The following is a 57,433-nucleotide window of genomic DNA, read 5'->3' as shown; positions in this document are numbered from 1 at the left end:
GCGTAGGTCGAAGGACGGCCGATGCCCAATTCTTCCATGCGCTTGACCAAAGTCGCCTCTGTGTAGCGGGGCGGCGGGTTGGTGAAATGTTGCAAGCCGAGCACGGCGTCATTCGCGCCAAGGGCTGCTTCTTTATCAACGGCTGCCGCTTTCAAAGCGCCTGCAACTTTTTTGGCGGGCTCGTCTTTCATGATCTGCGGCAAACGGGCGCTGTCTTCGCCTTGTTCTTCGTCGTCTTTGCCTTCTGTGTAGGCGGCCATGAAGCCATCAAAGGCCACAACCTGACCCGTAGCACGCAACACAACTTCTTGATCTGCAGAGGCAATATCAACTGTCGTGCGCTCAAGTTTGGCGGCTTCCATTTGCGACGCGATGGTGCGTTTCCAGATCAAATCATACAGTTTGGCTTGATCGCCATCTGACAAAGCCGCCTCTTTGGGGCCTTTGGACAGTTCTGTGGGGCGAATACATTCGTGCGCCTCTTGGGCGTTTTTGGCTTTGTTTTTGTATTCACGCGGCTTTGCTGGCACGTATTTATCGCCGTAACGGTCTTTGATCGCGGCGCGCGCATCGGCGATGGCTTCAGGCGCCATATCGATACCATCGGTACGCATATAGGTGATGAGACCCGCTTCATACAGGCGCTGGGCGGCATTCATCGTTTGACGTGCGCCCATGCCGAATTTACGACTGGCCTCTTGTTGCAAGGTCGATGTCATAAAGGGCGCAGAGGGATTGCGTGTGCCTGGTTTTGCCTCAACCGATACGACTTTTAAATCGCGCGATGACACAGCTTGCACGGCCATCTCAGCCGACAGGCGGTCGGCCAAGTCGAATTTATCCAGCTTTTTGCCAGAGAGTTGCGTCAAGCGCGCTTCAAACTGTTGCCCGCGCGGCGTTTCCAGTACGGTTTTGACCGACCAGTATTCTTGCGGATTGAACGCCTCGATTTCGTCTTCGCGTTCCACGATCAAACGCAGACACACTGATTGCACGCGGCCGGCAGAGCGCGCACCGGGCAATTTTCGCCACAACACAGGCGATAGGTTAAAGCCCACCAAATAGTCCAACGCGCGGCGTGCCAAATAGGCGTCGACCAAAGGCGTATCGACTTGGCGCGGGTTTTTCATCGCCTCTGTGACAGCGGTTTTTGTAATGGCGTTAAAGACAACCCGAGAGACTGCTGTAGATTTTTTGATTGCGCGACGCTTGGTTAAAGCTTCTTGTAAGTGCCATGAAATCGCTTCCCCTTCGCGATCGGGGTCGGTCGCGAGGATCAGTTCGTCGTCGTTTTTCAAAGCATCTGCGATGGCTTTGACATGTGGGCGGCTTTGAGCGCCGATGTCCCAAATCATCTCAAAATCGTTGTCTGTATCGACCGAACCATTCTTGGCAGGAAGATCTCGGACGTGACCGTAAGAGGCCAAAACAGTGTAGTTGCTTCCAAGGTATTTATTGATGGTTTTGGCCTTGGCTGGGGATTCGACAACAACAACGGGCATAAGACATCCTTTTTACAACAGTGTTTGCCTTATGGCGTTGCAAAAAGGTTTACGCAACTGCGGATTGTCGACGATAGGCTGGGATTGAATATCAAAACCTGTATCGCTCTCAGGGAATATGTGGGGAAAAATTGCGGCTTTTTACAACTTGTAAGGGTGATTTTCTGGCGGATTTTCTTAAATACGCGCCAAAAGTCCGCCCGCTTTGCGCAATATCTGACCGTCCAGTTCAAGCGCCATAATTTCGGCACTGACGTGATCCGCGCGTGCTCCGATATCGCGAATCAATTGATCTTCTGGCACGCCAGCACCGCCCAACCGCGACAGTATTTCACCGTGTAGATCAGCGTGATCTTTTAAGCTGCGGACCTCGGGCGTGATCGGTTCTAGTGCCTCCACTGGCGTGTCCAAATCGGTCGTTGCCAAGGGCGATGCTTGCGCCAGAACATCTATAACATCGCGACTGCCGCGAATAAGGCTGGCGCCATCGCGTAGCAAATTGTTGCAGCCAGCCGAGCGCCCGTCGAAAGGATGGCCAGGCACAGCCATGACTTCACGGCCTTGGTCCATCGCATTGCCTGCCGTTAAAAGTGATCCTGATTTTGCAGCCGCTTCGATAACAAGTGTTGCCAGCGCCATGCCCGACACAATTCGGTTGCGCATTGGAAAATGGCGCGCAAAGGGTTTCATCCCCATAGGTTGTTCCGATATCAAAACGCCTGCCTCGGAAATTTGGTCATACAGGGATTTGTTTTCGCTGGGATAGATCACATCCAATCCGCCGCCCAGCACAGCAATAGTGCCTGTGTCCAGTGCCGCGTCGTGCACAGCAGCGTCGATCCCGCGCGCAAGACCTGAGACAATGGCAAAGCCTTCGGCGCCCAAGTCGCGCGACAAAGCACGTGCCATGCGCAACCCCAATGATGAGGCATTCCGCGCGCCGACCAATGCCAAAATCGGACGTTCGAAAAGGGATAAATCGCCTTTTGCCCATATTAGCGGTGGTGCATCAGGGATAAGGGCGAGTGCGCTGGGATACTCCGCCTCGCCAATTGCGATCAAGCGTGCGCCAGCCTTGTGGCCTGCGCGCAGTTCCTGATCAATTACATTTTGGGGACAGATTTGATAGTCTCGAACGCCTGCATCGGATGCGATTTTCGGCAAAGCGGCAAGGGCTGCTTGTGCTGATCCATGATCCTTCATCAGGCGATAAAACGTAGACACGCCAACACGGCGTGAACGCAAGAGGCGGAGCCAGATGGCGCGGTCTTCCGCAGCGTGGGGTGGGGTGAGGGGGTGATGGGAAGGGATGAAATCCATTTTGACCAACTCTCTCTCCGTCTCTTGCCCCATCAACATCGCGCAAAATGGTTAATGACCCGTTACCGTTAGCGAATAATCTTCAAACTTAGTGAAATATTTAGGCAATTCCTTGGTTTTATGGGTATTTTGTTAAGGGTGACGTAGGGGCGTAAGCAAAAAGGCGACCCTTAGGCCGCCCATTCCTTGAGGGGTCTCTGAATTCTATGGGGCGTGTTAACCTTTTGATGTGCGGTAAATCACGCCATAGCCCCCTATGTTGCAGAGCCGCCCACAGTCAATTCACCGATCATCACCGTAGGTTGCCCCACACCCACAGGCACCCATTGGCCCGCTTTGCCGCAATTGCCCATGCCTGGATCAAGCGCCATATCATTCCCCAAAGCGCGGATGTGTTTCAGCGATGTTGCGCCATCGCCAATCAAGGTCGCGCCTTTCACGGGCGCGCCGATCACGCCGTTTTTCACCTGATAGGCTTCGGTGCATGAAAATACGAATTTGCCATTGGTGATGTCCACCTGACCACCCCCAAAACCGACCGCATAAATGCCATCTTTAAGATTTGCCACGATGTCTTCGGGCGGTGTGTCGCCCCCAAGCATATAGGTGTTGGTCATGCGTGGCATGGGCGTGTGCGCATAGCTTTCGCGCCGCCCGTTTCCTGTAGGGTCGACCCCCATGAGGCGCGCGTTTTGGCGATCTTGCATATAGCCCACCAGAATGCCGTCTTCGATCAGAGTATTCTTGGCGCTGGGCGTGCCTTCGTCATCGACCGAAATAGACCCGCGTCGATCAGGGATGGTGCCATCATCCAAAACAGTCACGCCTTTGGCTGCGATCTGTTGGCCTAACAATCCAGAAAAGGCGGATGTTTCTTTGCGATTGAAATCGCCCTCAAGCCCATGCCCCACGGCTTCGTGCAGCAAGATGCCAGGCCAGCCATTGCCCAAAACCACATCCATAACACCCGCAGGGGCAGGGACGGATTCAAGGTTGACGCAAGCAATTCGTAGAGCTTCCGTGGCGATTGATTTCCAATGCGCGGGATCAAGCATGCCCGTCAGACCTGTACGTCCGCCGCCGCCTGCTGAACCGCTTTCGCGCCGACCGTCTTTATCGACGATCACTGAAATATTCAGCCGCGCCATGGGGCGCTGGTCGGACATAAGGCCGCCTTCGGGGCGTAAGATAAAGACCTCTTGATATGATGCGGCAATGGAGGCGGTGACCTGCACCACGCGTGGATCAAGGGTGCGCAAGAAATCATCGATCTCTTTCAATGTGTCGATTTTGACATTGAAAGCTGCGCCTTCCATCGGATTTTCATCTGTATAAAGCTTTACGTTAGTGGCGCGCGGCGCATCGGCCAAAGTGCCGCCGCCTGCTCCCACGGCCAAACGCGCCGTTTCTGCCGCACGTTTGAGTGACGATTCGGAAATTTCTGTGGAATGGGCATATCCAGCGGTTTCGCCGCGCACAGCCCGCAGGCCGAATCCCTCAGACGCGTCATAGGTCGCATTGCGGATTCGCCCGTCGTCCAACACAATCCCTTCGGAGGTGCGTCTTTCAAAGAATATTTCCCCATCATCGGCCCCCGCTGTCGCTTTTTGCAGGATGGATAGGGCCTGAGCCTGATCCAAGAGGGTCTCGAATGGGTCAAAACGTCTCGATGGCATCACTTTTTCTCCTTGGGGACTTGATCTAAATCAAAAAACACGGTCAATGGCGACGCAGAATTCTTGTTCCATCGGGCTTAATATGGTTTTTGGTGGGCAAGACTCAAACGAAATTCGCCCAAACTTCGGGCACTGCGGCGCACTTATCACTGTTGCGCTAGCAAAATGGGAAAAGAACATGCGCACAGAACGCTTTTTGTCTGGCCTTGCAGCCACAATTTTAGCCACCACCGTATCGGGTGCAGCCACAGCGCAGCAAGCGGGCGAATTGCTCGGCGCGCCAGTGGACGGAAAAATGGGCTTTCAGCCTGCTGCCACCGAGCTTGCGCGCGATTTGCAAGGTTTGGATCACTTGTTGCTTTGGATCATTGGTATCATCACATTGTTCGTTTGTGTTTTGCTGGCTTGGGTCATCATTCGCTACAACCGTCGTGCGAACCCTGAGCCCAAAACATTCACTCACAACACGCCAATTGAGATCGCTTGGACATTGATCCCTGTTTTGATCCTTGTGGGTATCGGCGCGTTTTCATTGCCCGTTTTGTTCAAACAGCAAGAAATTCGTGAAGGCGATATCTACATCAAAGTAACAGGATACCAATGGTACTGGGGTTACGAATATGTAGACGAGGGTTTCGCATTCGACAGCTACTTGTTGGATCGTGATGAATTGGCTGAGGCTGGATATGATGACAGCTTGTACTTGCTTGCAACGGATACAGCCGTGGTCGTGCCTGTTGGCAAAACTGTTGTTATGGGCGTGACAGGTGCGGATGTGATCCATTCTTGGACAATTCCAGCATTTGGCGTGAAACAAGATGCGGTTCCTGGTCGTGTTGCTGAACTTTGGTTCAATGCAGAAAAGACTGGCACATTCTTTGGTCAATGTTCCGAGCTTTGCGGTAAAGATCACGCCTACATGCCGATCACTGTGAAAGTTGTTTCACAAGAAGACTACGACGCATGGTTGGCTGGCGCGATTGACGAATACGCGTCACTTGATACGCCTGCGCAACAGGTTCAACTGGCGTCTGCTGAGTAAATGCACATGATAAAGGCGCGGGCTGCAAAAGCGCGTGCCTTTTTGATAACGCAACACAGCGGTGAGCAACCTGTACTTTTGGGACAGGGGCTTATCTGCTTGAGACAGGTCGCGGGGGTCAACGCACATGAAACCCGATATTGACCATAACGACGACAGCACAAACACAAGGCCAATGATGACTGACGCATCCATCATAGCAGACCCAGACCATGACGCTGATTTCGGTGATTTCTTTGCGCTGTTGAAGCCGCGCGTGATGTCTTTGGTTGTTTTTACTGCCCTTGTGGGGTTGATCGTGGCACCTGGCACGGTGCATCCATTTGTCGCTTTCTTTTCCATTCTTTGCATCGCAATCGGTGGCGGTGCCTCTGGCGCTTTGAATATGTGGTATGATGCTGACATCGACCGCGTGATGAAGCGCACCAAAGGCCGCCCCATTCCTGCGGGAAAAGTGACCGAAGGCGAAGCTTTGGCCATCGGCATTACCCTATCTGCATTCGCTGTGATTATGTTGGGATTGGCCAGCAATTGGGTGGCAGCGGGGCTTTTGGCCTTTACGATCTTCTTCTACGCTGTGGTTTACACCATGTGGCTCAAGCGTTCGACGCCGCAAAACATCGTGATTGGTGGTGCCGCTGGCGCTTTTCCTCCGATGATTGGCTGGGCTGTCGTGACTGGCGATATCACCATCACCAGCACCTTGATGTTTGCTTTGACATTTATGTGGACGCCCCCGCATTTCTGGGCCTTGGCGCTGTTCATGAATTCTGATTACGACAAAGCCAAAGTGCCGATGCTGCCCGTCACCCATGGCACAAGATCAACGCGCAATCACATCTTGGTCTACACCTTGTTGCTGGCGCTGACTGCTGGTGCATTATTGTTTACACCAATCGCAGGTCTGGTCTATTTGGTCGCATTTGCAGTGATGAACGCCTTGTTTATCATCGGCGCTGTAAAAATATGGCGACGTGATGATGCAGCGTCAAAGGCAGATAATTTCAAAGCAGAACGGTCTTTCTTTAAACTGTCTTTGGCTTATCTCTTTGCGCATTTCAGCGCGTTGATGATAGACGCAATGCTCAGTGGCGTTTTCGACGGCATGGGCTTTAAAGGACTGTTTTAAGATGGCAATCACTAAGCTTCATGAGATGCACAAAAGACGCAAATCGCGCAATGTCGGCCTTGGGCTGGTGCTTGTGACCTTTGTTGGTTTGATCTTGGCACTCACCGTTGTGAAAGTCACGACAACGGATTTGGCGCCCCTTGGCGGTGCCGAGGCAGCAGAATAATGGCGATGGATGGACCCCAAAAAACCGTTGTAAAACTGGTTGGCGTTGTTGTTATGATGGGCGCTTTGGCATGGGCCTCTGTGCCATTCTACAGCTGGTTTTGCGCTGTCACAGGATTCGGTGGCACCACTTTGGAAGCTGACGCAGGATCTGATGTGATCTTGGATGAGACGATTAAGATTCGTTTCGATGCCAATACAGACGCTGGCATGGCTTGGGATTTCAAACCCGCCGTACGCGAAATGGAGATTCGCATTGGTGAGACAGGTTTGGCCTTTTATGAAGCGCATAATCCCACCGACCGCGTGATTGCAGGCACTGCTGCTTACAACGTCGCCCCCTATGAGGCGGGTGGGTTTTTCACTAAAATCGATTGTTTTTGCTTCACAGAGCAGGTTCTTCAGCCCGGTGAAACCGTGCTGATGCCAGTAACCTTTTATGTGGACCCCGAAATCACCACTGACCGTGACGCGAAATATGTACATCGCATCACATTGTCGTATACATTCTACGAAACCGATCTGCCCGAAGAACTTGCCGCTTTGCAAAGCGACACGTCGAAGGCAACTGATCTTAACTGAACCCATTAGGGAAAATACCCCGAGGGAGAGGGACGCAAGACTATGGCTCATGTAAAGAACCACGATTATCACATTCTGCCACCATCCACGAAACCTATGCTGGGCGGCATCGCCGCTTTTGTCATGTTCTTTGGCGCTGTTATGTGGATGGCCAAGGGATCGCCTTGGATGTTCCTCATCGGTCTTATCGCCGTGCTTTACGTTATGTGGGCTTGGTGGGCTGAAACCATAGCTGAAAACAAAGCGGGTGATCACACCCCTGTTGTACGCATCGGCCTGCGCTATGGCTTTATCATGTTCATCATGTCCGAAGTCATGTTCTTTGCCGCATGGTTCTGGGCTTTCTTCAAAAACGCTATTTTCCCGATGTATGAATATGCAGGCACAGAATATGTGAAACCTGAAATCATAGCGGTTGATGCGTTTCACCTGCCTTTGATCAACACCTTGCTGTTGCTTTTGTCTGGTTGTGCTGTGACTTGGGCGCACCACGCACTGGTCCACGGAAATATCCGTAAAGACCTTGTTGCTGGTCTGGCGCTGAGCGTTGGTTTCGGTGCTGTTTTCACATTGTTCCAAGCCTATGAATACTACGAATTGTTGGTACATGAAGGTTGGACATTCAGCGGTGAATTCTTTTACGGCTCCTTCTTTATGGCGACAGGGTTTCACGGTTTCCACGTGATCGTCGGCACAATCTTTCTGACAATCTGTTTGATCCGCTCCATGAAAGGCGATTTCACGCCCGAGGATCACATCGGTTTCGAAGCGGCAGCTTGGTACTGGCACTTCGTTGATGTTGTTTGGCTCTTCTTGTTCGTTGCCGTCTACATCTGGGGTCAGTCAGGTTTCTAAATCGACTTGAAGTCTGAGACCGAATGGATGATTTACAGGGCGTGGCATTGCTGCGCCCTGTTGCGTTTTTACCTTCATTTGCCCAATCCAGGCTCTCTTGTGTGAAAGGCCCAAGCCTATGTTAAAACGAATGATTGTTCCGCTGCTGATCGGCTTGATCGGCATTGCGATCCTTGTGTCATTGGGGCGGTGGCAAGTGCAGCGTATGGGCTGGAAACAAGGCATCTTAGCTCAAATCGAAGCGGATATTGCCGCAGACCCAGTGCCACTGCCCGCAATGATTTCGATTGATATGAAACATTTGCCTGTACAAGCGACGGGCACCATCGGCGCAGAAGAACTGCATGTTTTGGTCTCGCGTAAATCCGACGGAGCAGGCTATCGCGTGATCGCGCCCTTTACGCTTGATGACGGTCGCCGCGTGTTGCTTGACCGCGGGTTTATTCCTTTGGATGAAAAAGACACAGCGCGCCCCGCACAGACAGGCGTCACAATCGTCGGAAATTTGCATTGGCCTGATGATATGAACAGTTCGACGCCTCAGCCTGATTTTGACCGCAATATCTGGTTTGGGCGCGATATAGGCGCTATGGCCACCACTTTGTCGACATCTGATGTCTTGATCGTCGCCCGCCAAGATACTGGCCAAGCGATTGAGGCCATGCCGCTTGGCGTGGAAGGCATCCCAAACGATCATCTTCACTACGCAATTACGTGGTTTTCGCTCGCACTTGTCTGGTTGGGGATGACACTCTTCCTTCTGTGGCGTATCAAAACCCGAACTGTTTAATGCGATCCCAACTCTGATAGGGCCCCATGCAATATATTTCTACACGCGGCACTGCGCCGGCTTTGACTTTCGAAGATGCTATGCTCACAGGTCTTGCCTCTGATGGCGGGCTTTATGTGCCTGAAACCATCCCGACGATGTCCAGCGATGACATCGCGGCTTTGGCGGGCTTGCCATATGAAGACATCGCATTTCGGGTGATGAAACCGTTTATCGGCGATACATTTACCGATGCAGAATTCAAAGGCATCATCGCAAAATCCTATGCAGGCTTCGGCCATGACGCGCGCGCGCCATTAAAACAGCTTGGGCCAAACCACTTCTTGCTTGAATTGTTCCATGGCCCAACCTTGGCGTTTAAAGATTTCGCCATGCAATTGATTGGCCAGTTGTTTCAAGCCGCCCTTGAACGGCGCGGTGACCGCGTGACCATTGTCGGCGCGACCTCTGGCGATACAGGGTCAGCGGCAATCGAAGCCTTTAAAGGTTTGGACAATGTGGACGTGTTCATCATGTATCCGCATGGCGGGGTCTCAGATGTGCAGCGCCGTCAGATGACAACGCCTAGCGAAAGCAATGTCCACGCTTTGGCCGTCGAAGGCGATTTTGATGATTGCCAAGCAGCCCTCAAAGACATGTTTGCCGATATTGAGTTTCGTGATGGCGTGAAACTTGCTGCGGTGAATTCCATCAACTGGGCGCGCGTTTTGGCGCAAGTGGTATATTACTTTTCATCCGCTGTTTCTTTGGGGTCACCTTTGCGCGAAGTGTCTTTCACTGTGCCAACAGGTAACTTTGGTGACATCTTTGCTGGCTATATCGCCAAAAAGATGGGGCTTCCGATTAAAGACTTGGTGATCGCGACCAACCAGAACGACATTCTGCACCGCACGATGCAAACAGGCGCTTACACCAAACAGGGTGTCACACCGTCCATGTCACCGTCGATGGATATCCAAGTGTCGTCCAATTTTGAACGCGCACTCTTCGATGCATATGGTCGAGATGGTGGTGCCGTTGCGCAATTGATGACGGAATTGAAGGCTGGCGAATTCAAAATTTCGCAAGGGGCAATGCAAAGCCTCAGCGAGACTTTCAAATCTGGTCGTGCTTCAGAAGATGAAACCACAGCTACGATCAAAGACATGCAGACCCGCACAAACGAAGTGCTGTGCCCACATTCTGCTGTCGGCGTGAAGGTTGGTGAAGAACACTTGTCAAATGTGCCGATGATCACCTTGGCCACAGCGCATCCTGCGAAATTCCCTGCAGCCGTGAAAGCGGCCTGTGGTGTGCACCCAGATCTGCCCCCTCATATGGCGGGACTGTTTGAGCGCGATGAGCGCTTCACGGTGGTTCCAAATGATCTTGCAGGTTTGAAAGCCTTGGTGAAGGAGCGCATTTCTTGAGCCACAAAATACATCGGCTCAGCAATGGGTTGCGCATCGTCACAGAACATATGCCCTCTATGGAAAGTGCCTCTATTGGCATTTGGGTCCAAGCGGGTGGACGTCATGAGCGTTTAGAGCAAAACGGTATCGCGCATTTTCTGGAACATATGGCATTCAAGGGCACCGCGCGGCGTTCGCCTTTAGAAATCGCCGAAGTTTTGGAAAATGTTGGCGGCTATTTAAATGCCTATACATCGCGTGAAACCACCGCCTATTACGCGCGTGTGCTGAAAGAAGATGTGCCTTTGGCCTTAGATGTCATCGCAGATATCGTGCTGAACCCGATTTTCGATGCGCGTGAACTGGAAGTCGAACGCGGCGTGATTTTGCAAGAAATTGGCCAAGCTTTGGATACGCCCGACGATATTATTTTCGATTGGTTGCAGGAAGTATCCTATCCTGATCAAGCCATCGGACGTACTATTTTGGGGCCAGAAGAGCGGGTGCGCGCCTTTTCGCGCGACGATCTTGCAGGGTTTGTGCAAGAACACTATTCGCCCGAACGCATGGTTTTGTCAGCTGCGGGCAATGTCGATCACGATAAAATCGTGGCCGAGGCTGAAAAGCTGTTTGGTCACCTGACGGCCCATGGCAGTGACCGCGCTGATCCCGCGAAATTTGTAGGTGGGGAATTTCGCAAAGACAAAGCGCTGGAACAGGTTCATGTCGCCATCGCCTTTGAGGGGCCAAGCTACCGCGATCAAGATATTTACATCGCCCAAGCTGCCAGCACTGCGCTTGGTGGCGGTATGTCTTCGCGCTTGTTCCAGTCTATTCGCGAACAAAAAGGACTGTGCTACACGATTTACGCCCAAAGCGGCGCGCATTCTGACACTGGCACCACCACGATTTACGCAGGCACTTCTGGCGATGATGTGGCCGAGTTGACCGAACTGACGATGGATGAACTCAAGCGCTCTGCCGATGATATGTCTGAGGCCGAAGTCATGCGGGCCTGTGCGCAGATCAAAGCGGGTCTTTTGATGGGATTGGAAAGTCCTGGATCGCGTGTAGAACGCAACGCGCGGATGATTGCCATATGGGACCGCATCCCTGATCTATCTGAAACCGTTGAAAAAATCGATGCGGTTACAGTTGGGCAGGTGCGTCAATTTATTGGCAATATGGGCACAGGCTCTGCGGCTATGGCTTTGTACGGGCCTGCGAAAACAGCACCAAGTCTTGATGCGTTGAAGGCGAGGTTGCAGGGGTAATGTTCACGCGGCGGTCAAAGATTCGGATCGAAACAGAGCGGATGACGCTGCGACTGCCTATGCATTCTGATTATTTGGACTGGCGCGATTTGCGCAGCCAAGGCCAAACTTTTTTGCAGCCTTGGGAACCGCAATGGGCGGCTGACCATCTGTCACGTAAGGGATTTACCAATCGCGTATATTGGGCGCAGCGCTCTGTCGTTGCGCAAACAGCTTTGCCTTTGTTTTTGGTCCGTCGCGAAGACAATGTTTTGCTGGGGGCCTTGACTCTTGACAATATTCGCCGTGGCCCCGCCCAAGCAGGCACAGTGGGCTATTGGATTGGGCATGGCTTCGCCCGCCAAGGCTATATGCGCGAAGCATTGGCCGCAGTGGTGCATTACAGTTTCACCAAGCTGGATCTTAGCCGCGTCGAGGCCGCTTGCCTGCCCGAAAACACTGCCTCGCGTGGCGTGTTGGAAAAAGCAGGCTTCAAGTACGAAGGCGTGGCGCAATCCTATCTTCAAATTAATGGGCGATGGCGCAATCATGTGCTCTATTCGTCTTTGCGCAATGATCGTCGGGGGCCGACCCAAGTCGGGCTGGCCTAAGCCGCTTGGCCCTGCGTAGATAGCAGAGCAGTGCGACCGACATGCAAAAGGAACGTTCCATGACCAATGCCGCAACAGCTGAATTTTTGGCCGACCTGCAAGATGCCTTGCCAAAGGGGCGGTTTCGCGCTGTCAAAGCAGGCGAACTGGATGACCCGCGTGGGCGTCATGTGGGGCTGGCTGCCGTGGTCGCCACACCGCATTGTGTCGATGAGGTGTCTACAATTGCCCGCCTGTGTCACGCGGCGGGGGTCGGCATTGTGCCCCTTGGCGGCGGTACAGGGTTGGTCTTGGGGCAGGTGGCACATTCAGGCCCTGCACCTGTCGTAATTTCACTAGAGCGCATGACTGCCATCCGCGAGGTCTACCCATCAGAAAACGCTATGGTTGTCGAAGCAGGTGCCATTTTGCACGATGTTCAGGCCGCAGCAGAAGCCGTTGATCGCTTGTTTCCACTGTCTTTGGCCTCAGAAGGATCCTGCCGCATTGGCGGAAACCTTGCAACGAATGCGGGCGGCTTAAATGTTTTGCGTTATGGCAATACCCGCGATTTGTGTTTGGGGCTCGAAGTGGTCATGGCCGATGGCACGATCTGGCATGGGCTAAAGCGGCTGCGCAAAGACAACACAGGCTATGATCTAAAAAACCTGATGATCGGTTCAGAAGGCACACTAGGCATCATCACCGCTGCGACACTGCGCCTGTTTGCGCGCCCTTCGAAAACTGCCGCGGCTGTTTTTGTCGTCGAAGATCCCAAAAGCGCAATTGATCTGCTTGCTATGGCGCAAGCCACTGTCGGGGAAGGTATTTCTGCCTTTGAACTTATTTCGGGCGTTGGGTTGGACTTTTTGACCGAAACCCTGCCAGATCTGCGCCAACCCTTTGAAGTCCGTCCTGACTGGTGCGTTTTAATTGACCTTGGCGTTTCCGCTGAAGCTGTCCCTGAAGAGATGCTTTTGGCTCTCTTTGAAAAGGCGCTTGCCGCAGGTTTGGTGTCAGATGGTGTGATTTCTCAAAGCGAAGCGCAGCGGCAGGAATTTTGGGCCGTGCGTGAACATATTCCCGTTGGCAATCGCAATATCGGTTCTATTTCATCGCATGATATTTCGATTCCTGTGTCGCGAATCCCTGATTTTATTCCCGAAGGAATCGCTAAATTGCAGGCTTTGGGGGATGTAAGGGTCAATTGCTTTGGGCACTTGGGGGATGGCAATCTGCATTACAATGTGTTCCCAGCCAAGGGATTGGATCGCAAGGATTTCGATGATATTCGCGCGGCGGTCAAGAAAACGGTGCATGATTTGACCCATGCCTATGAGGGGTCTGTCAGTGCAGAACATGGAGTGGGGCGACTGAAGGTGGAAGACCTTGAACGCTACCAAGATCCCGTAAAACTTGCCGCAATGCGCGCTATTAAAACGGCCTTGGACCCGAAAGGAATTTTAAACTCGGGCGCCGTTTTGCGTGCGGCGGGTGCGACCTAATTTGGCTTGATATCCATAGAGCGTGCTGAGAACGCACAATATTAGCGTTTTTTTTGACTGGTCAGTTCATCTCGTGGTTGTGGTTTTTGTGAATTCTGGCATGATTGTTGCGTGGGTGGTCGCAATTTAAATTTTTTGAGTAGCGAGTGATTTGTTTGTGTCGGCTTTGCCGAATTTATGCGGTCACCCACACCTTCCCGAAAAAAGATGTGGGGGCGCTAGAATGTCGGGGCGAATTTATGCGCCCTCGAAATCACACAGGCAATGTACGTCATAGCCAAGCCCTGCAAGCTTTTTACGCCCACCAAGCTCAGGCAGATCGACAACAAAAGAACAGCTCACAATTTCGCCGCCCAAGCGTTCAATCAAAGTGATTCCCGCTTCGGCCGTACCACCCGTTGCCAACAGATCGTCCACGACCAAAATCTTTTCACCCGCTTCAATCGCATCCGTATGCATTTCGACCGTCGCTTGACCGTACTCAAGACTGTAATCTTGACTGATCACTTTGCCGGGCAATTTGCCTTTCTTGCGCACAGGGACAAACCCCACAGACAATTGGTGCGCCACAGCGCCACCCAAAATGAATCCACGCGCTTCCAGACCGACAACTTTGTCGATCCGTGTGCCGACATAAGGCGCAAGCATTTGATCGATGGCCAAACGCATACCGCGTGGATCAGAGAACAGCGTGGTTACATCGCGGAACATGATGCCTTCATGCGGGAAATCAGGGATCGTGCGGATATAGTCTTTAACAGTTTTCATAGCGCGCCTTTGGTCATTTAGCGGTTCAGGACACGGCCAGCGACCGCATCAAGTTTCGCGACCAAAGTAGGATCGCGTTTTTCAGGCGCCGTCATAACAGCGTATTCCAAAGCGCGATCACATTCGTGGTCGCAGGCTGTATAGGCAGATGTCAAAAGCTTGGGCAAGGCCGCAACAAGAGATTTTGCATTATTGGAATTGGCACCCAAGGTCGCGATGATTGCATTGATGTCGACTGCGCCGTGATCTGGGTGCCAACTGTCAAAATCTGTGATCATAGCAACGGAGGCATAACAAATCTCTGCTTCACGGGCGAGTTTGGCTTCGGGCATGTTTGTCATGCCGATCACATCACAGCCCCAAGCGCGGTACATTTTGCTTTCTGCGATAGATGAAAACTGTGGGCCTTCCATTGCGAGATAAGTGCCGCCTTTGTGCACGGTCACACCTGTGGCGCGCGCGGCTTCATAGGCCAAGCCCGACAGGCGTTCACAAACGGGATGCGCTACCGAGACATGCGCAACACAGCCCGTTCCAAAAAATGATTTTTCGCGGGCAAAGGTTCGATCAATAAACTGGTCCACGACCACAAAGTCGCCAGGTGCCATTTCTTCACGAAACGACCCGCAGGCAGAGACCGATAAAAGATCAGTCACCCCAAGGCGTTTGAGCGCATCGATATTCGCGCGGTAGGGAACAGTGGTTGGCGTGTGCACATGGCCTCGACCATGGCGCGGCAAGAAGGCCATTTTGACGCCGTCCAAAGACCCAGTCAGAATTTCGTCAGACGGATCGCCCCAAGGTGTGTCTAACTTTTGCCACTTCGCGTTTTCCAATCCGTCGATTTCATAAACGCCAGAGCCGCCCATCACACCAATCATTCGTTCCATTTTGCCCTCATATCTCTCATTTGCCTCAAACCTAGGCTGTTCAGCGGGCTTTCAAAAGGCACAATTATAGGCTGCTGCTGCATTTGTTTGGAATCCTAGCGGATCGCTCTAGCTCATCGGCAGCATTGCCCCTAAAAGCAGCGCAAATGAGTGAAATGTGATGCAAATTCGATTTGATACAGGCCCTTTGGCGAAACAATCAGTTCATGGCACGGTTTTTAAGAAACCGCTGGCCGTCATTTCTGTGTTTGATCCAAAAGATTTGTCGCAAGCCTTTGAGGCTATTGAACAAGCACAAGCTGATGGACATTGGCTGGCTGGCTATATGACCTATGAATTGGGAATGTTGCTCGATCCCGCTTTAGCGCCTTTGGTACGTGATGGGCGCGATTTGCCCTTATTGGAATTCGGAGTGTATGAAGCCCCCGAGTTTGCACCAGCGCTTGTCGCGGCGCAATCTGTGTCTACGGATTTGACCCCGCTTTGGGATTTGGCGCGCTACACGCAGGCCTTCGATCAGGTCAAAGCCTATATCGAGGCTGGTGATTGTTATCAGGCCAATCTCACATTCCCGATTGCGATCACATGTGACGCGCCAAAAAATCAATTGTATAGCGCCTTGGTCGCACGCCAAGCTGTCCCATTTGGCGCGTTTATCGAAACCGATCATCATACTTTTTTATCGCGTTCGCCCGAGTTGTTTTTCAAAACAGATGCTGCAGGAAAAATCACAGTGCGCCCAATGAAAGGCACAGTTGCGCGCCACAAAGACGCGATCAAAGATGCAGCAGCCAAAGACTGGTTGCGTGCCTCTGAAAAAGACCAAGCCGAAAACTTGATGATCGTTGATCTGTTGCGAAATGACCTGTCGCGGGTCAGTGAAGTCGGATCGGTCAAGGTGCCGCATCTGTTTGATATTGAAAGCTACGATACTGTCTTTCAGATGACCTCGACCATCACTGCGCAAGCTTTGCCCAACATCAGTTTTTATGACAAGTGCCGCGCATTTTTCCCCTGTGGTTCAATTACGGGAGCGCCTAAAATAAGGTCTATGGAAATTATCGATGCGCTTGAACAGGCCCCAAGGGGGGCTTACTGCGGGGCAATCGGTTGGATCGCCCCCGACGGGCAGTCAGAATTTAACGTCGCCATCCGAACATTGGTGTTTAAAGCAGGGTCCAATCAGGGCCACTTAAACGTCGGTGGAGGATTGGTCTATGACAGCATAGCACAGCCTGAATACAATGAGGCTTTGCTCAAAGCGGAGTTTGCGCGGTTATGAGTGAATACGGGTCTGAGTTTCGGGTGATTGAAACCCTTGGCTGGTCAGCTTTCGGCGGGGCTGCGCGGATCAATCGTCATTTGGCACGTATGCAGGCGACCTGTGCTGAACTTGGCATCGACTTCCCCGAAGAGCAGTTGCGCCATCTTGTGAATGGCGTCACTGGCTTTGCGTCCCAGCGTTTGCGTTTGACCGTCGATCCCGATGGTCAGGGCGCGCTTGAGCAGTTCGATATGCCAGACTCGAGCGCCAAATGGACTGTCTCTATTGCGTCGCAACGCCTTGATAGCGCTGATCCTTGGTTGCGGCGTAAAACCACCAAACGGGCCTTGTACCTGCAAGCGCGGTCTGACATGCCCGCAGGCGTTGATGAGGTGCTGTTTTTAAACGAGCGTGATGAACTGTGCGAAGGTACGATCAGCAATATCTTTGTGCGCCGCAACGTCAGATTGCTCACCCCGCCTGTGTCATGTGGTTTGTTGCCAGGTATCTTGCGCCAAGAGTTGCTAGATGTGGGGCGCGCCGAGGAAGAAGTGCTTACAGTGAAAGACTTGAAAATCGCCAAAGCGATCTTTTTCGGCAATTCCCTACGCAGCTTGATCCCTGCGGAAGTTATTTTCTCTGACGATCAGCGCGTATAAACGGGTGACGCCTCTTTCTTGGTTTCGCTTTTAAAGGCTCCGTGCGCTTGTAGAGCTAGGTTGCGAACTGACTGGCGAGTATTCATGCAACAGATGTTAGCGCACACATAGCTTTGTACAGGCAGGGGTGTGACAGGCGCAAAACCCATGCTATAGGCCGAGCAATCGTAAAATCAAGAAATTGGGATAGACCCGTGACACAATCAACGCTCGCCGCTTTTGCGGAGAAATTATCGTTGCCAAATTCTGGCAACACGCGCCTGACGCCGCTGCAAGCAAAGACCGACATTTTGTCGGGTTTGACTGTCGCTTTGGCATTGGTACCCGAAGCCGTCGCCTTTGCTTTTGTGGCGGGTGTCCATCCTTTGGTCGGGCTTTACGCGGCTTTCTTGGTGGGGTTGGTGACATCTTTGATCGGCGGTCGTCCTGGCATGATTTCAGGCGCAACGGGCGCTTTGGCCGTTGTTATGGTGGCTTTGGTCGCGGAACATGGTGTTGAATATTTGTTCGCCACCGTTGTGTTGATGGGTCTTTTGCAAATCTTGGCTGCGGCTTTCAAACTAGGGAAATTCATTCGACTTGTGCCGCATCCTGTGATGCTGGGCTTTGTTAACGGTCTGGCAATCGTGATTTTCTTGGCGCAGATGACGCAGTTTAAAATGGCAGATGCCGCAGGAAACATGGCGTGGATGCCGACAGGTACGTTGGTGTTGATGTTGGGTTTGGTCGCTTTGACGATGGCTGTTGTTTGGGGATTGCCTAAATTCACCAACATCATTCCAGCGCCTTTGGCAGGTATTTTGGTCACCGCGATTGTTGTGATTGTGTTTGACATTCCAGTGCCGCGCGTTGGCGACTTGGCGTCAATCGAAGGTGGTTTGCCGTCTTTCCACGTGCCAATGGTGCCGATGTTTGACAGCTTGCCACAGTTCTTTGACGTGATGCATGTAATCCTTCCATACGCTTTGATCTTGGCAGCTATTGGTCTGATCGAAAGCCTTTTGACGCTGAATCTTGTTGGCGAAATGAAGGGCGAGCGCGGTGGCGTGACCCAAGAATGTTTTGCCCAAGGTGTGGCCAATGTCATCACCGGTTTCTTTGGCGGTATGGGTGGTTGTGCGATGATTGGTCAATCGATGATCAACGTGAAATCTGGCGGGCGTACCCGTTTGGCAGGCTTTGCCGCTGCGATGTTCTTGCTGGTCTTTATCGTGGTTGCTTCGCCTTTGATCGAAACAATCCCATTGGCGGCTCTTGTGGGCGTGATGTTCATGGTTGTGATCGGCACATTCGCTTGGAATTCGTTTAAAGTCATGCGCAAGGTGCCTCGCATCGATGCATTTGTGATCGTGTTGGTGACTGTGGTAACCGTCTTGGAAGACTTGGCGATTGCCGTCGTCGTGGGTGTTATTGTTTCTGCTTTGGCCTATGCATGGCAAAACGCATCGCGCATTCATGCTCAAAAATCCGAAACCCCAGAAGGTGCGAAAGTCTACGCGATCCAAGGGCCCTTGTTCTTTGGCTCTGCGGAAGGCTTTGGTGAGTTGTTTGATGTGGTCAATGACCCAAAAACTGTGATCATTGATTTTGCAGACAGCCGCGTTGCGGACCAATCGGCGCTGAATGCAATTGAAGGTATTGCAGCCAAATACGAAGCAGCGGGCAAAGAAATCCAGCTGCGTCATCTCAGCCATGACTGTCACAGCTTGCTGTCAAAAGCGGGGCACTTGATTGTCGATAGTGATGATGACCCTGATTACGAAGTCGCCACAGATTACGGTGTACGCACTGGGATTTTGGCAGGCGGCCATTAAGGTACGTTTCGGTTTTTGAAATAAAAAGGGCCTGCGCAATTGCAGGCCCTTTTTTATGTTCACAAGCGCGTTCCAGACTTGGTATTTCGATGGTCGCAACCACGCCTTCGCACGTTTCAATCAAGGCAGCCGTCGCAGGCTCATGTTCAGCGATTTTTAGGGCGGCTTAACTCAAAGACATCTGTCACCTGCGCATAATCGCGATAGCCCAAACGCGATACAAGCTGGGCAGCCGTCACATCGAAACGGCCGTCTTTGATGCAGTCATCTCGCATATGCACGCCGATAACTTCGCCAATCACCATGTGGTTGTCGCTGCCAGCAAGGCGCACCACTTGGCTAAGTTTGCATTCCAAGGTCGCAGGCGCGTCTAAAACGCGGGGGCAGGCGATGGTGGCGCAATCGGCTTTTCGCACGCCTGCCAAGTCGAATTCATCTATATCTGCGGCCACTGGACCAGAGGATATATTCATGACATCCACCATCGGACGCCCCACCAAATTCACTGCGAAAACCCCTGTGGTTTCGATATTGTTGAGGCTGTCTTTTCGCGAAGACGAACTGAACATAATTTGCGGCGGCTCATAAGCGATCGCGTTGAAAAATGAATAGGGCGCTAGGTTGTCTATGCCATCTTCCGAGCGTGAGGATACCCATGCAATCGGGCGCGGTGCGACGATTGCGTTAAAGGGGTTGTGGGGGAGGCCGTGGCCCTCTTTGGGATGATAAAACATATGAAGTCTCATTTTGTGCGATGTGAAACAGATGCCAGCGCACCTGATGCGTTGCCCCCTATCTAGTGTCGTGATAGCAAAAATTCGAGCAGTTATTAGACTTCGCGCGCATGGGGGACGGCGGTGTACCATTTAGGGGTCGAAACATCACAAGACATGTGGGACGTTGAAGCCCTATATGACACCTGCTTTGCGCCTGGTCGCGAGGCTTTGTCGTCGTATCGTCTGCGTGATGGTGTGCTAAAAGTCAGTGATCTTTGTCTAATCGCCCGCGATGATCTCGGGATTTTGGCTGCGGCTATTCGGTTTTGGCCTGTCCATATAGGTGAGGCGAAAACGCTGTCTTTGCTCTTGGGCCCCATCGCAGTACACCCCACGCGCCAAGGCGAAGGTTTGGGCGCGATGCTGATGCAAAACAGTTTGGAACGCGCGCGACTTTTGGGATGGGACCGTGTGATGCTGGTGGGCGATGAGCCTTATTATCGCAGGTTTGGTTTTAAACTGCTCAGCGGTATCAAAATGCCGCCACCGACCAACCCTGATCGCATCTTGGGTATGGCGCTGACTGACGGCGCGTGGGATTCTGTGCAAGGCGAAGTCTGCCGCGCTGTGTAAGCTGAGCGCCATTTTTGGGGTGCTCTGGTGAAAGATCCCCTTGGCAAACCCTGCATCGCCCCCCACATTGATTACATGAAACACAAAACGCCGCTTCTTTACGATGGCGATGCAGCCGTCTTGCAAGCCCCGACCCCCGAGGCCATTCGGGTTTTGGCCAAACGCCTGCGCCGCGCCAATAACGCAGGGATGCAAATCCTAAATATGGTCGGCGGCACCGCGGACGGTTTGTTTGGAAAACTGCCCAAACCCATAAAAACCCAACTTGAAAGCACCACCTTGTCTGCCTTGGATTTGGCTTTTAGCGGTGCCACAAGATCACGCAAAAACGGGTTCGAAGGGGGCGGCTGGCTGTCAAAAGCGATCTCATCGGGATTGGGCGCTGTCGGTGGGGCGGGTGGCTTGCCCACGGCTTTGGCAGAATTGCCAGTCACAACCACAGTCTTGCTGCATGCCATTCAAGCCGTTGCCTATGAACACGGGTTTGATCCTGAACGCGATGATATCCGCAAAGCCTGCATCAATGTCTTTGCCGCAGCTGGTCCTTTGGAAGATGATGACGGGGCAGACTTAGGGTTTCTAGCAGCGCGCACATCTTTAACGGGGGCAACCTTGAACGGCATCATTGCCCGTGTTGCACCGCGTTTGTCTGTCGTCTTAGGTCAAAAACTCGCGGCGCAAACTGTCCCTGTCTTGGGGGCTGTCGCAGGGGCTGCGACCAATTATGTCTATACTGCCTATTACCAAGATATGGCCCATGTGACCTTTGGTATGCTGCGCTTGGCCGAAGACAGTGGCGAAAGCTACGAGACGCTCAAAGAGATGCTGCGCAAAGAAATGCGTGCTTAAACGAGAAAGCTAATCACCTTGATCGGTGCTTAGGTTTTGATGCCTTGGTCAGCCAAATAGGTCGCAACATCCTTGCGCACAGATTGTTCGCCGCGCGCGGCTGCTGATGAAATTAATTCGGCGATCGCATCCAAATTGACTTGGCGCAAGATATGTTTGATCGGGCCGATTGAGGCAGGGCGCATGGACAGGGATTTCAGGCCCATAGCAGCGAAACACACGGCCTCAAGCGGGCGGCCTGCGTCTTCGCCACAAAAGGATACGGGCGTGCCATGTGCTTCGCAGCGGTCCACAATTTGGCGAATGAAACTTAGAAATGACACGTTCAACGTGTCATAGCGACGCCGCACACGTTCGTTTTCACGGTCAGCAGCAAAGAAAAACTGCTTTAAATCATTGCCACCGATTGAAATGAAATCGGTTTCCTTAAAAAACTGATCTGGCGCAAAAGCCAAAGATGGGGTTTCCAGCATCGCCCCAACTTCGATGGATGAGGGCAATACATGGCCAAGTCGTTTTTCATTGGCGAGTTCTGCGTCAACCATCATGCGCGCTGCGCGGTATTCTTCGAATTGCGCCACAAAGGGGAACATGATCGTCAAGGGACGCCCCGCACAGCCTCGGATCAAGGCCTGTAGTTGCATGCGCATAACACCGCGTTTGTCCAATCCCACACGGATCGCACGCCACCCCATAGCTGGGTTCGGTTCATCTTGCGGCTTCATATAGGGCAGCACTTTGTCTGACCCGATATCAAGGGTGCGAAACACCACGCGTTTGCCTTGAGCTGCATCCATAACGCGGCCGTAAAGCGTAGCCAGTTCACCACGTTTGGGCACTGAATTTCGGATCAGGAATTGTAGTTCCGTGCGAAAAAGCCCCACACCCTCGGCGCCAGAGGAAGACAAAGAGGGCAGGTCCGCCATCAATCCTGCGTTCATGTTCAGGGTAATCGTTTTTCCACAGGGCGTGACTGCGTCTTTGCCAACCAAATCCGTATAGGCCTTGCTCGCCTCGGTTTGCATGGCGATTTTATCGCGAAACGCGGATGCCACACTGTCTTCTGGGCGCAGGTGAACAACGCCCTGTTCGCCATCGACCAATATCGCATCGCCGTTCAACGCCTCTGTTGTGATCTTGCTCGCATGAATAACCAAAGGGATGGCCAAAGCGCGCGCAACAATGGCTGCGTGCGAACCGACAGAGCCTTGTTCCAAAACGATGCCGCGCAGGGATTTCCCATATTCCAGCAATTCACCGGGGCCGATGTTGCGGGCGACCAAAACGGGATCATCAGGCATTTCCGCACCTGTGTTCGATCCTTGCCCCGTCAGCAGGCGCAGCAACTTATTGGACAGGTCATCAAGATCATGAAGCCGTTCGCGCAGGTATGCGTCAGGCACATTGGCCATGCGTGCGCGGGCCAAAGATTGTTCTTTTTCAACAGCGGCTTCGGCCGATAGGCCGCGATCAATATCGGCCTCCATCCGCTTCATCCAGCTGCGCGAATGGGCAAACATGCGGTAGGCTTCTAGCACCTCACGTTGATCTTTTTCCTTTGTATCCACATCGGACAGCATATCATCGACAGAAATGCGTAGGGCTTTTACCGCATCACGCAGACGTTCGAGTTCCACTTCGGGATCATCTGCAACAGGGTTTGTGACCACAACACGCGGTTCGTGCAGATACACATGGCCCTCTGCCACGCCTTCTTGGCCAATCGTGCCACGGACTAAAATCGGGTTTTGGTGCAATGCGCCAAGGGCTGATTCTTCGCCGACAAAGGCCCCAAGTTCGGTCATTTCGGCCAAAACCATGGCGACCACTTCAAGGGCATAGACTTCATCACCCGAAAACAGACGGGCCTCTTTTGATTGCACAACCAAAACGCCCAAAGTGTCCCCGAGGCGTTGAATGGGCAAGCCAAGAAACGATGAATAAATTTCTTCGCCCGTTTCGGGCATATAGCGAAACCCTTTGGAAGATGGGGCATCAGCAGTGTTGATGGTTTGTTTTTTCTTGGCGACAGCGCCAACAAGACCTTCGCCAACACGCATCCTTGTTTGGTGAACCGCCTCGCGGTTCAAGCCCTCAGTGGCGCAAAGTTCCAAGGTTTCGTGATCGCGGAACAGATAGATCGAACAGACTTCAGTGCGCATGGAATCGGCGATGAGGCTGGTGATGCGATCCAATCGTTCTTGGCCTGCGCCATCCTCGGCCAAGGTGTCGCGCAAGCGGCCAAGCAGTTTGCGGCTTTCACTTTCTTTGGTTTGCGCCATTGTCTGTCCGTCCCCATTTGGCCCTTTTTGGGCGCTCATTTGTTTAAAGCATAGATGGGGGGCTGCCCATAGGGAAACAAGCAGGTGAGAGCAAGTTTTCACCCCATAACCATTTTAACGCCGATTTATCAGTTTCATGCCTATCAATCTGTCATTTGCCTCGCATAATTTTCTGTCGTTTTATGCGGTTACTGCCCTTGCATGACCATATCACGGATTTTGACGGCTTTCTCAAAATGGTCCAACTTTTGTGTCGCGATCCACCATGTCGCCGCTTCCATCAATAAGTCTGGGTCGTCATTTTTATTTTTGAAAAAGGCATAGAATGACACACCAACAGTTTCGCCTTTGCTCGCGATTTTGGCTTTACATGTTTCGATGATTGTTTGGCGTAAACTGGCGCGCAATTTGAATGGTCCTGATATAAGAAAAGCCCCCGCACAGTTTGTGGCGGGGGCTTTCCAAGTCAATGCGAAAAGGGGATCTTAGGCTTTCTCAAGCTCAAAAGCATCGTGCAGCGCTTGAACCGCCAATTCGGTGTATTTGCGATCCACAAGTACCGAGACTTTGATCTCGGATGTGGCGATCACTTTGATGTTTACGCCTTCGTCAGACAAGGTTTTAAACATCTTCGCGGCAACGCCAGATTGCGACCGCATGCCGATTCCCACGAGTGAGATTTTGGCAACTTCAGTGTCACAAACCAGTTCTTCGAAATTCACCTCACCACGCTCTTTGGCAGCAGAAACCGCATTTTGCGCACGCGATACTTGGTCGACAGGGCATGAGAATGTCATGTCTGTGCGGCCTTCTTCCGAGATGTTTTGAATGATCATATCGACATTCACGCCAGCTTCAGCCAAGGGACCAAAGATTGCAGCAGCGATGCCTGGACGATCGGCCACGGACACAAGGGTCATTTTTGCTTCATCACGACTTGCGGTCACGCCGGAGACTACATTGTTTTCCACGATATCCTCCTCGGCACAAATCAAGGTGCCAGCATTGGGGTCATATTCTTCAAAAGATGATAGCACACGCAGCTTAACTTTATAGCGCATGGCCAATTCAACAGAACGGGTTTGCAAGACTTTGGCCCCCAAGGATGCCATTTCAAGCATTTCCTCAAAGGATACCTTTTCCATCTTGCGCGCTTTTTTCGTGATGCGCGGGTCGGTGGTGTAGACACCGTCGACATCTGTGTAGATGTCGCAGCGGATCGCATCAAAAGCAGCAGCGAAAGCAACAGCCGTTGTGTCTGAGCCGCCGCGGCCTAGCGTGGTGATGCGCCCTTCGGCTGAGATTCCTTGGAACCCTGCAACCACCGCGACTTTCATACCCTCACCGAATTTTTCAGTGATATTGTCGGTCGGGATATCTTCGATCCGCGCTGCACCATGTGCAGATGTAGTTTTCAACGGCACCTGCCAGCCTTGCCAGCTGCGCGCAGGAATATCCATTTCTTGCAATGTCAAAGCCATCAAACCAGCTGTGACATTTTCACCTGAGGATACGATGGCGTCATATTCACGCGCATCGTACATCGGTGAGGTTTCATTGACGTAGCCCACCAGTTTGTTTGTCTCGCCTGACATGGCTGAGACAACAACAATTACGTCATTGCCATTGGCAACTTCGCGGCTGACACGTTTGGCCGCACGTTTGATGCGGTCGAGTGTGGCGACAGATGTGCCGCCGAATTTCATTACGAGAACTGGCATGTTTGGCCCTTCCCCCCCGTCTGGAATGATCACGGTGTCGTAGGGCTCATTTGAGAAAAGTGCAAGAGTGCCAGCGGGGATAGGGCCAAATGCAGCGTAAAAACATGCAAAGGGACTGCAATTTTCTGGATTTAGGTCAGTTTAGCTTGCGTTTTGGCAGGAACGGCAAGGGCAAAACAGGCACGCCGTCGTCGATCAGCGCTTTTGCGTCCTCCAGTTTTGCTTCGCCGTAAATCGACCGCGCTGGCGCGTCACCGTCATGCATTGCACGGGCTTGTTTTGTGAAATCCCCCCCCACATATTCCGCATTTTTCTCAACATGATCGCGAATTTTCGCAAGATCACCTTCCATGCGGTCTTTCCCAGCCTGCGCTGCGAGCCGTTGATCTGTTTGATGAGACGGGTCGGCTGAGGTGGCAGGCGAACTTTGTGGACTCGCGCTTTCAGTTGAATGGCGCTGATCGTCTGCTGCGTCTGAGGCGTGGTGATCTTGCTTGCTGTGCTTGTGCAGCCGCGGTGCCATGAGCGATTTTACAATTGCGCTATCGCCGCACTGCGGGCACGACAATTGCCCTGCCGCTTGCAGAGCTTCAAAGGCGCTTGCGGATTTAAACCAGCTTTCAAAGCTGTGACCGTCGCCGCATTGTAGCATATACCGGATCATAGGGGCCTATAGGTTTGACTTGCACAGATTTGACTGGCGGATGTGCCTTGGGGAATAAAATACCAAAAGCGTTATAAAAAGACGAATAGCTTTATCGGCGCAAAGTTGTTGGATCGAAGTGCCGCAAGATTTGGGCCAACTCGGGCACGCTTGCCATTTCGGCGGCTTTCTTGGGCGATACCCACTTGCGTTTTCGTTGCCCTTTTTCGGGGTAATCTTTTAACACTTTTTCCGTTTTGAGCGGGAAAACCGCAACAACGCAAGGCAAGGGGTCGTCGCTTTGTTTCGGATATTTTATATAACTGTACAAGCCGATGCAAACTGGACTGACCTTGCCCACGACACCTGCTTCTTCGAAGGCTTCTGTTGCCGCGGCCTTGGCGGGTGTCTGCCCCTCCATCGGCCAGCCTTTTGGTACGATCCAACGCTTGCGACGACGCGTTTGCACCATGAGGACTTGCACTTTGTTGTTGCGAATGCGCCAGCATAGCGTGCCAAACTGGGTTCTGACCCCCATTTTGGTGGCTCCCATAAGGCGCATCGGCCGCTGTTTTGTGCGCATTGCGTTCAACGCAAAAGCTCCAGTTTGTTAAAAGCTCTACAGTTACCTAGCAAAAAGAATACCCTAAGGGAATTGTTTTCGTGGCGTGAACCAATTTTGGGGGGGGCGGAAATGTGCGGGCGAGAAGACCTACACGTCGCGTTTCTGACTGATGATTTGTTCCACTTTTTCCCAAAATGCAAAAGACGTTTCTTGGCTTGTTCGAATGTCTTGCAATGCGAGCGTCCCTGCTTGTGACAGTTCTAACGCGTATTGTGGCGCAAGCAGCAGCGCATCGACAGTCGCGGTCAGCTGATCTGCATCATGCACCAAGAGAGCACCTCCTGCGGCATCCAAGGCTGCAAAGGCATCTGCATGGTTTGAGACATAGGGGCCGTGCAAAATGACCGTGCCAAATTGCGCCGGTTCAAACGGCGTATGTCCCCCGCGATCCACCAATGAACCGCCGACAAGTGTGATCCCAGCGACCGCATACCACAAAGCCATTTCGCCCAGCGTATCGGCCAAATATATGCTGTCGCTTGCGGGGGGGGTGCCAAGACTGCGGCGCGCCACGCGAAACCCTGCGGCCTCAACGGATTTTGCGATCTGATCGGCCCTCGCGGGGTGACGAGGGGCCAAGATCAAGCGCAGATCAGGGTGAAGTTTAGTAAGGGATGCGTAGGCTTCTAAAACGATGTCGTCTTCGCCCGCATGTGTCGAGGCTGCGAGCATCGTGTTTGACTTATCAAAGGCAGCGCTCAGCGCGCTGGCATCTGCAGGCATGCTTTGCGTCGCATCGACATCGCTTTTCAAATTCATCATCGGCAAGATATGTGCAGGGTCTAGCCCAAGCGCGATCAATCGATCTTGTGATGGTTTGTCCTGTGGGGCCAAAGCTGTGATCGATTGCAAGGTGGCTTGGGTGACACCGCCTAAAATACGCTGGTATTTTTGCCATGTTTCAGCAGTTTCTTCAGACATGCGCGCGCCGACGACAATCACAGGCACATTATATCGCGCGCAAAGCGTATAGCGGTTAGGCCACAGTTCGTTTTCTATCGAAATCAAAGCATCAGGTTGGGTGCAGGTCAAAAAATGGTGCACTGTGCGCTTGAAATCAAGCGGTGCCAGTCGCACGGTTACACGGTCTAAATCCCATAGGTTCACCAATGCGCGTGCCGAAATGCTGTTAACTGTCACGATGATGTTCTGGCGTTCATCGCGTGCCAAAGCCTGTTCAATCAGGGGGCGTGCGGCTGTTAACTCGCCATTGGATGCACCGTGAAACCATAGGGTACGTCCTGGATAGATTGGGGCGGCATCGAGGCCAGCGCCCAAGCGTTCTTTCACGTCGGCAAGTGTTTCCTTGCCTCGCAAAATTTGGCGCAGTGCCAGCAAAGTTGCCACTGGCGCAATCAAGACTAAAAGGAAACGATAGAAAATCACAGAGACATCCGATTGGCTGAGTATTCATGCTCTACGCGGGACAGGCACATGGTTGCAAGAGAAACCAACACAGAAGGATCAGCCGCAGCCTCATCTGCGCCGATTTTCTGTAGCGTCCATATGCGACTTGGCCCAGACTAAATCGCAGCTTTGCCTGACAACGGTGTGTTATTCTTCATAGGGTCTTGATGCATAGCCGTGGGCGGCGGGGCAGGCTGCATTTTCTCGGTCAATTGCTGATGGAATAATTGTTCATTGACATAACAGTTATATTGGATGCATTGTTTGTGAAATGGGGGGGAGATTCCATTATGATCAACGGATCAGTAGCACTTGTCACAGGGGCAGGCAGCGGATTAGGCGAGGCAACTGCGCGCCGATTGGCTGCACAGGGCGCACGCGTTGCGGTTTTGGATCTGTCGCTTGAGGCGGCAGAAAAGGTTGCGAAAGACATTGATGGTTTGGCCGTCGCGGCAGATGTGTCAAACGCAGATCAAGTCGAAGCCGCTTTTGCGAAAGTCGTTGAAACTTTTGGGTCAGCCCCCTCAATCGTAAATTCTTGCGCAGGAATCGGGACGGCAACACGGATTTTACCCCGTGACGGCGCGCTCACGATAGACGTATTTGAGCGCACGGTACGGGTCAATTTGATCGGTACTTATACCGTTTTAAATATCGCGGCCCGTGAAATGGCTAAGCTAGATCCGCAAGGTGCTGATGGCGCGCGTGGGGTGATCATCAACACCGCGTCTGTTGCTATCGAGGATGGCCAAATAGGCCAAGCGGCATATTCTGCGTCAAAAGGTGGCGTGGCTTCCTTGACCTTGCCTGCGGCGCGCGAATTGGCGCGCTTGGGCATTCGGGTGATGACCATCGCACCTGGCCTCTTTGAAACAGCGATGAGCGCAGGCCTGCCCGTGGATGTGAAAGCCGAAATCCTGACCAATGTGCCTTTTCCCAATCGTATGGGGCTGCCTGATGAATATGCCAAACTGGTGCAAAGTATTGTCGAAAATCCGATGTTGAACGGCACTGTGATTCGCATCGATGCCGCCACTCGGATGCCAATCAAGTAGCGCGTAAAGACGCTTTATTCTACGTTCCAAAGAAAGTTCCAGACCTATGTCCAATACCACTGATCTCGGCGCGAAAGCCAATATGCTGCTGATTGATGTCGATGGCCCAATTGCCACTTTGACTATGAATCGCCCAGGCAAGCGCAACGCGATGTGCGACGAGCTGTTGGACGAAATCGAAGCCTTTTTTGCCAAGCCACCAGAGGGTGTGCGCGCCGTGATTTTGACAGGCTCAGAAGGGCATTACTGTTCTGGTCTTGACCTATCTGAAGCTGTTCAGCGCAATGCAGAAGGCGTGATGCGCCATTCGCGAAATTGGCACCGCGTCATGGATATGATTCAATTTTCTGGTCTACCTGTGGTGTCTGCCATGTTTGGCGCTGTGATCGGTGGCGGACTTGAAATGGCCGCCAGCACCCATGTGCGTGTCGCGGAAGAGGGCACAATCTTTCAGCTGCCCGAAGGGATGCGCGGCATTTTCGTCGGCGGTGGCGCGACTGTGCGGATAGGTCGGATCCTAGGCGCGGATCGCATGGGAGAAATGATGCTGACGGGGCGCAAATATAATGCCGAAGAAGGGCTTGCACTTGGGCTGACACACTATAGCGTTGGCAAAGGGGAGGCGCTTGCAATGGCGCGTAAACTCGCGGGTAATATCGCGAAGAACGCAAGCCTATCCAATTACATGATGATCCAAGCGATCAGCCGGATCACGGATATGTCACGGTCAGACGGGTTATTCACCGAAAGTCTGTGTGCTGCTGTGTCTCAGACCAGCGAAGATGCCGATGAAGGCCTTAAGGCCTTTCTCGAAAAGCGTGCACCGCAGTTTCGGTAAGCGCGCATGAAGATCCGCGAAGGGCAAATGCTCAACGCGTAAGACGAGAGGTTTTGCGATTTAGATCACGCCGAGTTTCCTGTGATTTTCGCATAAACAAGTAAATATATTTTGGGAGGACTATATATGACTACTTTTACACGCCGCGCCGCATTGGCATCGATGGGGGCCGCCTTGGCGACACCTGCACTGATGAAACATGCTCACGCTGCCGAGCAAACTTTGCGCGTTCACCACTTTTTGCCACCGCAAGCCCCAATGGGTAAATTCTTTGAAACATGGGCAGCCGAGCTTGTAGAAGCATCCAACGGCGCGCTTGATGTTCAAGTTTTCCCTGCAATGCAATTGGGCGGAAAACCAGGCCAACTTGCGGATCAAGCCCGTCAGGGTGTCTGTGATATCGCTTGGACTTTGCCTGCTTATACTGCGGGTCGCTATCTTTTGGCGGAAACAATCGGCCTGCCGTTTATGGTGACAAATGCTGAAAAAACATCCGTTGCGTTCCACACAATTATGGATGAATTCGGCACTGAAGAATACAAGGGTTTGAAAACACTTGCATTCCACACACATGATGGTGGCAAGCTGCACACAACCAAAGCGCCAATTCTCTCCGCGGCTGATCTTGAGGGCACAAAAATGCGTGCGCCGAACCAAGGTACAGGCGATCTTTTGGCCGCATTGGGATCAGAGCCTGTGTTCTTCCCTGTGTCTGAAATGGTTGTTGGCCTGACCAACGGCGTGATCGACGGCTGTTGTTTGCCGTTCGAAGTTGTGCCTGCGTATAAGCTTCAAGAACTGACAAAATACTCCTCAGAAGCTGCTCCGGGCGCGCGTGGCATCTACGCCAACCCATTCGCTATCGTGATGAACGAGAAAACATACGAAGGTATGAGCGATGACCTGCGCGGTGTTATTGATGCGAATTCAGGTATCGAATTGTCACAGCGTATTGGTAAAGACTTTGACGCAGCCGAAGCCTTTGGGCGCTCTGTTGTTGAAAAGCAAGGCAACGAGATTCACCAGATCCCAGCCGAAGAAATCGCGCGCTGGGCTGAGGCTGCACAGCCGATCCATGATGAATGGGTCGTGAAACTCAATGACGCGGGTTACGATGGCCAAGCCGTTTTGAACCGTATCAACGAACTGCTTGACGCGGGCTAAACATGACAGAGCAGGCGCATAAAAACGCACAGCAGGGGGGGGCAACCCTCCTGCACCGCGGACTTCGTTCCTTGTGCTACTTTAGTGCAGGTCTTGGCGGCGTGATCATTTTCGCAGCCTCGCTTGTGGTTGCCTATTCGGTGGTTATGAGAAACCTTGGATTTGGCGGCGTACGGGGTGATTTTGAACTCGTTGAATTGGTCTGCACGACCTGCGCTTCGCTCTTTTTGCCCTTATGCCAATTGAACAAAGGCCATGTTATGGTTGACTTGTTCACGCTGCGTCTCGCGCCGCGTGAACAAACCCGCATCGATGGCATCTGGACATTGTGTTTCGCCGTCGTCTGGGGATTTTTGTGCTGGCGTCTGATCATTGGTCTTGGCCACATGTATGATTACGCGGATCAGACGATGCTTTTGAAAGCCTATGTTTGGTGGGTCTACGTGCCTGCCGTGTTCGGCACAGGGCTATCTTCACTTGTTGCTTTGATCACGGGCTTGCCCATGGCGAGTTCTGCCTTTCGCGCTTTGGAGGCGACATAATGGATGCTTTTACTATCGCCAGCATGATGGTCGTCTTGCTGCTGCTTCTTATTTTCATTCGCATGCCGATTGCATTGGCCATGGGGCTGGTGGGCGCAATTGGATATGTGCTTTTGTCCAGCTCTGCGGCTTTATTCGCCTATCTCAGCGGGGCTTGGGTTGATAAATTCCTGTCCTATGAATTTGCCATCGTGCCTTTGTTTATTCTGATGGGCCATATCGCCACGCGCTCGGGTATTTCGGCGGCTTTGTTTTCCACATCGAACGTCTGGATCGGTCACCTGCGCGGTGGATTGGCCATGGCATCTGTGGCGGGCTGTGCGATGTTTGGATCGATCTCGGGATCATCTTTGGCGACAGCTTCAACAATGGCGCGCGTGGCCTTGCCAGAAATGCGAAAGGCTGGATATTCAGGCGCCTTGTCTGCGGGATCATTGGCGGCGGGCGGCACCTTGGGCATTCTCATTCCGCCCTCGATTGTTTTGATTATCTACGCGCTTTTGACCGAACAAAATATCGTAAAGCTATTTTTGGCGGCGACAATTCCAGGCCTATTGGCTGTCGCTGGCTTCTTTATCGCGATTGCAGTCTACGTGCGGATGTTCCCCGATGAAGCGCCGACCCAAGACAAAGCACCTTTAAAAGTGCGTTTGAAATCTTTGGGCCAAATTTGGCACATCGTTTTGATCTTTGTTGTGGTTTTGGGGGGTATTTACGGGGGGCTTTTCACCCCAGCCGAGGGCGCATCTGTGGGTGTTGTGATCACTTTGCTGATCGGTTTTGGTACACGACAGTTAAACATGCGGGCTTTGCTGGAATGTTTGATCGATACCGCTGCCTCTTCGGCGATGATTTTCACCATCGTTTTTGGCGCTGACATTTTCAACGTGGCCTTAGCGCTCAGTCGTATGCCTATCGAAATTGCTGACTACTTTGGTGGCGTGGGCATCGCGCCGATATGGATCATGCTGGCGATGATTGCCTTTTACTTGGTCATGGGCTGTGTGATGGATTCACTGTCTTTGATTTTGCTAACGGTACCTGTGTTCTTCCCAACGGTGATGGCGCTTGATTTTGGCCTAATGCCCGAACAGCAAGCTATGTGGTTTGGTATCATCACCTTGGTGGTGGTGGAAATGGGGCTGATAACGCCCCCCGTCGGGATGAATTTATTCGTGATTTCATCCATGGCGAAAGACATACCCACCAGCCAGATTTTCCGTGGGGCGACTCCTTTCATCATCGCAGAATTCTTGCGTATTGCCCTTTTGGTCAGTTTCCCAGTGCTCAGCTTCTGGTTGGTCGACCTCGTTGCAGGGTAGTACAACTCATGGACACAGCAGAGCCGCATAAAACGCCGATTACCGATGAAACACTTCGTCAGTTTGGCGGCTATAACCTCAAGCGCGCCTATCTTTTGATCCGTCAAGATATGATGCGCGCGCTTGAGCCAACGGGTCTTCGGATCATGACATTCTCGTCGCTGAGTATCATTTCTGAAAACCCGAATTTGACCCAATCCCAACTTGCTAAAGCGCTCAATATCGAACGCTCAGGTGTTGTGGTCTTGGTGGATGAATTGGAAAATGCTGATCTGATTTCGCGCAATCGCGTGAAAGGAGATCGGCGATCTTACGCATTGCAATGCACCCCAAAAGGCGAAGGAAAGCTGGCCAAAGCGCAGGATCTTGTGGCTGAGCATGAAAATAAAATGTTTGCCGATCTGACCAGTCAAGAGCGCGACACTTTGCGCGATCTTTTGGCGCGGGTCGATAAGCGACAAAGCAAAACCGAGGATTAAATATGATTGACCAAACCACAGGTCTGACATTGGTGCCACATGCTGTAGAGGCCGTGAAAACCGCTGATCAAATCCTTTTGAAAAGCAAAACGCCTTTAGATCCGATCGTAGAAAAGACAGGCGTTTGGCTGCACAAATGGGCTGTTGAAACGCCCGATCAGATTTTCCTAGCTGAACGCCAAGGCGATGGCTGGCGCGAACTGAGCTATGCACAGGTTTTGCAAGCCGTGCGTGCGATTGCATCCAACTTGGTTGCGCGCGGCATGGGAAAAGATACCCCGATTGTCATCATGTCGGGCAACTCTGTTGATCACGCGCTTTTGTCGTTTGGCGCGCAATATGCTGGGGTGCCCACGTCACCTTTGGCTGAACAATATTCCCTGATCACCGAAGCCCACGGACGATTGATCTATGTGCTCGAGAAGATTAAGCCAACGATGGCCTTTGTCGATGATGCCGCGCGCTATGCAGATGCCATCAGCTTGGATAATTTGGCAAAGATGGAAGTCATCGCCAGCAAAACAGAGGGCGCGCCCCGCGATGTCACAGCTTTTGCAGATCTTTTGACGCCTAACGATAGCGTTGATATTGATGCGGTTTACGCCGAAGTCGGCGCTGACACTTTGGCCAAAATTCTGTTCACCTCGGGGTCGTCCTCAGATCCCAAAGGCGTATTGACCACGCAACGGATGATGTGTGCGAACCAATCTCAAATGGCCTCTGTCTTGCCGTTTTTGAAAGAACGCCCCCCAGTGATCAACGATTGGTTGCCATGGAACCACGTGTTTGGCGGGTCGCATAACGTCAACATGATGCTGGCCCATGGCGGCACTTTGTACATTGACGATGGCAAACCGACCAAACGCGGGTTTGCGCGTACTGTCGAAAATATCATTTCTCGTCCAGGCACATTGGCTTTTAACGTACCTGTGGGCTTCGCGATGCTGGCCTCCGAAATGAAAGACAACGCCGAGCTGCGTAAAGCCTATATGGGCAATTTGGACATGCTGTTTTACGCTGGCGCGTCCTTGCCGCAAGATGTCTGGTCGATGCTAGAAGACGTCGCCATGGCCGAGCGTGGGCGTTTGCCTTTGATGATTTCATCATGGGGCATGACCGAAACCGCGCCGTCTGCTGTGATGCTGCACGAACCTATCGGGCGCTCTGGTGTGATTGGCGTGCCCTTGCCTGGCACTGAACTTAAACTTTTGCCCGATGACGAAATGCGCTGTGAACTGCGCGTCAAAGGACATAATGTCATGACCGCCTATTACGGTGATCCAGCCAAAACCAAAGAAGCCTTTGACGAAGACGGTTTCTTGATCACAGGCGATGCAGTGAAATTTGTCGATCCCAATGATTTTGATCGTGGCCTTGTATTCGATGGGCGTGTTTCAGAAGACTTTAAACTTTTGACAGGCACTTGGGTGCAAGCGGGCAAACTGCGCCTTGATGCGCTGGATGCGTTGCAAGGCTTGGTGCAAGATGTGGTGATCTGTGGTCATGACCGTGATCAAATTGGTCTGTGCATTTTTCCGCGCCCCGATCAAATCACAGATGAAAACACCTCAAACGGTGCCGTTATTGACGCAAAGTTACAGGCCCAAATCGAAGAACGCCTGCGGGCTCTTGCCAGCACCACCTCAGGCTCTGCCAAGCGCATTTCTCGGGCTTTGATTTTGGCCGAACCTCCATCGCTAAAAGATCATGAGGTCACCGATAAAGGGTCTTTGAATGTGCGCAAGATCATCACAAGGCGCGCAGATATGATCGAGCGTTTGTTCGACAATGAAGATCCCGCACTGATCCGCGTTTAAGGAATAAAACCATGGTAGATTTTTCAAAAGTTCGCGCAATCGATTTTCATACTCATGCGGAAGAAGCCTGCGGGTGTCACGCCGACGACGGCTATGACGAATTGCAAAGCACGATGGCTAAATACTTTGGCGCGCCTTGGGCACATCCACCCACCATTGACGAAACGGCAGCACATTACCGCGAAATGAATATCGCGGCGGTGATTTTTCCCGTCGATGCAGAGCGCGAAACGGGCTACCGCCGCTACGACAATTACGAAGTTGCAGATGCTTGCGCAAAGAACGATGACATCTTGATCCCCTTCGCGTCGATTGACCCACATAAAGGTAAATTGGGCGCGCGTGAGGCGCGTGATCTGGTTGAAAACCACGGTGTGCAAGGGTTCAAATTTCACCCGACCATGCAAGGCTTTTACCCCAATGATCGCATGGCCTATGATCTTTATGAAGCGATCGCTGAAACGGGTAAACCAGCTTTGTTCCACACAGGCCAAACTGGGGTTGGTTCAGGCATGCGCGGCGGCAACGGCATGCGTTTGAAATATTCAAACCCGATGTATATCGATGATCTTTGTGTGGATTTTCCCGACATGCCGATCATCCTCGCGCACCCCAGTTTCCCGTGGCAAGAAGAAGCCCTATCTGTCGCAACGCATAAGCCGAATGTCTATATTGACCTGTCTGGTTGGTCGCCAAAATACTTTCCGCCAATCTTGGTGCGCTATGCCAATACTTTGCTGAAAAAGAAAATGTTGTTCGGCTCTGACTGGCCGATGATTGCGCCAGAAAAATGGCTGAACGCCTTCGACAAGGCCGAGTTCCGCGACGAAGTGCGCCCGCTTATCCTAAAAGAAAACGCCATGCGTTTGCTTGGCGTTTCCGACTAACGGTTTTGGGCAAACACTCAAAGTTTGCCCATTTCAACTTTTGCGCCTTGGTTGTTTCGTGCTGGGGGTGCACAGGCATTGCCCAAGCCATGCCTTGTTTCAAAAGGAAATCCTATGGCCGCATTTTCATCTCCAAGTGCCGATATTCTATGGTCTTTAACGCATGTGGCAAATGCCGCCCGCGTTGAGCATTTTGATGCAGAAATGACGGGTGAAATTTTGGAGCATTTCGCAAGCTTCGCCCAAGGTGTCTTGGCTCCGATTGACGAGCAAGGCGATGCTCAGGGCTGTCGCATGGAAGCGGGCAGGGTGCTGATGCCTGATGGGTATAAAGCCGCCTTTGACCAGCTGATTGAAGGAGGCTGGCAAGGGTTGACCGCGCCAGACAATTTTGGTGGCATGGACATGAACCACCTAACACAAGCGGCGGTCTCAGAGGTGTTTTCGGGCGCAAATCACGCATTGCAAATGATTTGCAACCTTGTGCCTGGCGCAATTTCAACGCTGCTGAAATTCGGCACCGAAGCGCAACAAACTCAGTGGATTCCGCAGCTTGCCTCAGGTGATGTCCTGTCCACGATGTGTCTCACTGAATCTGGGGCGGGGTCTGATCTGTCGAAGTTGCGCACCAAAGCTAGAAAGCATGGTGATCATTGGCGCATTGAAGGCGAAAAGATATTCATCTCTGGTGGGGATCAAAACCTATCCAACGGGATTTTGCATCTGGTCCTTGCGCGTTCGGGTGATGTCGCGGATGGTGTAAAAGGTTTGTCGCTGTTTTTGGCACCAAGTGACGTTAACGGATCGCCAAATGCCATCACAGTCACACGGATCGAAGAAAAGCTGGGCCTGCATGCCTCGCCCACCTGTCAGATGTCTTTTGATGGGGCTCAAGCCGAGTTGATTGGCGCTGAAGTTGAAGGCCTAAAAGCCATGTTTACCATGATGAACCACGCGCGTTTGGATGTGTCCTTGCAAGGGATCGCCCATGCGGCGCGTGCGCATGATATTGCTAAAACCTATGCCAATGACCGCAAACAAGGGCGCAAGGCCGATGGCAGTGATGCTGTCTTGTCAGACCACGCTGATGTCCAACGTATGCTGGAAACCCAAGACAGTTTGGCTCTTGGTGCGCGGGCTATGGCCCATATCGCGATCGTCGAAATGGAACTTGGTATGCGTCCTGAGTTGGTCGAATTTTTGACCCCCATTTGCAAAGTGTTTTGTACCGAAAGCGGTATCACTGCGGCTGATTTGGGCATTCAGGTACTGGGCGGTTATGGCTATCTGACCGAATATCGCGTGTCTCAAACATGGCGAGATGCACGTATTACATCAATCTATGAGGGGGCCAATGGCATTCATGCGGCCAGCTTGGCGGGACGTGGATTGTGCGGCAGGGGCGCGGATGACTTTGCGCAGCTGATAATCGAATTGGACCAAGAGGGCGCGCTTGCTCCGCATTTGAAAGATTGGCAAAACGCGCGGGATCATGTCGTAGGTTTGGACGATCCGTCATCCGTTGCACATGAATTTATGCAACTTTCCAGCGATCTGTTTTTCCGTGCCGTTTGGTGCAAAATCGCAAGGGTTGCATCGACGCATGACGATCCTACGCGAATTTTAACCTTGGCTGAACGGATCAAAAAACGCCCCGTGCCTGTGGCATTGCCGCTTTAAGTGGGGTCGGGTTTACTGGTGATGAATTGCGCGCGATAGGCGCTTGGCGTCATGCCGCAGATTTTGTGAAACCTGCGTGAAAAATAGGGCGGGTCGCTATACCCTAGGCGATACCCGATTTCTGACACCGACAGGCGGGTAAAGGCCAATAGCCTGCTGGCCTCGGTCATCACCGCTGTGTCAATATAGGCAGATGTGGATTTTCCTGTGGCGTCACGACAAATGCGCCCCAAATGACCGGGTGTCATGGCCAAAGCATTTGCGTAATCGCCTGGGCGCCATGCTTCGTTTAGGGTTTCCGAAATCAAGGCGTCAAAACGGTCCATCACCTGATGGCTTTGCGGTGTGTTACTTGCGTTTCTCGCGCCGCGTTCGGCAACATAAGATAAAATCACATGGCTTAACCCGATAAGTCGCTCTGTGCGATAAGTGCCATTGGACTGATAGCTTTGTGCCAATTGCTGCGTCAAAAAGCCAAAGGTATCATCAATGACGCCTTTGATGGGTTTGGTCAGGTCTTGCGGAATTTTCGTGGCAAAGCTTGTTAAAATAGGCGAGGGCAGGGAAATTACGCGCCCTTTAGTGCCCTTGTCAAACTCAAACCCGTGCACAACATTTGTTGGTATGTATAGGAATTCTTTAGGCTTAAGCAGGCCTATGGCGCTATCAATTTGCGTTTGCGCAGCGCCTGTTTCAATCTGAAAAATCTGCACCATTTGTCCATGTCTGTGCGGGGCGATGATCCAATCATGCAAATGCGCGCGGGCATGAATGTCTTCGCAATGCACGACATCAGGAAAGCCTCGGTTTTCACCAAAGAGTGTAAAGCTTGGTATTTGTGCATGAGATTTCATGCACGTTTAGTACCATTTCTTGCGCGTTGCGTCCATTCTTTATGTGCTGCGTTTTCGGTAGGGTGGTCAAAATCTATAAGGATGTTTGGCTTTATGAAAACCCAAGTAGCGATTATTGGTGGCGGCCCGTCTGGGCTTTTATTGTCCCAACTTTTGAACAAAACCGGCATCGAAACTGTTGTTCTCGAACGGTCTTCTCGTGACCATGTTTTGTCGCGTATTCGTGCTGGGATTTTGGAATGGGGCACCGTCGAATTGCTGCGCGAAGCAGGCGTTGGTGCGCGTATGGATGCAGAAGGCGATCCGCATGACGGCTGCTATTTATCTGACGATAATGACATCATACATATCGATTTTAAAGAACTGACAGGCAAACAGGTGATGGTTTACGGCCAGACTGAAGTCACCACCGATCTTTATGCTGCGCAAGACGAAATGGGCACGACCATCGTGCATAATGTCGAAGACGTCAAAATACACGATCTGCATGAAGCGGAATCTTATGTGGACTATACCGTTGACGGCGAACGCAAGCGCCTGACCTGCGCCTATGTTGCGGGCTGTGACGGCTTTCATGGCGTGTCACGCAAGACCATTCCCGAAGATGTGCGCCAAGAATTTGAACGCGTTTACCCCTTTGGCTGGCTTGGCATTTTGTCACAAACACCGCCCATTGCCGATGAATTGATTTATGCCAATTCCAAGCACGGATTTGCGCTGGCCTCTATGCGTAACGAAAATTTGGTGCGCCACTATGTGCAGGTGCCATTGACCGACAAGGTCGAAGACTGGAGCGACGAGCGCTTTTGGACCGAATTCAAAAAGCGTTTGCCAAAAGAGACTGCGGATAAGGTGATCATGGCGCCGTCGATTGAAAAATCTATCGCGCCTTTACGATCTTTCGTGTCGGAACCCCTGAAATGGGGGAACCTGTTTTTGGTTGGGGATTCCGCGCATATCGTACCGCCTACAGGTGCCAAAGGGTTGAACTTGGCCGTGTCGGATGTGTTCTATTTGAAAGAGGCATTGATCCAAGCGCTCAAGCACAATGATCTAAGCGGGATTGAAGGCTATTCAGAAAAGGCGCTGGACCGTATTTGGAAAGCCATGCGCTTTAGCTGGCAGATGACCACTATGATGCACCAGTTTGATGGCGAAGATAGCTTTGCAGCACAGATGCGCAAAGCCACATTTAGTCATTTGAAAACTTCACAAACAGCGCGCCGCGATTTGGCACAAAACTACATCGGTTTGCCGTTCTAACGTCAAACTCATTGCAATGGTCAAGGGCGCTCTTATTCCCAAGGGCGCCTTTGTTGGTTTAGCGGGGAAGTGCCTCTGCGGCCACGACCAAACATTCCAATAGGTGGCGTTGCTCAGGCGTGATCATAGCGCCGTCGCGCATAGAGACTCCGACGGGGCCACCAAGCATAACATCCTGTAAAGGCAGGTCTTTCAACGTACCTGCGGCAAGATCACTGCGCACGACTCCTTGCGAAATAAACCAAACCACATCTGAATTTTGCACGACATGGCGTCCGAAAGCCAATGACACATTTTCAAAGGCGGGTTCATGCGCGCTGATATTATTGTTAAACAAATAGGCGCGTACCATCGGGGAAATCACGGCCCCTGAAGGCGGCAACATCAGTGGGAAATCACGCAGGGCGCTTGCGGACCAATCGGCACGATCCAGCGGATGGCCAGGGCGCACCACAGGCACGACGCGTTCAGAATACAGTTGCCGAAAAGACAGACCATCCATTGTACCACTTTGGGTCATGCGCCCCACAACCATATCCAGAATGCCTTCGCGCAACTGCGATAAAAGCATCCAATTGGGGCCAGTACTGACACGGATCAAACAATTGGGGCGTGCGTGTTGAAATTGCAAGGAGGCGCGCGGCAAGAGGTCCGTCGCGGCAGTGGGCAGGGCGCCAACCACCAGTTTCGTTTTCTGGCGCGGCATCTCGCGGACCATGTCTTGTGCACGCCCCAAATCAACAAGTGCCGCCCCCGCATGCTGCTGAAACCGACGTCCAGCAGATGTCAAAACCAGCCTGCGCCCTGTCCGATCAAACAAAGCAACGCCCAAGAGAGTTTCAAGTTCCTTGATGCTTTTCGATGCGGCGGGTTGCGACACATTCAGCGCCTGTGCGGCAACCGATAAAGACCCAAGGCGCGCCGTTTCTAAAAAGCAATGCAGGTGGCGAAACCGAATACGGTGATCAATCATATATAACCTATGAGTTATGTATTTTACTGATGATTATAATTTTATTTGCATGAAAGCTATGGCAAAAGAGGGCCAATGGAGGACCCTATGCAGATGATTTTGAATGCGGGCGTGGCTTTGCATGTCTTGGACACTGGCCCAAAAGACGGTGCAGTGGTGATGTTTGCCAATTCCCTAGGCACGGACTTGCGGGTCTGGGATGCCTTGATAGCGCATTTGCCCGCAGATCTGCGCGTTGTGCGTTTTGACAAGCGTGGGCATGGCCTATCGGATTGCCCAGATGGACCCTATGCGATCGAGGATTTGGCCAATGATGCAGCAGTGATTGCCGACACATTGGGGTTGAAAGATATCACCTTTGTCGGCTTGTCTATTGGCGGGCTGATAGGGCACGGACTGATTGCAGCGCGCCCCGATTTGGTCAAGGCGCTGGTCTTGATGGATACCGCCGCCAAGATTGGTACGCCTGAATTTTGGAATGACCGCATTTCATCCATGCAGGCCACAGGCATTGCGCCATTGGCCGCGGGTGTGATGGAACGCTGGTTTGCCGAAAAGTTTCGTGCGGATGCGCTGCGGGTTGCCCCTTGGCAAAACATGCTATCGCGGACACCGCTTGAGGGCTACTTAGGATGCTGCGCTGCGATTGCGGGCGCTGACTTCACAGAAACTGCGCGCGCTATGACGATCCCTGTTTTGGCGATGGTGGGCGATGAAGATGGTGCGACGCCACCTGAGTTGGTGCAGGCGACGGCCAAGCTATGCGGCGCCGAATTCCATTTGATAAAGGATGCTGGCCATCTGCCCTGTGTGGAACATCCTGCACAAACGGCTCAACTGATTACTGATTTTTTGAAAAGGACCGCTTAGATGACATCTCGTTTTGATCAAGGCATGAAAACGCGCCGAGAAGTTCTGGGCAATGCCCATGTCGACCGCGCGGAAGCCAATAAAAGTGAATTGGATCTTGGGTTTCAAACACTGATCACCGAAAGCGCTTGGGGCACAGTGTGGTCATCTGATGCGATTTCGCGCCGCGAACGGTCTATGTTGACCTTGGCCTTGTTGGCTGCGACAGGCAATTTCGAAGAAATCCCAATGCATATTCGCGCCACTGCCAACACAGGCGCAAGCAAAAGCGATATCATGGAAGCATTCCAACACGTTGCGATTTATGCAGGTGTTCCAAAGGCCAACCATGCTATCAAATTGGCGAAAGCCACATACGCTGAAATGGAGGAGGCATCTGATGAGTGATCAAGGCGCATTGATAGCCCGCAATCGTAACATCCACCCAGTTCCATATGATCCGGGTTACAAAACATCTGTGCCACGGTCCCCAAATTGGGCGCTTGTGTCGATGGAAAGCACGGCATCCGAAGAATTTGGGCCGCGCTTTGGCCATAACAAATTGGGTCTCTATGACAATAACCTGATTTTGAATTTCACACGCGGCAAAGCCCCTGCTGTGGGCGAACGCATCTTGGTGCATGGGCGCGTGGTTGATGAAAACAACCGCCCTGTGGCAAACACATTGGTCGAAGTCTGGCAAGCCAATGCGGGTGGGCGCTACCGTCACAAAAAAGATGGCTACCTTGCGCCGCTTGATCCAAATTTTGGCGGCTGTGGTCGCACTTTGACGGATGAAAACGGGTATTATGAATTTCTGACCATTCGTCCTGGTGCCTATCCTTGGCCCAACCGTGGCAATGATTGGCGTCCGATGCACATCCACGTCTCTGTCTTTGGCTCAGGCTTTGGTCAGCGCTTGATCACCCAGATGTATTTCGAAGGCGATCCCTTAATCAACCACTGTCCTATTGTGGCAACCATCAAGGATCGCAGTCAGATTGATCGTCTTGTGGCGCCGCTAGATTTTTCAAAATCCAAGCCTTTGGATTTCTTGGCCTATAAGTTTGACATCGTCCTGCGGGGGCGTCGTCAAACGATGTTCGAAAACAAGTTGGAGGGGATGTAAACATGGTACAATCACTGGATACATTGCAAGAAACCCCATCACAAACCGCAGGGCCATATGTTCATATCGGCATGATCCAAGCCCATGCGGGGATGGAAAACTACTACGACGAAGAACTTGGCATCAGTCCCATCGAAGAGGGCGCAAAAGGCGAAGTCATTGAAATCACGGGCTCTGTCTATGATGGCACTGGCTGGGCGTTGCGCGATGCTTTGATCGAAAGCTGGCAGCCTGATGCGATGGGCAAGTTTTCTACCCAAGAGGGCGCTGATCCCAAAGTGCACGGATATTGCCGCTTTGCCGCCGATTCCGAAACAGGTGAATTTACATTGCGCACCATTAAGCCAGGTCGTGTTGGCACACGTCACGGTGTGATGCAGGCACCGCATATTTCGCTTTGGATCGTGGCGCGTGGCATCAATGTGGGCCTGCAAACGCGGATCTATTTTGAAGATGAAGACAATTCAGAGGACCTGCTGCTGTCTAAGATTGAACAAACACCGCGTGTTCAAACTTTGATCGCGAAAAAAACGGGCGAGGGCAAATATCGCTTTGATATTCGCTTACAAGGTGAAAACGAAACTGTGTTTTTAGACATCTAAAATGCCAATTATACGATCTCAAAAGGGGCGGGTCTCACTGCCCCTTTTGAGACGTGTCAGGAGACCCCCATGACTTTAAGCGCCTTTGACCACCCTTGGCTTTCTGGACTTTTCGAAGATAAGCCCATGGCCGATATTTGGTCTGCCGACAAACAAATGGCTCATATGCAAAGTTTTGAAGCGGCGTGGTCACGGGCGTTGGGCAAACATGTTGTGGGCGATGAGACCATCGGAGAAACCGCTGCGCGTGCCATTGAAAGCATGAACGTGGATTTGGGCGATATTCGCGCGGGTCTAGCTATCGACGGCGTGCCGATCCCGCGTATGGTCGGGCAAATGAAAGCAGCAGCAGGGGATGACGCGGTTTCGGCAGGTGTCGTCCATAAGGGCGCGACATCGCAAGATGTCGTCGATAGCGCTTTGGCTTTGACCCTACGCGACACATCAATGTTGATCGCAGGGCGCATGATGGAACTCGAAACAGCCTTGAAAGCGCTTGAAGCACAGTTTGGCGATCGCCCGATGATGGGGCGTACGCGCATGCAGGCCGCCACTGAAATCACCGTGGCAGATCGTGTGCAGGCTTGGCGCATCCCACTTGCGGCGCATTTGACACGCCTTGATCAACTTCGGCCCCGTGTCGAGTTGGTTCAGATCGGAGGCGCGTCTGGGGATCGCAAAGCGCTTGGGGAGGCTGCGAATGCTGTCGTCACAGATGTGGCTGCAGACTTGGGTTTGACCGCGACGCATAAAGCATGGCACGCCATGCGCGATGGCATCGCAGAATACGCATCCTTTCTTTCGCTTGTGTCAGGGACTTTGGGCAAAATCGGTCAAGATATTTGCCTGATGGCGCAGCAAGGTATCGACGAAGTGCGCATGTCGGGCGGGGGCGGATCATCTGCCATGCCGCACAAACAAAACCCTGTTTTGGCTGAGCTTTTGGTCACATTGGCGCGGTTTAATGCTGTGCAGGTCAGCGGAATGCATCACGCATTGCTTCACGAACAAGAGCGTTCAGGCGCGGCTTGGTCACTCGAATGGATGCTTTTGCCTCAAATGGCGCAAACCACGGGGCGGGGACTGTCTGCCGCAATTGATCTTTGCGCGCGCATCGAACGTTTAGGCGCTGCGGATTAAGTCTGTTTTTGTTCACGATACGCACGAAATTTGCATCATTATGAACAAAGCTCATTATGTGAACAAACTCCTGTTCCAAGCTCAACAGCGTTGATAACGTTGCGGCCAAAGGCCCAGAATCTGTCTGGGCGCTTGCTTTACAGGAGACTGGCATGGATAAATCCATTTCCACTTTGACCGAAGCTGTCGCGGACATTCACGACGGTGCGGTTTTGATGATCGGCGGCTTTGGCGGCTCAGGCAGCCCGATTGAGTTGATCCACACGTTGATCGACCGCTTTCGCGCCACAGGCAGCCCAAAAGACGTGACCGTGATCAACAACAACGCTGGCAACGGCTATGTTGGCATCGCTGCGATGATCAAAGCAGGCATGGTCAAAAAGATGATCTGTTCTTTCCCGCGCTCCTCCAATGCCGAAGCGTTCAACGAAAAATTTCTGGCAGATGAAATCGAATTGGAACTGGTTCCCCAAGGCACTTTGGCCGAACGTATTCGGGCCGCAGGCGCTGGCATCCCAGCCTTTTACACGCCCACATCCTACGGCACAGAGCTGGCGATCGGCAAACCCACCGAAGAATTTGACGGCAAACATTATGTGCAAGAGCGCTGGTTGAAAGCCGATTTCGCCATCGTCAAAGGCCAGCTGGGCGACAAGCACGGCAATCTGACCTACCGTTTGGCTGGGCGCAATTTCAATCCGCTGATGTGTATGGCCGCAGATGTCACCATCGCGCAAGTGTCTGAACTGGTTGAGGCGGGCGGCATTGATCCTGAACAGGTGATCACTCCAGGTATTTTCGTCGATCACGTGGTCGAAGTGAAAGAGCCTGCCCAAGAAGAAGTTCTCGTGCGCACCGAGGAGGTCCACTAATGTCTTACACAAAACTCTCTAACGCTCAAATCGCATGGCGTGCAGCGCAAGACATCGACGATGGTGCCTATGTAAACCTTGGCATCGGTTTCCCCGAAATGGTGGCGAAATTCCAACCAGAGGGCCGCGAAGCTGTGTTCCACACAGAAAACGGCGTGCTGGGGTTTGGCCAAGCCCCCAAAGAGGGCGAGGAAGATTGGGATCTGATCAACGCAGGTAAAAAGGCGATCACCCTTAAACCAGGTGCCAGCTTTTTTCACCACGCCGACAGTTTTTCCATGGTGCGTGGTGGCCACTTGGATGTCGCTATTTTAGGCGCCTACCAGATTGCGCAAAACGGTGATCTGGCCAATTGGCGCGTTGGATCAAAAGGTGTGCCTGCCGTTGGTGGTGCGATGGATTTGGTGCACGGCGCCAAACGCGTGGCGGTGATCACCGATCACGTCACCAAAGACGGCAAGCCAAAGCTGGTCGAGGCCTGCACATTCCCGCTGACGGGCGTGGGCTGTGTGACACGTGTTTACACATCCTTGGCGGTGGTCGATATCGAAGGCGGCAAATTCATCTTGCGCGAAAAACTCGCCGATATGACATTTGACGACTTGCAAGAGCTGACAGGCGCGACATTGCACACAGATGGCCCCGTGGGCGATCTTACAGTACCGGAGCTATAATCATGACTGATGTATATATCTGCGACTATATCCGCACACCGATTGGTCGTTTTGGTGGTGGTCTGTCCTCTGTGCGTGCGGACGATTTGGGCGCGATCCCTTTAAAAGAACTGGCCGCGCGTAATCCCAAACTTGATTTGGCTGAGATCGACGAAGTGATCTTTGGGTGTGCGAACCAAGCAGGCGAAGACAACCGCAACGTGGCGCGCATGTCTTTGCTTTTGGCGGGGTATCCCGACACAGTTCCAGGCACTACAATGAACCGCTTGTGCGGCTCTGGCATGGATGCTTTGATCACAGGTGCACGCGCGATCAAATCTGGCGAAATGAACTTGGTCGTGGTGGGCGGTGTTGAAAGCATGTCACGCGCGCCCTTTGTGATGCCCAAGGCGACGACAGCTTTTTCGCGTGCCAATGAAGTGCATGACACCACGATTGGTTGGCGCTTTGTCAACAAGCTGATGAAGGCGCAATATGGTGTGGATTCCATGCCTGAGACGGCTGAAAATGTCGCTGATGACTTTGGTATCAGCCGTGAAGATCAAGATGCGATGGCGCTTGCATCGCAGCAAAAAGCCGCCATCGCGATGGAAAATGGCCGCTTGGCGCAAGAAATCGTGCCTGTAACCATCCCGCAGCGCAAAGGCGATCCCATTGTTGTGTCTGCCGATGAGCACCCCCGTGCCTCGACAACCGCAGAGGGTCTGGCCAAATTGCGTGGTTTTGTACGCGAAGGCGGGACCATCACAGCGGGCAATGCCTCAGGCGTGAATGATGGTGCTGCGGCTTTGATTTTGGCAACGAAAGAAGCCGCGGAAAAACATGGGCTCACCCCAATCGCCAAAGTGCTTGGTGGCGCGACAGCTGGTGTTGCACCGCGTATCATGGGCTTTGGTCCTGCACCCGCCAGCAAGAAACTGATGGCGCGCTTGAACCTGACCGCGGATGATTTCGACGTGATCGAATTGAACGAAGCATTCGCCAGCCAAGGTCTGGCGACCCTGCGAGATTTGGGCATTAAAGATGACGATCCTCGCGTTAATCCGAATGGAGGCGCAATTGCTTTGGGCCATCCTTTGGGCATGTCGGGCGCGCGTATCGCGGGTACGGCGGCGCTTGAATTGAAACTCAAAGGCGGCAAACGCGCTTTGGCGACCATGTGCATCGGTGTGGGCCAAGGTATCGCCGTGGCAATCGAAGCGGTCTAAAGCCAAACGCAGTGATGTTTAGACAGCCGCGTCCCTTGGGGGCGCGGCTGTTTTTATTTTTGCGTGGTGTTGCACAAGCGCAGGAAAGGGCTTTCTAAACCATGCGCCTTTTGCCCCCTGTTTCGTGAAAGTTTCACATCCCCAGTCTATACAGGCCGCGCAAATGGGGCGGTATGCGTGGCTCACGAAATATCAAGATTTGGGATGATTGTAACTTGACCGAATCCTACTATTTTAATTATTCATGAAATATGGAAAATTTACTTACTGACCGTCTATCCACTTTAAGTCACCCACAGCGTTTGGCTGTGTTTCGTTTGCTTATGCGTCGGTGTCCCGATGCATTACCAGCTGGTGAAATCGCGCAGGTCTTAGGCCTGAAAGCCAGTACCGCATCAGTTTATCTGTCGGCTTTGACCCAGACCAATCTGATCGTACAAAAACGCGAAGGGACACGTCTGCTCTATAGTGCGAATTTAGATACGATCCGTGACGTCATCGCGGGTCTCGTTGTTGATTGTTGTCGCGGTCGGGGCGATCTGTGCCCGCCACAATTCTTTGACCTTCTTAGGAGTGTCTCTCCCATGGCGAATAAAAAATTCAATGTCTTATTCATCTGCTCGGGGAATTCCGCGCGGTCCATTTTCGGTGAAACGATTTTGCGGGATATGGCTGATGATCGCTTTAATGTCTATTCCGCAGGCACCATGCATCGGTCTGAGTTAAACCCCTTTGCGGTCGAAATGCTGCAATCCAAAGGGCATGATATTTCGCAACTTAGATCTAAAAATATATCCGAGTTTACAAACGAAGATGCACCCAAAATGGATTTCGTTTTTACAGTTTGTGATCGTGCTGCGAATGAGGAATGTCCCGCTTGGCCAGGTCAGCCTATTTCTGGTCATTGGGGTTTGCCAGACCCCGTCAAAGCAGTCGGAACAGACGCTGAAAAACGGTTGGCGTTTCAGCAAACTTATGGCGCATTGCGCAATCGTTTGACAGCTTTCACAGCGCTTTCCTTCGATAGTCTCGACCGCGGATCTTTGCAAAAGAGCATTGATGACATCGGTAAATCCAACGATCAATAGGATCTGAATATCATGACAACTTATGCACTGAATGGCCTTGGCCGTATTGGTAAACTCGCCTTGAAACCCTTGTTGGAAAAAGGTGCCAAGATTGCCTTTATAAACGATGCAGTGGGTGATCCTGCGATGCATGCGCATCTGCTAGAATTCGATTCTGTGCATGGGCGCTGGGGGGCTGATTTCGCGGCTGACGATACCTCAATCACCATAGACGGCACGCGCATTCCTGTAACCAAAACACGCAATCTGCAGGAGCTGCCTTTGGACGGCGTGGATGTGGTCATTGATTGCACGGGCGCCTTTAAAACCGAAAGCAAACTCGCCCCCTATTTTGAAGCAGGGGTACAAAAAGTGGTGGTTTCTGCCCCCGTGAAAGATGGTCCAACTGCAAATATTGTCTATGGGGTGAACGATGATGTCTATGATGCGCAGATCCATAAAATCGTCACAGCCGCGAGTTGCACCACCAATTGTCTTGCGCCGATCGTCAAGGTGTTGCTGGACGGGATAGGCATTAAGCACGGGTCGATCACCACAATCCATGATGTGACCAATACACAAACCATCGTGGATCGCCCTGCCAAAGACCTGCGCCGCGCGCGCTCTGCTTTGACCAATTTGATTCCGACAACGACGGGGTCTGCGACGGCGATCACGTTGATTTACCCCGAACTGAAAGGCAAGCTAAACGGCCATGCGGTGCGTGTGCCTTTGTTGAATGCATCCCTCACAGATTGCGTGTTTGAAATGGCACGCGAGACCTCAGCGGAGGAAGTAAACGCCCTGTTCGAAGCTGCTGCACAAGGGTCTTTGAAAGGTATCTTGGGCTATGAAACGCGCCCACTCGTGTCGTCTGATTACACCAATGACCCGCGCAGCAGCATCGTTGATGCGCCATCGACCATGGTTGTGAATGGCACGCAGGTAAAGGTCTATGCATGGTACGACAATGAATATGGCTATGCGCATCGCTTGGCCGATGTCGCTTTGATGGTGGGCGCTTCCATATGACACGTCCCGCTGGATTTTCCGCCTATATCACGGTCACAGCTGCCTATTGGGCTTTTATGCTGACCGACGGGGCCTTGCGGATGTTGGTGCTCTTGCACTTTCATACGCTGGGGTTTTCGCCCGTGCAACTTGCCTATCTCTTTGTTTTATATGAGATCGCAGGAGTGATCACAAATCTATCGGCGGGCTGGATTGCGGCGCGTTTTGGGCTGACCTCGACCTTATATGCGGGGTTGAGTTTACAGGTGGCCGCGTTGTTGGCCCTGTCGCAATTGGATCCCGCATGGGGTCTTACCGTGTCGGTAATCTTTGTGATGCTGGTGCAAGGCCTGTCTGGCGTGGCAAAAGATTTGGCGAAAATGAGTTCCAAAAGCGCTGTTAAAATTCTTGCCCCTGAAGGCGACAGCGGGCTGTTTCGTTGGGTTGCCGTTTTGACGGGGTCCAAGAATGCAGTCAAAGGCGCAGGCTTTTTACTGGGGGCGGCCGTTTTGGCGATCTTCGGTTTTGTGCCATCGGTTTTGACTATGGCTTTGATCTTATTTGTCATCTTGATTGCTGTACTGATCGGGATGCCAAAGGGGCTGCCTGTCGGGCGTAAAGATGCGAAGTTTTCCGAAGTTTTGTCAAAGAACCGCAACATCAATTGGCTGAGTGCCGCGCGCTTATTTTTGTTTGGCGCGCGCGATGTTTGGTTCGTCGTGGGGATTCCGATCTATTTCTACGCTGTGCTGTCGGATGGCAGTCACGCAGGCAATCGCACGGCCTTTTTCATGATCGGCACATTCATGGCGGTCTGGACCATACTATACGGTGTTGTCCAAGGTTCTGCCCCCCGCATTTTGCGTGCGGCCAAACGCAGCCCTGATGACATGTTGCAGCAAGCCAAGATATGGATCGCGTCCTTGGCGATTGTGCCTGCTATACTGGCAGCTCTTGTTTGGATCACGCCCGCCCCATCGCCAGCTTTGACCGCAGCACTGGTGCTGGGGTTGTTGGTATTTGGCGGTATATTCGCGGTCAATTCATCGCTGCATTCCTATTTGATTTTGAGCTTTACAGATGCAAAACGGGTCACCATGGATGTTGGATTTTATTATATGGCCAATGCAGCGGGGCGCTTGGTGGGCACTGTTTTATCAGGTGCGACATATCAATTGGGCGGTTTACCCCTATGCCTGGCCACAGCGGCGGTAATGATCGGCTTAAGCTGGATCGGGACCGCGCAATTGCAGATACAGCAGGCAGATGGGGTGCAAGCATGAGTATTTTTGAACGCTACCTCAGCCTTTGGGTGGCTTTGGCTATGATTGCGGGGATCGTGCTGGGCAACTTTGCCCCAAGCGTGATCAATGCGATCGCAGCGGCCGAAGTGGCCAGTGTGAATTTAGTTGTGGCTGTTTTGATCTGGGCCATGGTCTATCCGATGATGATCGGCGTCGATCTGGGGGCGCTGCGCGCTGTGGCCAAACAACCCAAAGGCTTGTTTGTGACTTTGGTGGTGAACTGGCTGATCAAACCCTTCACGATGGCAGCTTTGGCTGTGCTATTTTTCAAATACATCTTTGCGCCTTGGATCGCCCCCGAAGAGGCATCGCAATATATCGCAGGACTAATTTTATTGGGGGCAGCGCCGTGTACGGCGATGGTGTTTATCTGGTCACAACTGACCAAAGGCGATGCAACCTATACGCTGTTGCAGGTCTCTGTGAATGATTTGATCATGATCGTGGCCTTTGCCCCAATCGTGGCGTTTTTACTGGGGGTCACGGATATCACGGTGCCTTGGTCGACCTTGGTCTTGTCGGTGGTTTTGTTTATGGCCCTGCCTTTAATCGCAGGTTTGATCACCCGCAAAGCGCTTGGCACAAAAGACCGCATCGAAGCATTTCAAACCAGTGTAAAACCCTATTCTGTTGTTGGATTGATCGTGACAGTCATGATCCTATTCGGATTGCAGGGCCAAGTCATTGTCACCAAACCCTTGGTGATCGTTTTGATTGCAGTGCCTATTGTGGTGCAAAGCTATGGGATTTTCGCGCTGGCTTATGGCGCGGCCTTTGCTTTGAAGGTACCGCATAAAGTTGCGGCGCCTTGCGCCTTGATCGGCACATCGAATTTCTTCGAATTGGCTGTGGCCGTTGCAATCAGTCTGTTTGGATTAAATTCAGGCGCAGCTTTGGCGACTGTCGTGGGCGTCTTGGTCGAAGTGCCTGTGATGCTGACATTGGTTGCTTTCGCCAATCGCACGCGCACCCGTTTTATTGCCTGACGCATGTTGCGATCTGTCAATTTTTTTGGCCCGTGCTTTTGAGAAGAGGGCAAGCTCGTTCATGTTGCAAGCTTGCCCTAAACTGTCTGACGGCTCTATGACGTAAACGCGTCTTTATAGGTGTCGCGCAACAGGTTTTTTTGCACTTTGCCCATCGTGTTGCGTGGTAATTCATCCAAGATGACCAATTTGCGCGGATGCTTGAAACGCGCCAGAGATTTTTGAACCGCCTTCATCAGACTGTCTAAATCTGGCGATTCATCGGGCTGAGCGATAATAACGCCAAGCACAGTTTCGCCAAAGTCAGGGTGAGGTACGCCAATCACCGCACTTTCCAAAACGCCGTCTTGATCATCAAGAACCATTTCGATTTCTTTGGGGTAAATATTGTACCCCCCTGAAATAATAAGATCTTTGTTGCGGCCCACGATATGCACGTAACCATCTTCGTCGATCATGCCCAAATCGCCCGTGATGAAAAAACCATCTTCGCGCAGTTCTGCAGCGGTCTTTTCAGGCATTTGCCAATAGCCTTTGAACACATTGGCTCCGCGCACTTCGATTTGTCCGACCTCGCCATCGGGCAGGGTGGCGCCATCATCGGGATTGGTGATTTTCAACTCGGTTCCAGGCAGTGGAAATCCAACAGTGCCTGCACGCCGTTCGCCATGATAGGGGTTGGACGTATTCATATTGGTTTCTGTCATGCCGTAGCGTTCCAGAATGCGGTGGCCTGTGCGCTGTTCAAATTGAACATGGGTTTCCGCTAAAAGCGGGGCAGATCCAGACACAAACAAACGCATATGCGCGGTCAGATCCTTGGTAAACCGCTCGTCCGCCAATAGCCGCGTGTAAAAGGTAGGAACCCCCATCAGGGTCGTGGCTTTCGGCATCCATTCGATGATCTTGTCAGTGTCGAACTTGGGCATGAACACCATACTGCTGCCAGCGATCAATGTGACATTGGTGGCAACAAACAGGCCGTGTGTATGGAAAATCGGCAAAGCGTGTAGCAGCGTATCATCCGACGTAAAACGCCATTCCTTTACCAAAGCTTGCGCATTGGATAATAGGTTTTTCTGGGTCAGCATCGCGCCTTTCGAGCGCCCAGTCGTCCCTGAGGTATATAGGAAAGCCGCCAAATCATCTGGCCCGCGTGCTACTGTTTCAAACTGGGTTGGCTGGCTTTCTGCCTTTTGCATCAATGACCCAGACCCGTCTGCGTCAAGGGTTTCAACGGCAGCGGACAATGGCTTGGCCACGGCGCGAATGTCGTCTTGGCGCGAGGTATCGCAGACAATCAGTGACGCGCCGCTATTTTCGATAAAATAGGTCAACTCATCTACCGTATAGGCGGTGTTCAGCGGTAAAAATACCAATCCCGCTTGGGCGCAAGCCGCATAAACCGCCAATGCCTGTGGCGTTTTCTCGATTTGAACAGCAACACGGTCGCCTGTTTTTAATCCCTGTTCCGTCATAGCGTTGGCAATCTGCGCGGCCATTTCCAAAAAGCTTTGGTGGGTGATGACATCCCCATTGAGCAAATACAAAAACGGCGTTGTCTTGCCTGCATGTGTCCCAAATAGGTGATCGTAAAGTAGGTTTGCCATGAGAATGCCCTTCCTAGGCCTTTGAGCGTAAATCTAAATTCGATAGTTGTGTGACCTCAGGCGAGGCCGCGACTGTTTGTTCAGTCGCAAAGTTTTCTTGGTTTTTGGTAACGCTTTCCAAATCATACAGGTAATTCACCATCGTGCCGCCTGATTGTGCCATGCCCTTGTCTGATGTGTCCGCCGCCGTATGAATCGCATGCACACGCGCGCCATTTCCCAAATGAAAACGCGCCACGGGATCATATGGCATCCCTGCGCGTCCTTTGGCTTGCAATAGATATTGCGCTGCCACTGCTTTCATATCTTCAGGGTTTTCTGAGGTCCAGTCGGGCATTTCTTGCGCCATCCATGATTTAAGTTTTGGAATCGGAGACAGCGTGACAAAGGTGGTTAAGTTCGGCAATTCCGCCGCGAGATCAGCGGCCACTTGTTTAATCAAAGAATTGCCAAAGGAAATACTGGCAAGCCCTGCCTGACAATTGGAAATTGAATAAAAGACCGCAGTGTCCGCTTCATCTGCGCCCATGGCTTGGCGATCTTCTGCCAGCAACATTTGCACAGAACCAGGCGTGCCTTGGGTCAGGGCCACTTCGACGAAAATAAGCGGTTCGTCGGGCATGGCGGGGTGAAAAAATGCAAAGCATCGCCGATCCTCGGGCTGCAACCGCCTGCGCAGATCGTCCCAACTGTCGATTGCATGGACTGCTTCGTAAGCCGAAATTTTTTCCAAAATATGCGCGGGGCTTTCCCAGTTGATTGGACGCAAAACAAGAAAGCCACGGTTAAACCAAGAGACGAACAGGTGGCGAAAATCCAAATCAAGAGCCTCCAATTCAGGTTCACTTCGCCCTAAGCGCAACAGGTCCGCACGCATGGACACAAGTGCCCCTGTGGCGCCTGGTACACTGTTCAATCTGCGGATAAATTCTTGGCGCCGCGGTTCTGCGGCAGCCATATAAGCGCCATAGGTTTTCTTCGATGGCGCATTCTCATAGGCATCCAAAGTCGTACGAAGCTGCTCTGGGTCAATGTTCATCTGTGTGGCCATATGTCGGAAAAACTCGACTTTTCCATCGTCATCCAGTTGCGCATACCCAGCCAAAATGTCTGACGCTAAAGCAAGCCCAGAAATCTCCCCAGCAGATCCTATCAATTCTTGCGCCAGTTCTGCGATAGGGCGTGCGTTTGGGGTTGTTTTAGAAGGTTGGCGATAGCGCCGCTCGAATACGGTTGAAAGAAGATCGGCCAATAAAGTCATGTTCTTTGTCCATCCATAAGTCCCGTGCCGTAGGGCGGCTTTCGAACTCAGAAAGGCGCGTGGTACGGCATCCATTTGCTGCGGTGATAACAGCGCATTTATGCATTCAATGTCAATATTATTGTATACAATAATGGAACTCTTGCGCGCCATAATCACCTTTGGTACATAATTAACATGGATATAAGACGCGCAGATAAGATCGCAGATGCTTTAGAAGACGTGCTTCTGTCAGGTGAATACCAAGACGGGGATCGTCTGGATGAGGTGAAGCTTGCAGAAAAATTTGGCGTGTCTCGCACGCCAATTCGCGAAGCTTTGCAACGTCTGGTCAATGCGGGCTTGGCAGAACAATTGCCGCGCAGGGGCGTTTTTGTACGCCAACCAGGGCCCGTTGAATTGATGGAAATGTTCGAAGCCATGGCCGAGCTCGAAGCCGTCTGTGGGCGCTTGGCCGCATCGCGAATTTCAGATGCAGCTTTGGACGCTTTAGAAGACGCAAACCGTTTGTGCCAAATGGCTGTGGATAACAACGATGCAGACGCCTACTACCGAGAAAACGAACGCTTTCACCACATCATCTATTCGCAAGCGGGAAATTCATTTCTGGAAGGCGAGGTCATCAGACTTCATCGGCGTTTGCGGCCGTTTCGCAGGCTGCAATTGCGCTTACGGGGCCGTATGAGGCAATCCATGTTGGAACATATCCAAGTCGTCGAAGCGCTCAGATCAGGGGCGGCCGAAACCGCAGGGACTGTGTTGCGTGCCCATGTGGCCATTCAGGGTGAGAAATTTTACCACCTTATGTCCAACCTCAAAACGCCTGCGCAATAAACTGGTTAGCTTTGCGAAAACTGTAAGTATGACGGAAACTCCGCAGGTGGTTGGATTATTGCTGTGATTTTCAACTGTGCAATCGTTCGATCACAGGCCTTTTCCAAATGCTGTGCCAGCATGAAAGAAGCGGTTGAAGTTGACCCTGAAAGCGCGAGTTCAATCACTTGTCCAAGCTCCATGATCGATTGAGTGTCAGGGGGCAGACCAAGTGAAAACAACGCTGATTGGCAAGCTTCTAGCGCCAATTTGTTGTTGCTTGCCACAGTCGCAAGATCTTCATTCGGGGTGGACAAGATCATCATATCGAAGAACTGTTTGTCTATCGCTATCCACTTATCTGAAGTGATCTGTTCTTCGCGGGGTAACGCACCAATTTCCTGTGCGAGCTTTTTCAAGGGCTCGTATGGCAGGGTGGATGAGGCCAGTGCAGCCACTTCCAAAATCTTGCGCAATTCGTATTTGTCTTTGATCTTCTTGGACGAAAGCGGGTCGACAACCCAGCGCGAGGTGCGATTTTTTTGTACCAATCCCCGTTCTTGCAGGCGCGCCAGAACATCACGCACAATGGTGCGGGACACATGGTATTCTTCGGCGACCAAGGCTTCGACAATGCGACAGCGGCCAAAAACAGGGCTGCGGGTGACATGGAAAGCCACGTCATCATAAACCCTAAGCCAGCTTGGTTTGCCTGATTCTTCTTGCGAGTCGTCATGATCCAAAGTCAGTTCGCGCAGATTAACCCGTTTGGGTGTCAGATTTTCCCCTGAGACCAAAAAACCACGTCCAGAAAACCGTTCAATCAAAGATTCGCCTTCGATGATTTCGAGCGCCCGTTTGATGGTGGCACGCGACATATCCAAGCGGTCCGCCAAGGCGCCTTCTTGCAAAACCAAACCAGAATACAGATGGCCCAGCTTGATATTGTTGCGAATGAAATTGGCAGCGACTTCGAAAAGCGGCACGCGCTTATCAAGTGTTTCACTTTCGATTCTGTGAGTCTCTGAACTGCCCATTTTTACCTCTTCACTGCATCGTTTGAACATAAACCACGGCAAGTTTTGTGAAAAGGGGTTTGTTTTTGTATGCAAAAATCAATTCAGATCATTTTTTGTGCATCCTAAAATTTATATATATTAAACAGATACTTATAAGCGAAATGTTGATTATTCCTTATTCTCTTTGATCAGTTATTTAGCAGAAAAATCATTTTCTTCTTTACGCATGCGCACAAAATGATGTTTGCATTAGGAAAGTCATAATTATCCAACGGGGAAAAATATTGTGCTGACGCTGAGCCAAATTAGTCGCTTTTACGGCGACACTGTTGCCTTAGACGGTGTTGATTTCGTGGTTCCAGAAGATACCTATATGTCCCTGTTGGGGGCATCGGGATCGGGAAAAACGACATTGCTGCGCTTGATCGCAGGGTTCGAGGAACCGAACCATGGTGAGATTTCTATCAATTCAAAGCGCATCGACGGGCAAGCGCCGCATCTACGCGATATCGGATTTGTATTTCAGAACTTCGCGCTGTTTCCGCATTTGAGCGTGGCAGAGAATGTCGCATTCGGACTGCGCTATCGTGCAGAAAATCCGTTGAGCAACAATTCTGAAATTCTTGATCGCACCCAAGAGGCCTTGAAATTGGTCGGCTTGGACGGTTTCGGTCATCGCGGTGTCGGCGCAATTTCGGGTGGTCAACGCCAGCGTGTTGCCCTTGCGCGCACCTTGGTTTGTGAACCTCGTATCGTGCTTTTGGATGAACCGCTTGGGGCGCTTGATGCGAACCTGCGCGCACGGATGTGTGACGAATTGCGCGCCATCCGCGAACGTCTTGGCGTGAGCTTTTTACACGTGACAGGATCAGAAACAGAGGCGCTGACCATGGGCGACGAAGTTGCTGTGTTGGCGAATGGCCGGATCACGCAATCAGATGCG

56 protein-coding genes (2 of these 56 only partly in view) are annotated in these 57,433 nt (G+C 52.1%); 39 read left to right on the top strand and 17 right to left on the bottom strand.

Features of this window, described 5'->3' with window-relative positions:
- The 3 genes from topA to tldD form a co-directional block, all read right to left on the bottom strand.
- Positions 1 to 1,502, bottom strand: the 5' portion of a protein-coding gene (gene topA, locus EDD53_RS07095; protein ID WP_123792538.1) for a type I DNA topoisomerase. It extends 1,150 nt beyond the left edge of the window; the window shows 1,502 of its 2,652 coding nt (coding positions 1-1,502); the start codon lies at positions 1,500 to 1,502; its stop codon lies beyond the left edge, outside the window.
- Between the two features lie 177 nt (positions 1,503 to 1,679).
- Positions 1,680 to 2,822 carry a DNA-processing protein DprA gene (gene dprA, locus EDD53_RS07090; protein WP_170162712.1) on the bottom strand — a complete coding sequence of 381 codons (1,143 nt, stop codon included), beginning with the start codon at positions 2,820 to 2,822 and terminating at the stop codon, positions 1,680 to 1,682.
- A 254-nt stretch (positions 2,823 to 3,076) separates the two neighbouring features.
- On the bottom strand, positions 3,077 to 4,498 hold the full coding sequence (gene tldD / locus EDD53_RS07085) for a metalloprotease TldD (protein ID WP_123792535.1): 1,422 nt from the start codon (positions 4,496 to 4,498) through the stop codon (positions 3,077 to 3,079).
- A 178-nt stretch (positions 4,499 to 4,676) separates the two neighbouring features.
- On the opposite strand from tldD, the gene coxB reads away from it, so the two are divergent.
- The 10 genes from coxB to EDD53_RS07035 all read left to right on the top strand — a co-directional run bounded on the left by coxB (position 4,677) and on the right by EDD53_RS07035 (position 13,800).
- Positions 4,677 to 5,540, top strand: coding sequence for a cytochrome c oxidase subunit II (gene coxB, locus EDD53_RS07080; RefSeq protein WP_123792950.1), 864 nt, complete (start codon positions 4,677 to 4,679; stop codon positions 5,538 to 5,540).
- A gap of 178 nt (positions 5,541 to 5,718) precedes the next feature.
- Positions 5,719 to 6,669 (top strand): heme o synthase, encoded by a 951-nt coding sequence (gene cyoE / locus EDD53_RS07075; RefSeq protein WP_123792949.1) that lies wholly within the window; start codon positions 5,719 to 5,721, stop codon positions 6,667 to 6,669.
- A 1-nt stretch (position 6,670) separates the two neighbouring features.
- On the top strand, positions 6,671 to 6,835 hold the full coding sequence (locus EDD53_RS07070) for a cytochrome C oxidase assembly protein (protein ID WP_123792533.1): 165 nt from the start codon (positions 6,671 to 6,673) through the stop codon (positions 6,833 to 6,835).
- A complete protein-coding gene (locus EDD53_RS07065; RefSeq protein WP_123792532.1) occupies positions 6,835 to 7,416 on the top strand; it encodes a cytochrome c oxidase assembly protein in 582 nt (193 codons plus the stop codon). Before EDD53_RS07070 ends, EDD53_RS07065 begins: the two co-directional genes overlap by 1 nt.
- A gap of 42 nt (positions 7,417 to 7,458) precedes the next feature.
- Positions 7,459 to 8,271, top strand: a complete 813-nt coding sequence (locus EDD53_RS07060; protein WP_123792530.1) for a cytochrome c oxidase subunit 3 — start codon at positions 7,459 to 7,461, stop codon at positions 8,269 to 8,271.
- A gap of 118 nt (positions 8,272 to 8,389) precedes the next feature.
- Positions 8,390 to 9,061 (top strand): SURF1 family protein, encoded by a 672-nt coding sequence (locus EDD53_RS07055; protein WP_123792528.1) that lies wholly within the window; start codon positions 8,390 to 8,392, stop codon positions 9,059 to 9,061.
- A 26-nt stretch (positions 9,062 to 9,087) separates the two neighbouring features.
- Positions 9,088 to 10,470, top strand: coding sequence for a threonine synthase (gene thrC / locus EDD53_RS07050; RefSeq protein WP_123792526.1), 1,383 nt, complete (start codon positions 9,088 to 9,090; stop codon positions 10,468 to 10,470).
- A complete protein-coding gene (locus tag EDD53_RS07045) occupies positions 10,467 to 11,726 on the top strand; it encodes a M16 family metallopeptidase (protein WP_123792525.1) in 1,260 nt (419 codons plus the stop codon). Before thrC ends, EDD53_RS07045 begins: the two co-directional genes overlap by 4 nt.
- Positions 11,726 to 12,316 carry a GNAT family N-acetyltransferase gene (locus EDD53_RS07040; protein ID WP_123792523.1) on the top strand — a complete coding sequence of 197 codons (591 nt, stop codon included), beginning with the start codon at positions 11,726 to 11,728 and terminating at the stop codon, positions 12,314 to 12,316. The genes EDD53_RS07045 and EDD53_RS07040 overlap by 1 nt, the downstream gene beginning before the upstream one ends.
- A 59-nt stretch (positions 12,317 to 12,375) precedes the next feature.
- Complete coding sequence (locus tag EDD53_RS07035; RefSeq protein ID WP_123792522.1) at positions 12,376 to 13,800, top strand: FAD-binding oxidoreductase; 1,425 nt, start codon at positions 12,376 to 12,378, stop codon at positions 13,798 to 13,800.
- Between the two features lie 237 nt (positions 13,801 to 14,037).
- On the opposite strand, the gene EDD53_RS07030 is transcribed toward EDD53_RS07035, so the two are convergent.
- Both EDD53_RS07030 and EDD53_RS07025 read right to left on the bottom strand, forming a co-directional pair.
- On the bottom strand, positions 14,038 to 14,568 hold the full coding sequence (locus tag EDD53_RS07030) for an adenine phosphoribosyltransferase (protein ID WP_123792520.1): 531 nt from the start codon (positions 14,566 to 14,568) through the stop codon (positions 14,038 to 14,040).
- Between the two features lie 17 nt (positions 14,569 to 14,585).
- Entirely contained in the window at positions 14,586 to 15,458 is an 873-nt protein-coding gene (locus tag EDD53_RS07025; RefSeq protein ID WP_123792519.1) for an S-methyl-5'-thioadenosine phosphorylase, read from the bottom strand.
- Positions 15,459 to 15,618: 160 nt separating this feature from the next.
- On the opposite strand from EDD53_RS07025, the gene EDD53_RS07020 reads away from it, so the two are divergent.
- The 3 genes from EDD53_RS07020 (at position 15,619) to EDD53_RS07010 (ending at position 19,195) form a co-directional block, all read left to right on the top strand.
- Positions 15,619 to 16,740, top strand: a complete 1,122-nt coding sequence (locus tag EDD53_RS07020; RefSeq protein WP_123792517.1) for an aminodeoxychorismate synthase component I — start codon at positions 15,619 to 15,621, stop codon at positions 16,738 to 16,740.
- Positions 16,737 to 17,381 carry an aminotransferase class IV family protein gene (locus EDD53_RS07015; RefSeq protein WP_123792516.1) on the top strand — a complete coding sequence of 215 codons (645 nt, stop codon included), beginning with the start codon at positions 16,737 to 16,739 and terminating at the stop codon, positions 17,379 to 17,381. Before EDD53_RS07020 ends, EDD53_RS07015 begins: the two co-directional genes overlap by 4 nt.
- 194 nt (positions 17,382 to 17,575) lie before the next feature.
- Entirely contained in the window at positions 17,576 to 19,195 is a 1,620-nt protein-coding gene (locus EDD53_RS07010) for a SulP family inorganic anion transporter (RefSeq protein ID WP_123792515.1), read from the top strand.
- A gap of 146 nt (positions 19,196 to 19,341) precedes the next feature.
- Here EDD53_RS07010 and EDD53_RS07005 read toward each other — a convergent pair whose 3' ends face one another.
- Positions 19,342 to 19,929, bottom strand: coding sequence for a flavin reductase family protein (locus EDD53_RS07005; protein WP_123792513.1), 588 nt, complete (start codon positions 19,927 to 19,929; stop codon positions 19,342 to 19,344).
- Positions 19,930 to 20,052: 123 nt separating this feature from the next.
- Between EDD53_RS07005 and EDD53_RS07000 the strand changes: the two genes are divergently transcribed.
- Together EDD53_RS07000 and EDD53_RS06995 are read left to right on the top strand one after the other, a co-directional pair.
- Positions 20,053 to 20,544, top strand: a complete 492-nt coding sequence (locus tag EDD53_RS07000) for a GNAT family N-acetyltransferase (protein WP_425464048.1) — start codon at positions 20,053 to 20,055, stop codon at positions 20,542 to 20,544.
- 75 nt (positions 20,545 to 20,619) lie between these two features.
- Positions 20,620 to 21,393 (top strand): EcsC family protein, encoded by a 774-nt coding sequence (locus tag EDD53_RS06995; RefSeq protein ID WP_123792947.1) that lies wholly within the window; start codon positions 20,620 to 20,622, stop codon positions 21,391 to 21,393.
- A 29-nt stretch (positions 21,394 to 21,422) separates the two neighbouring features.
- Here EDD53_RS06995 and ptsP read toward each other — a convergent pair whose 3' ends face one another.
- The 6 genes from ptsP to EDD53_RS06965 form a co-directional block, all read right to left on the bottom strand.
- Positions 21,423 to 23,675 (bottom strand): phosphoenolpyruvate--protein phosphotransferase, encoded by a 2,253-nt coding sequence (ptsP, locus tag EDD53_RS06990; RefSeq protein WP_123792512.1) that lies wholly within the window; start codon positions 23,673 to 23,675, stop codon positions 21,423 to 21,425.
- A gap of 188 nt (positions 23,676 to 23,863) precedes the next feature.
- Complete coding sequence (locus EDD53_RS06985) at positions 23,864 to 24,145, bottom strand: DUF6500 family protein (protein WP_246002285.1); 282 nt, start codon at positions 24,143 to 24,145, stop codon at positions 23,864 to 23,866.
- A 15-nt stretch (positions 24,146 to 24,160) separates the two neighbouring features.
- Positions 24,161 to 25,396, bottom strand: a complete 1,236-nt coding sequence (locus EDD53_RS06980; protein WP_123792510.1) for an aspartate kinase — start codon at positions 25,394 to 25,396, stop codon at positions 24,161 to 24,163.
- Between the two features lie 136 nt (positions 25,397 to 25,532).
- Positions 25,533 to 26,060, bottom strand: coding sequence for a DUF1178 family protein (locus EDD53_RS06975; RefSeq protein WP_123792508.1), 528 nt, complete (start codon positions 26,058 to 26,060; stop codon positions 25,533 to 25,535).
- A 91-nt stretch (positions 26,061 to 26,151) separates the two neighbouring features.
- Positions 26,152 to 26,577 carry an NUDIX hydrolase gene (locus EDD53_RS06970; RefSeq protein ID WP_246002283.1) on the bottom strand — a complete coding sequence of 142 codons (426 nt, stop codon included), beginning with the start codon at positions 26,575 to 26,577 and terminating at the stop codon, positions 26,152 to 26,154.
- A 174-nt stretch (positions 26,578 to 26,751) separates the two neighbouring features.
- Complete coding sequence (locus EDD53_RS06965; protein WP_170162711.1) at positions 26,752 to 28,050, bottom strand: 3-deoxy-D-manno-octulosonic acid transferase; 1,299 nt, start codon at positions 28,048 to 28,050, stop codon at positions 26,752 to 26,754.
- A 308-nt stretch (positions 28,051 to 28,358) separates the two neighbouring features.
- Here EDD53_RS06965 and EDD53_RS06960 point away from each other — a divergent pair, with 308 nt between their 5' ends.
- The 9 genes from EDD53_RS06960 (at position 28,359) to EDD53_RS06920 (ending at position 37,855) form a co-directional block, all read left to right on the top strand.
- Positions 28,359 to 29,126: an SDR family NAD(P)-dependent oxidoreductase gene (locus EDD53_RS06960; protein WP_123792945.1), complete on the top strand. Its 768-nt coding sequence runs from the start codon at positions 28,359 to 28,361 to the stop codon at positions 29,124 to 29,126.
- Between the two features lie 46 nt (positions 29,127 to 29,172).
- Entirely contained in the window at positions 29,173 to 29,964 is a 792-nt protein-coding gene (locus EDD53_RS06955) for a crotonase/enoyl-CoA hydratase family protein (RefSeq protein WP_123792505.1), read from the top strand.
- Between the two features lie 126 nt (positions 29,965 to 30,090).
- Positions 30,091 to 31,128, top strand: a complete 1,038-nt coding sequence (locus EDD53_RS06950; protein ID WP_123792503.1) for a TRAP transporter substrate-binding protein — start codon at positions 30,091 to 30,093, stop codon at positions 31,126 to 31,128.
- 71 nt (positions 31,129 to 31,199) lie between these two features.
- Complete coding sequence (locus tag EDD53_RS06945) at positions 31,200 to 31,670, top strand: TRAP transporter small permease (protein WP_246002281.1); 471 nt, start codon at positions 31,200 to 31,202, stop codon at positions 31,668 to 31,670.
- On the top strand, positions 31,670 to 32,992 hold the full coding sequence (locus EDD53_RS06940) for a TRAP transporter large permease (protein WP_123792500.1): 1,323 nt from the start codon (positions 31,670 to 31,672) through the stop codon (positions 32,990 to 32,992). The genes EDD53_RS06945 and EDD53_RS06940 overlap by 1 nt, the downstream gene beginning before the upstream one ends.
- 8 nt (positions 32,993 to 33,000) lie before the next feature.
- Positions 33,001 to 33,471: a MarR family winged helix-turn-helix transcriptional regulator gene (locus tag EDD53_RS06935; protein ID WP_123792499.1), complete on the top strand. Its 471-nt coding sequence runs from the start codon at positions 33,001 to 33,003 to the stop codon at positions 33,469 to 33,471.
- A gap of 2 nt (positions 33,472 to 33,473) precedes the next feature.
- The gene (locus EDD53_RS06930; protein ID WP_123792498.1) at positions 33,474 to 35,288 is read left to right on the top strand and encodes a feruloyl-CoA synthase; all 1,815 of its coding nucleotides are present in this window, start codon (positions 33,474 to 33,476) and stop codon (positions 35,286 to 35,288) included.
- 11 nt (positions 35,289 to 35,299) lie between these two features.
- Complete coding sequence (locus tag EDD53_RS06925; protein WP_123792497.1) at positions 35,300 to 36,175, top strand: amidohydrolase family protein; 876 nt, start codon at positions 35,300 to 35,302, stop codon at positions 36,173 to 36,175.
- A 114-nt stretch (positions 36,176 to 36,289) separates the two neighbouring features.
- A complete protein-coding gene (locus EDD53_RS06920; protein WP_123792496.1) occupies positions 36,290 to 37,855 on the top strand; it encodes an acyl-CoA dehydrogenase family protein in 1,566 nt (521 codons plus the stop codon).
- On the opposite strand, the gene EDD53_RS06915 is transcribed toward EDD53_RS06920, so the two are convergent.
- Positions 37,852 to 38,709 carry a helix-turn-helix domain-containing protein gene (locus EDD53_RS06915; RefSeq protein ID WP_123792495.1) on the bottom strand — a complete coding sequence of 286 codons (858 nt, stop codon included), beginning with the start codon at positions 38,707 to 38,709 and terminating at the stop codon, positions 37,852 to 37,854. The genes EDD53_RS06920 and EDD53_RS06915 overlap by 4 nt on opposite strands.
- Positions 38,710 to 38,802: 93 nt before the next feature.
- Between EDD53_RS06915 and pobA the strand changes: the two genes are divergently transcribed.
- Entirely contained in the window at positions 38,803 to 39,972 is a 1,170-nt protein-coding gene (gene pobA / locus EDD53_RS06910; protein WP_123792494.1) for a 4-hydroxybenzoate 3-monooxygenase, read from the top strand.
- 58 nt (positions 39,973 to 40,030) lie between these two features.
- Here pobA and EDD53_RS06905 read toward each other — a convergent pair whose 3' ends face one another.
- Entirely contained in the window at positions 40,031 to 40,945 is a 915-nt protein-coding gene (locus EDD53_RS06905; protein WP_123792493.1) for a LysR substrate-binding domain-containing protein, read from the bottom strand.
- Between the two features lie 87 nt (positions 40,946 to 41,032).
- Here EDD53_RS06905 and pcaD point away from each other — a divergent pair, with 87 nt between their 5' ends.
- The 12 genes from pcaD (at position 41,033) to arsB (ending at position 51,787) form a co-directional block, all read left to right on the top strand.
- Positions 41,033 to 41,815 (top strand): 3-oxoadipate enol-lactonase, encoded by a 783-nt coding sequence (gene pcaD / locus EDD53_RS06900; RefSeq protein ID WP_123792492.1) that lies wholly within the window; start codon positions 41,033 to 41,035, stop codon positions 41,813 to 41,815.
- Entirely contained in the window at positions 41,816 to 42,202 is a 387-nt protein-coding gene (gene pcaC, locus EDD53_RS06895) for a 4-carboxymuconolactone decarboxylase (RefSeq protein ID WP_123792491.1), read from the top strand.
- Positions 42,195 to 42,923, top strand: a complete 729-nt coding sequence (gene pcaH / locus EDD53_RS06890; protein ID WP_123792490.1) for a protocatechuate 3,4-dioxygenase subunit beta — start codon at positions 42,195 to 42,197, stop codon at positions 42,921 to 42,923. Before pcaC ends, pcaH begins: the two co-directional genes overlap by 8 nt.
- Before the next feature lie 2 nt (positions 42,924 to 42,925).
- A complete protein-coding gene (pcaG, locus tag EDD53_RS06885) occupies positions 42,926 to 43,525 on the top strand; it encodes a protocatechuate 3,4-dioxygenase subunit alpha (RefSeq protein WP_123792489.1) in 600 nt (199 codons plus the stop codon).
- Between the two features lie 69 nt (positions 43,526 to 43,594).
- A complete protein-coding gene (locus EDD53_RS06880; RefSeq protein ID WP_123792488.1) occupies positions 43,595 to 44,665 on the top strand; it encodes a 3-carboxy-cis,cis-muconate cycloisomerase in 1,071 nt (356 codons plus the stop codon).
- Positions 44,666 to 44,817: 152 nt separating this feature from the next.
- Complete coding sequence (locus EDD53_RS06875; RefSeq protein WP_123792487.1) at positions 44,818 to 45,537, top strand: 3-oxoacid CoA-transferase subunit A; 720 nt, start codon at positions 44,818 to 44,820, stop codon at positions 45,535 to 45,537.
- A complete protein-coding gene (locus EDD53_RS06870; protein ID WP_123792486.1) occupies positions 45,537 to 46,211 on the top strand; it encodes a 3-oxoacid CoA-transferase subunit B in 675 nt (224 codons plus the stop codon). Before EDD53_RS06875 ends, EDD53_RS06870 begins: the two co-directional genes overlap by 1 nt.
- 2 nt (positions 46,212 to 46,213) lie before the next feature.
- A complete protein-coding gene (gene pcaF / locus EDD53_RS06865; RefSeq protein WP_123792485.1) occupies positions 46,214 to 47,419 on the top strand; it encodes a 3-oxoadipyl-CoA thiolase in 1,206 nt (401 codons plus the stop codon).
- Between the two features lie 251 nt (positions 47,420 to 47,670).
- Positions 47,671 to 48,507, top strand: coding sequence for an arsenate reductase/protein-tyrosine-phosphatase family protein (locus tag EDD53_RS06860; protein ID WP_123792484.1), 837 nt, complete (start codon positions 47,671 to 47,673; stop codon positions 48,505 to 48,507).
- Positions 48,508 to 48,519: 12 nt separating this feature from the next.
- Complete coding sequence (locus EDD53_RS06855; RefSeq protein ID WP_123792483.1) at positions 48,520 to 49,518, top strand: ArsJ-associated glyceraldehyde-3-phosphate dehydrogenase; 999 nt, start codon at positions 48,520 to 48,522, stop codon at positions 49,516 to 49,518.
- Entirely contained in the window at positions 49,515 to 50,780 is a 1,266-nt protein-coding gene (arsJ, locus tag EDD53_RS06850) for an organoarsenical effux MFS transporter ArsJ (RefSeq protein WP_123792482.1), read from the top strand. The genes EDD53_RS06855 and arsJ overlap by 4 nt, the downstream gene beginning before the upstream one ends.
- Positions 50,777 to 51,787: an ACR3 family arsenite efflux transporter gene (gene arsB, locus EDD53_RS06845; RefSeq protein WP_123792481.1), complete on the top strand. Its 1,011-nt coding sequence runs from the start codon at positions 50,777 to 50,779 to the stop codon at positions 51,785 to 51,787. The genes arsJ and arsB overlap by 4 nt, the downstream gene beginning before the upstream one ends.
- 95 nt (positions 51,788 to 51,882) lie before the next feature.
- On the opposite strand, the gene EDD53_RS06840 is transcribed toward arsB, so the two are convergent.
- Both EDD53_RS06840 and EDD53_RS06835 read right to left on the bottom strand, forming a co-directional pair.
- The gene (locus EDD53_RS06840; RefSeq protein ID WP_123792480.1) at positions 51,883 to 53,397 is read right to left on the bottom strand and encodes a malonate--CoA ligase; all 1,515 of its coding nucleotides are present in this window, start codon (positions 53,395 to 53,397) and stop codon (positions 51,883 to 51,885) included.
- Positions 53,398 to 53,410: 13 nt separating this feature from the next.
- Positions 53,411 to 54,658, bottom strand: coding sequence for a malonyl-CoA decarboxylase (locus EDD53_RS06835; RefSeq protein WP_123792479.1), 1,248 nt, complete (start codon positions 54,656 to 54,658; stop codon positions 53,411 to 53,413).
- A 177-nt stretch (positions 54,659 to 54,835) separates the two neighbouring features.
- Here EDD53_RS06835 and EDD53_RS06830 point away from each other — a divergent pair, with 177 nt between their 5' ends.
- The gene (locus EDD53_RS06830; RefSeq protein ID WP_123792478.1) at positions 54,836 to 55,492 is read left to right on the top strand and encodes a GntR family transcriptional regulator; all 657 of its coding nucleotides are present in this window, start codon (positions 54,836 to 54,838) and stop codon (positions 55,490 to 55,492) included.
- Positions 55,493 to 55,497: 5 nt separating this feature from the next.
- Here the strand turns inward: EDD53_RS06830 and EDD53_RS06825 are convergent, their stop codons facing one another.
- Positions 55,498 to 56,508: a GntR family transcriptional regulator gene (locus EDD53_RS06825; protein ID WP_170162710.1), complete on the bottom strand. Its 1,011-nt coding sequence runs from the start codon at positions 56,506 to 56,508 to the stop codon at positions 55,498 to 55,500.
- A 268-nt stretch (positions 56,509 to 56,776) separates the two neighbouring features.
- Here EDD53_RS06825 and EDD53_RS06820 point away from each other — a divergent pair, with 268 nt between their 5' ends.
- Positions 56,777 to 57,433: the 5' portion of an ABC transporter ATP-binding protein gene (locus tag EDD53_RS06820; RefSeq protein WP_246002280.1), read on the top strand. 366 nt of this gene lie beyond the right edge of the window; only the first 657 of its 1,023 coding nucleotides appear in the window; the start codon lies at positions 56,777 to 56,779; its stop codon lies beyond the right edge, outside the window.

This window comes from Pacificibacter maritimus, assembly GCF_003814915.1.
Taxonomy (GTDB): domain Bacteria; phylum Pseudomonadota; class Alphaproteobacteria; order Rhodobacterales; family Rhodobacteraceae; genus Celeribacter; species Celeribacter maritimus.
This window is presented reverse-complemented; position numbering and strand designations above follow the sequence as displayed.

Excerpts from the sequence above, each read along its gene's own strand:
- dprA (WP_170162712.1), bottom strand. The coding sequence starts at position 2,822 with ATGGATTTCATCCCTTCCCATCACCCCCTCACCCCACCCCACGCTGCG.
- tldD (WP_123792535.1), bottom strand. The coding sequence starts at position 4,498 with ATGCCATCGAGACGTTTTGACCCATTCGAGACCCTCTTGGATCAGGCT.
- coxB (WP_123792950.1), top strand. The coding sequence starts at position 4,677 with ATGCGCACAGAACGCTTTTTGTCTGGCCTTGCAGCCACAATTTTAGCC.
- cyoE (WP_123792949.1), top strand. The coding sequence starts at position 5,719 with ATGACTGACGCATCCATCATAGCAGACCCAGACCATGACGCTGATTTC.
- EDD53_RS07070 (WP_123792533.1), top strand. The coding sequence starts at position 6,671 with ATGGCAATCACTAAGCTTCATGAGATGCACAAAAGACGCAAATCGCGC.
- EDD53_RS07065 (WP_123792532.1), top strand. The coding sequence starts at position 6,835 with ATGGCGATGGATGGACCCCAAAAAACCGTTGTAAAACTGGTTGGCGTT.
- EDD53_RS07060 (WP_123792530.1), top strand. The coding sequence starts at position 7,459 with ATGGCTCATGTAAAGAACCACGATTATCACATTCTGCCACCATCCACG.
- EDD53_RS07055 (WP_123792528.1), top strand. The coding sequence starts at position 8,390 with ATGTTAAAACGAATGATTGTTCCGCTGCTGATCGGCTTGATCGGCATT.
- thrC (WP_123792526.1), top strand. The coding sequence starts at position 9,088 with ATGCAATATATTTCTACACGCGGCACTGCGCCGGCTTTGACTTTCGAA.
- EDD53_RS07040 (WP_123792523.1), top strand. The coding sequence starts at position 11,726 with ATGTTCACGCGGCGGTCAAAGATTCGGATCGAAACAGAGCGGATGACG.
- EDD53_RS07035 (WP_123792522.1), top strand. The coding sequence starts at position 12,376 with ATGACCAATGCCGCAACAGCTGAATTTTTGGCCGACCTGCAAGATGCC.
- EDD53_RS07030 (WP_123792520.1), bottom strand. The coding sequence starts at position 14,568 with ATGAAAACTGTTAAAGACTATATCCGCACGATCCCTGATTTCCCGCAT.
- EDD53_RS07025 (WP_123792519.1), bottom strand. The coding sequence starts at position 15,458 with ATGGAACGAATGATTGGTGTGATGGGCGGCTCTGGCGTTTATGAAATC.
- EDD53_RS07020 (WP_123792517.1), top strand. The coding sequence starts at position 15,619 with ATGCAAATTCGATTTGATACAGGCCCTTTGGCGAAACAATCAGTTCAT.
- EDD53_RS07015 (WP_123792516.1), top strand. The coding sequence starts at position 16,737 with ATGAGTGAATACGGGTCTGAGTTTCGGGTGATTGAAACCCTTGGCTGG.
- EDD53_RS07005 (WP_123792513.1), bottom strand. The coding sequence starts at position 19,929 with ATGTTTTATCATCCCAAAGAGGGCCACGGCCTCCCCCACAACCCCTTT.
- EDD53_RS06995 (WP_123792947.1), top strand. The coding sequence starts at position 20,620 with ATGAAACACAAAACGCCGCTTCTTTACGATGGCGATGCAGCCGTCTTG.
- ptsP (WP_123792512.1), bottom strand. The coding sequence starts at position 23,675 with ATGGCGCAAACCAAAGAAAGTGAAAGCCGCAAACTGCTTGGCCGCTTG.
- EDD53_RS06980 (WP_123792510.1), bottom strand. The coding sequence starts at position 25,396 with ATGCCAGTTCTCGTAATGAAATTCGGCGGCACATCTGTCGCCACACTC.
- EDD53_RS06975 (WP_123792508.1), bottom strand. The coding sequence starts at position 26,060 with ATGATCCGGTATATGCTACAATGCGGCGACGGTCACAGCTTTGAAAGC.
- EDD53_RS06970 (WP_246002283.1), bottom strand. The coding sequence starts at position 26,577 with ATGGGGGTCAGAACCCAGTTTGGCACGCTATGCTGGCGCATTCGCAAC.
- EDD53_RS06955 (WP_123792505.1), top strand. The coding sequence starts at position 29,173 with ATGTCCAATACCACTGATCTCGGCGCGAAAGCCAATATGCTGCTGATT.
- EDD53_RS06950 (WP_123792503.1), top strand. The coding sequence starts at position 30,091 with ATGACTACTTTTACACGCCGCGCCGCATTGGCATCGATGGGGGCCGCC.
- EDD53_RS06940 (WP_123792500.1), top strand. The coding sequence starts at position 31,670 with ATGGATGCTTTTACTATCGCCAGCATGATGGTCGTCTTGCTGCTGCTT.
- EDD53_RS06935 (WP_123792499.1), top strand. The coding sequence starts at position 33,001 with ATGGACACAGCAGAGCCGCATAAAACGCCGATTACCGATGAAACACTT.
- EDD53_RS06930 (WP_123792498.1), top strand. The coding sequence starts at position 33,474 with ATGATTGACCAAACCACAGGTCTGACATTGGTGCCACATGCTGTAGAG.
- EDD53_RS06925 (WP_123792497.1), top strand. The coding sequence starts at position 35,300 with ATGGTAGATTTTTCAAAAGTTCGCGCAATCGATTTTCATACTCATGCG.
- EDD53_RS06920 (WP_123792496.1), top strand. The coding sequence starts at position 36,290 with ATGGCCGCATTTTCATCTCCAAGTGCCGATATTCTATGGTCTTTAACG.
- EDD53_RS06915 (WP_123792495.1), bottom strand. The coding sequence starts at position 38,709 with ATGAAATCTCATGCACAAATACCAAGCTTTACACTCTTTGGTGAAAAC.
- pobA (WP_123792494.1), top strand. The coding sequence starts at position 38,803 with ATGAAAACCCAAGTAGCGATTATTGGTGGCGGCCCGTCTGGGCTTTTA.
- EDD53_RS06905 (WP_123792493.1), bottom strand. The coding sequence starts at position 40,945 with ATGATTGATCACCGTATTCGGTTTCGCCACCTGCATTGCTTTTTAGAA.
- pcaD (WP_123792492.1), top strand. The coding sequence starts at position 41,033 with ATGCAGATGATTTTGAATGCGGGCGTGGCTTTGCATGTCTTGGACACT.
- pcaC (WP_123792491.1), top strand. The coding sequence starts at position 41,816 with ATGACATCTCGTTTTGATCAAGGCATGAAAACGCGCCGAGAAGTTCTG.
- pcaH (WP_123792490.1), top strand. The coding sequence starts at position 42,195 with ATGAGTGATCAAGGCGCATTGATAGCCCGCAATCGTAACATCCACCCA.
- pcaG (WP_123792489.1), top strand. The coding sequence starts at position 42,926 with ATGGTACAATCACTGGATACATTGCAAGAAACCCCATCACAAACCGCA.
- EDD53_RS06880 (WP_123792488.1), top strand. The coding sequence starts at position 43,595 with ATGACTTTAAGCGCCTTTGACCACCCTTGGCTTTCTGGACTTTTCGAA.
- EDD53_RS06875 (WP_123792487.1), top strand. The coding sequence starts at position 44,818 with ATGGATAAATCCATTTCCACTTTGACCGAAGCTGTCGCGGACATTCAC.
- EDD53_RS06870 (WP_123792486.1), top strand. The coding sequence starts at position 45,537 with ATGTCTTACACAAAACTCTCTAACGCTCAAATCGCATGGCGTGCAGCG.
- pcaF (WP_123792485.1), top strand. The coding sequence starts at position 46,214 with ATGACTGATGTATATATCTGCGACTATATCCGCACACCGATTGGTCGT.
- EDD53_RS06860 (WP_123792484.1), top strand. The coding sequence starts at position 47,671 with ATGGAAAATTTACTTACTGACCGTCTATCCACTTTAAGTCACCCACAG.
- EDD53_RS06855 (WP_123792483.1), top strand. The coding sequence starts at position 48,520 with ATGACAACTTATGCACTGAATGGCCTTGGCCGTATTGGTAAACTCGCC.
- arsJ (WP_123792482.1), top strand. The coding sequence starts at position 49,515 with ATGACACGTCCCGCTGGATTTTCCGCCTATATCACGGTCACAGCTGCC.
- arsB (WP_123792481.1), top strand. The coding sequence starts at position 50,777 with ATGAGTATTTTTGAACGCTACCTCAGCCTTTGGGTGGCTTTGGCTATG.
- EDD53_RS06840 (WP_123792480.1), bottom strand. The coding sequence starts at position 53,397 with ATGGCAAACCTACTTTACGATCACCTATTTGGGACACATGCAGGCAAG.
- EDD53_RS06835 (WP_123792479.1), bottom strand. The coding sequence starts at position 54,658 with ATGACTTTATTGGCCGATCTTCTTTCAACCGTATTCGAGCGGCGCTAT.
- EDD53_RS06830 (WP_123792478.1), top strand. The coding sequence starts at position 54,836 with ATGGATATAAGACGCGCAGATAAGATCGCAGATGCTTTAGAAGACGTG.
- EDD53_RS06825 (WP_170162710.1), bottom strand. The coding sequence starts at position 56,508 with ATGGGCAGTTCAGAGACTCACAGAATCGAAAGTGAAACACTTGATAAG.